Source organism: Pseudomonas mosselii, assembly GCF_019823065.1.
GTDB lineage: Bacteria > Pseudomonadota > Gammaproteobacteria > Pseudomonadales > Pseudomonadaceae > Aquipseudomonas > Aquipseudomonas mosselii.
The window spans coordinates 4,339,895-4,396,312 of record NZ_CP081966.1; the positions used below are offsets into that span (position 1 = coordinate 4,339,895).

At 63.3% G+C, this 56,418-nt stretch carries 54 protein-coding genes and 2 pseudogenes (1 of these 56 running past the window's edge); 36 read left to right on the plus strand and 20 right to left on the minus strand.

The genetic code is table 11. The annotated features are described in order from the left end of the window. Positions 1 to 291, minus strand: partial view of a chromosome segregation protein SMC gene (smc, locus tag K5H97_RS20045; RefSeq protein WP_028692856.1) — the 5' portion only. Its footprint begins 3,198 nt before the window's first position; the window shows 291 of its 3,489 coding nt (coding positions 1–291); its start codon is at positions 289 to 291; its stop codon lies off the left edge, out of view. Positions 292 to 294: 3 nt separating this feature from the next. Continuing rightward, complete coding sequence (locus K5H97_RS20050) at positions 295 to 954, minus strand: GntR family transcriptional regulator (protein ID WP_028692855.1); 660 nt, start codon at positions 952 to 954, stop codon at positions 295 to 297. 272 nt (positions 955 to 1,226) lie between these two features. Here K5H97_RS20050 and xdhA point away from each other — a divergent pair, with 272 nt between their 5' ends. From xdhA to guaD, 4 genes are all read left to right on the plus strand, one after another. Then, positions 1,227 to 2,681: a xanthine dehydrogenase small subunit gene (xdhA, locus tag K5H97_RS20055; protein ID WP_028692854.1), complete on the plus strand. Its 1,455-nt coding sequence runs from the start codon at positions 1,227 to 1,229 to the stop codon at positions 2,679 to 2,681. Next, positions 2,674 to 5,073 carry a xanthine dehydrogenase molybdopterin binding subunit gene (xdhB, locus tag K5H97_RS20060; protein WP_028692853.1) on the plus strand — a complete coding sequence of 800 codons (2,400 nt, stop codon included), beginning with the start codon at positions 2,674 to 2,676 and terminating at the stop codon, positions 5,071 to 5,073. The genes xdhA and xdhB overlap by 8 nt, the downstream gene beginning before the upstream one ends. 64 nt (positions 5,074 to 5,137) lie before the next feature. Beyond that, positions 5,138 to 5,983 carry a xanthine dehydrogenase accessory protein XdhC gene (xdhC, locus tag K5H97_RS20065; protein WP_028692852.1) on the plus strand — a complete coding sequence of 282 codons (846 nt, stop codon included), beginning with the start codon at positions 5,138 to 5,140 and terminating at the stop codon, positions 5,981 to 5,983. Between the two features lie 10 nt (positions 5,984 to 5,993). Beyond that, complete coding sequence (gene guaD, locus K5H97_RS20070) at positions 5,994 to 7,298, plus strand: guanine deaminase (protein ID WP_028692851.1); 1,305 nt, start codon at positions 5,994 to 5,996, stop codon at positions 7,296 to 7,298. On the opposite strand, the gene aqpZ is transcribed toward guaD, so the two are convergent. Continuing rightward, positions 7,295 to 7,993 (minus strand): aquaporin Z, encoded by a 699-nt coding sequence (gene aqpZ / locus K5H97_RS20075; protein ID WP_028692850.1) that lies wholly within the window; start codon positions 7,991 to 7,993, stop codon positions 7,295 to 7,297. The genes guaD and aqpZ overlap by 4 nt on opposite strands. Positions 7,994 to 8,142: 149 nt before the next feature. Next, positions 8,143 to 8,898, minus strand: a complete 756-nt coding sequence (locus tag K5H97_RS20080; RefSeq protein ID WP_028692849.1) for a GntR family transcriptional regulator — start codon at positions 8,896 to 8,898, stop codon at positions 8,143 to 8,145. Between the two features lie 358 nt (positions 8,899 to 9,256). On the opposite strand from K5H97_RS20080, the gene K5H97_RS20085 reads away from it, so the two are divergent. Further along, positions 9,257 to 10,606 (plus strand): NCS2 family permease, encoded by a 1,350-nt coding sequence (locus tag K5H97_RS20085; protein WP_028692848.1) that lies wholly within the window; start codon positions 9,257 to 9,259, stop codon positions 10,604 to 10,606. A 153-nt stretch (positions 10,607 to 10,759) separates the two neighbouring features. Further along, a complete protein-coding gene (locus tag K5H97_RS20090; RefSeq protein ID WP_051555771.1) occupies positions 10,760 to 11,536 on the plus strand; it encodes an RHS repeat-associated core domain-containing protein in 777 nt (258 codons plus the stop codon). 72 nt (positions 11,537 to 11,608) lie between these two features. Here K5H97_RS20090 and uraH read toward each other — a convergent pair whose 3' ends face one another. Beyond that, entirely contained in the window at positions 11,609 to 11,962 is a 354-nt protein-coding gene (gene uraH / locus K5H97_RS20095) for a hydroxyisourate hydrolase (RefSeq protein WP_028692847.1), read from the minus strand. A gap of 378 nt (positions 11,963 to 12,340) precedes the next feature. On the opposite strand from uraH, the gene puuE reads away from it, so the two are divergent. The 7 genes from puuE (at position 12,341) to K5H97_RS20130 (ending at position 19,365) form a co-directional block, all read left to right on the plus strand. Then, the gene (gene puuE, locus K5H97_RS20100; RefSeq protein WP_028692846.1) at positions 12,341 to 13,267 is read left to right on the plus strand and encodes an allantoinase PuuE; all 927 of its coding nucleotides are present in this window, start codon (positions 12,341 to 12,343) and stop codon (positions 13,265 to 13,267) included. Then, complete coding sequence (gene uraD / locus K5H97_RS20105) at positions 13,267 to 13,782, plus strand: 2-oxo-4-hydroxy-4-carboxy-5-ureidoimidazoline decarboxylase (protein ID WP_028692845.1); 516 nt, start codon at positions 13,267 to 13,269, stop codon at positions 13,780 to 13,782. Before puuE ends, uraD begins: the two co-directional genes overlap by 1 nt. Before the next feature lie 104 nt (positions 13,783 to 13,886). Further along, positions 13,887 to 14,390, plus strand: a complete 504-nt coding sequence (locus K5H97_RS20110) for an ureidoglycolate lyase (protein WP_011532943.1) — start codon at positions 13,887 to 13,889, stop codon at positions 14,388 to 14,390. A 45-nt stretch (positions 14,391 to 14,435) separates the two neighbouring features. Then, positions 14,436 to 15,755, plus strand: coding sequence for a urate hydroxylase PuuD (locus K5H97_RS20115; protein ID WP_028692844.1), 1,320 nt, complete (start codon positions 14,436 to 14,438; stop codon positions 15,753 to 15,755). Between the two features lie 194 nt (positions 15,756 to 15,949). Then, positions 15,950 to 17,305 carry a nucleobase:cation symporter-2 family protein gene (locus K5H97_RS20120; protein ID WP_028692843.1) on the plus strand — a complete coding sequence of 452 codons (1,356 nt, stop codon included), beginning with the start codon at positions 15,950 to 15,952 and terminating at the stop codon, positions 17,303 to 17,305. A 141-nt stretch (positions 17,306 to 17,446) separates the two neighbouring features. Beyond that, positions 17,447 to 18,232: an outer membrane protein OmpK gene (locus tag K5H97_RS20125; protein ID WP_028692842.1), complete on the plus strand. Its 786-nt coding sequence runs from the start codon at positions 17,447 to 17,449 to the stop codon at positions 18,230 to 18,232. 350 nt (positions 18,233 to 18,582) lie between these two features. Next, positions 18,583 to 19,365, plus strand: a complete 783-nt coding sequence (locus K5H97_RS20130; RefSeq protein ID WP_028692841.1) for an outer membrane protein OmpK — start codon at positions 18,583 to 18,585, stop codon at positions 19,363 to 19,365. A gap of 166 nt (positions 19,366 to 19,531) precedes the next feature. Here K5H97_RS20130 and K5H97_RS20135 read toward each other — a convergent pair whose 3' ends face one another. Then, complete coding sequence (locus K5H97_RS20135) at positions 19,532 to 20,446, minus strand: DUF808 domain-containing protein (protein ID WP_028692840.1); 915 nt, start codon at positions 20,444 to 20,446, stop codon at positions 19,532 to 19,534. A 149-nt stretch (positions 20,447 to 20,595) separates the two neighbouring features. On the opposite strand from K5H97_RS20135, the gene K5H97_RS20140 reads away from it, so the two are divergent. Further along, positions 20,596 to 21,033, plus strand: coding sequence for a DUF3757 domain-containing protein (locus K5H97_RS20140; RefSeq protein WP_028692839.1), 438 nt, complete (start codon positions 20,596 to 20,598; stop codon positions 21,031 to 21,033). Positions 21,034 to 21,140: 107 nt separating this feature from the next. Beyond that, a complete protein-coding gene (locus K5H97_RS20145) occupies positions 21,141 to 21,752 on the plus strand; it encodes a TetR/AcrR family transcriptional regulator (RefSeq protein ID WP_028692838.1) in 612 nt (203 codons plus the stop codon). 120 nt (positions 21,753 to 21,872) lie between these two features. Here K5H97_RS20145 and K5H97_RS20150 read toward each other — a convergent pair whose 3' ends face one another. Beyond that, a complete protein-coding gene (locus K5H97_RS20150) occupies positions 21,873 to 22,313 on the minus strand; it encodes a GlcG/HbpS family heme-binding protein (protein WP_028692837.1) in 441 nt (146 codons plus the stop codon). Positions 22,314 to 22,570: 257 nt separating this feature from the next. On the opposite strand from K5H97_RS20150, the gene gcl reads away from it, so the two are divergent. The 8 genes from gcl (at position 22,571) to K5H97_RS20190 (ending at position 32,259) form a co-directional block, all read left to right on the plus strand. Further along, the gene (gcl, locus tag K5H97_RS20155; RefSeq protein WP_011532933.1) at positions 22,571 to 24,346 is read left to right on the plus strand and encodes a glyoxylate carboligase; all 1,776 of its coding nucleotides are present in this window, start codon (positions 22,571 to 22,573) and stop codon (positions 24,344 to 24,346) included. A 54-nt stretch (positions 24,347 to 24,400) separates the two neighbouring features. After that, entirely contained in the window at positions 24,401 to 25,183 is a 783-nt protein-coding gene (gene hyi / locus K5H97_RS20160; RefSeq protein WP_028692836.1) for a hydroxypyruvate isomerase, read from the plus strand. A 180-nt stretch (positions 25,184 to 25,363) separates the two neighbouring features. Then, positions 25,364 to 26,257, plus strand: a complete 894-nt coding sequence (locus K5H97_RS20165; RefSeq protein ID WP_028692835.1) for a 2-hydroxy-3-oxopropionate reductase — start codon at positions 25,364 to 25,366, stop codon at positions 26,255 to 26,257. Positions 26,258 to 26,499: 242 nt separating this feature from the next. Then, positions 26,500 to 27,774 carry a glycerate kinase type-2 family protein gene (locus K5H97_RS20170; RefSeq protein ID WP_028692834.1) on the plus strand — a complete coding sequence of 425 codons (1,275 nt, stop codon included), beginning with the start codon at positions 26,500 to 26,502 and terminating at the stop codon, positions 27,772 to 27,774. After that, the gene (gene pyk, locus K5H97_RS20175; protein ID WP_028692833.1) at positions 27,771 to 29,186 is read left to right on the plus strand and encodes a pyruvate kinase; all 1,416 of its coding nucleotides are present in this window, start codon (positions 27,771 to 27,773) and stop codon (positions 29,184 to 29,186) included. The genes K5H97_RS20170 and pyk overlap by 4 nt, the downstream gene beginning before the upstream one ends. A gap of 208 nt (positions 29,187 to 29,394) precedes the next feature. Further along, positions 29,395 to 30,270, plus strand: a complete 876-nt coding sequence (locus tag K5H97_RS20180) for an urea transporter (RefSeq protein WP_028692832.1) — start codon at positions 29,395 to 29,397, stop codon at positions 30,268 to 30,270. A gap of 45 nt (positions 30,271 to 30,315) precedes the next feature. After that, on the plus strand, positions 30,316 to 31,137 hold the full coding sequence (locus K5H97_RS20185) for an ion transporter (protein ID WP_028692831.1): 822 nt from the start codon (positions 30,316 to 30,318) through the stop codon (positions 31,135 to 31,137). A 123-nt stretch (positions 31,138 to 31,260) separates the two neighbouring features. Beyond that, entirely contained in the window at positions 31,261 to 32,259 is a 999-nt protein-coding gene (locus K5H97_RS20190) for a sulfate ABC transporter substrate-binding protein (RefSeq protein ID WP_028692830.1), read from the plus strand. 15 nt (positions 32,260 to 32,274) lie between these two features. Here the strand turns inward: K5H97_RS20190 and K5H97_RS20195 are convergent, their stop codons facing one another. Further along, the gene (locus K5H97_RS20195) at positions 32,275 to 33,204 is read right to left on the minus strand and encodes a class I SAM-dependent methyltransferase (RefSeq protein ID WP_028692829.1); all 930 of its coding nucleotides are present in this window, start codon (positions 33,202 to 33,204) and stop codon (positions 32,275 to 32,277) included. Positions 33,205 to 33,365: 161 nt separating this feature from the next. Here K5H97_RS20195 and K5H97_RS20200 point away from each other — a divergent pair, with 161 nt between their 5' ends. The 4 genes from K5H97_RS20200 to K5H97_RS20215 all read left to right on the plus strand — a co-directional run bounded on the left by K5H97_RS20200 (position 33,366) and on the right by K5H97_RS20215 (position 39,679). Then, complete coding sequence (locus K5H97_RS20200) at positions 33,366 to 34,019, plus strand: DsbA family oxidoreductase (RefSeq protein WP_028692828.1); 654 nt, start codon at positions 33,366 to 33,368, stop codon at positions 34,017 to 34,019. Next, complete coding sequence (locus K5H97_RS20205) at positions 34,016 to 35,119, plus strand: efflux RND transporter periplasmic adaptor subunit (RefSeq protein ID WP_051555770.1); 1,104 nt, start codon at positions 34,016 to 34,018, stop codon at positions 35,117 to 35,119. Before K5H97_RS20200 ends, K5H97_RS20205 begins: the two co-directional genes overlap by 4 nt. A 36-nt stretch (positions 35,120 to 35,155) precedes the next feature. Further along, entirely contained in the window at positions 35,156 to 38,233 is a 3,078-nt protein-coding gene (locus K5H97_RS20210; RefSeq protein WP_028692827.1) for a MexW/MexI family multidrug efflux RND transporter permease subunit, read from the plus strand. Positions 38,234 to 38,311: 78 nt separating this feature from the next. Next, on the plus strand, positions 38,312 to 39,679 hold the full coding sequence (locus tag K5H97_RS20215) for a TolC family outer membrane protein (protein ID WP_036986828.1): 1,368 nt from the start codon (positions 38,312 to 38,314) through the stop codon (positions 39,677 to 39,679). A gap of 84 nt (positions 39,680 to 39,763) precedes the next feature. Here K5H97_RS20215 and K5H97_RS20220 read toward each other — a convergent pair whose 3' ends face one another. The 3 genes from K5H97_RS20220 to K5H97_RS20230 form a co-directional block, all read right to left on the minus strand. Beyond that, positions 39,764 to 40,003, minus strand: coding sequence for a DUF3077 domain-containing protein (locus tag K5H97_RS20220; RefSeq protein ID WP_028692826.1), 240 nt, complete (start codon positions 40,001 to 40,003; stop codon positions 39,764 to 39,766). Next, entirely contained in the window at positions 40,000 to 40,239 is a 240-nt protein-coding gene (locus K5H97_RS20225; protein ID WP_036986827.1) for a hypothetical protein, read from the minus strand. The genes K5H97_RS20220 and K5H97_RS20225 overlap by 4 nt, the downstream gene beginning before the upstream one ends. Before the next feature lie 554 nt (positions 40,240 to 40,793). Beyond that, positions 40,794 to 41,690 (minus strand): LysR family transcriptional regulator, encoded by an 897-nt coding sequence (locus tag K5H97_RS20230; RefSeq protein ID WP_052896062.1) that lies wholly within the window; start codon positions 41,688 to 41,690, stop codon positions 40,794 to 40,796. Between the two features lie 579 nt (positions 41,691 to 42,269). Between K5H97_RS20230 and K5H97_RS20235 the strand changes: the two genes are divergently transcribed. From K5H97_RS20235 to K5H97_RS20275, 9 genes are all read left to right on the plus strand, one after another. Continuing rightward, complete coding sequence (locus K5H97_RS20235; protein WP_028692825.1) at positions 42,270 to 43,457, plus strand: hydroxymethylglutaryl-CoA synthase; 1,188 nt, start codon at positions 42,270 to 42,272, stop codon at positions 43,455 to 43,457. Positions 43,458 to 43,462: 5 nt separating this feature from the next. Beyond that, entirely contained in the window at positions 43,463 to 44,245 is a 783-nt protein-coding gene (locus K5H97_RS20240) for an enoyl-CoA hydratase-related protein (RefSeq protein WP_028692824.1), read from the plus strand. Positions 44,246 to 44,325: 80 nt separating this feature from the next. Beyond that, positions 44,326 to 46,269 carry an asparagine synthase (glutamine-hydrolyzing) gene (asnB, locus tag K5H97_RS20245; protein WP_028692823.1) on the plus strand — a complete coding sequence of 648 codons (1,944 nt, stop codon included), beginning with the start codon at positions 44,326 to 44,328 and terminating at the stop codon, positions 46,267 to 46,269. Further along, entirely contained in the window at positions 46,266 to 47,390 is a 1,125-nt protein-coding gene (locus K5H97_RS20250) for an FAD-dependent oxidoreductase (protein ID WP_028692822.1), read from the plus strand. Before asnB ends, K5H97_RS20250 begins: the two co-directional genes overlap by 4 nt. Before the next feature lie 10 nt (positions 47,391 to 47,400). Beyond that, positions 47,401 to 48,477, plus strand: a complete 1,077-nt coding sequence (locus tag K5H97_RS20255; protein WP_028692821.1) for an acyl-CoA dehydrogenase family protein — start codon at positions 47,401 to 47,403, stop codon at positions 48,475 to 48,477. Between the two features lie 11 nt (positions 48,478 to 48,488). Further along, on the plus strand, positions 48,489 to 48,926 hold the full coding sequence (locus tag K5H97_RS20260) for a PaaI family thioesterase (RefSeq protein WP_028692820.1): 438 nt from the start codon (positions 48,489 to 48,491) through the stop codon (positions 48,924 to 48,926). Positions 48,927 to 49,132: 206 nt separating this feature from the next. Next, positions 49,133 to 49,780 (plus strand): FMN-dependent NADH-azoreductase, encoded by a 648-nt coding sequence (locus K5H97_RS20265; protein WP_051555769.1) that lies wholly within the window; start codon positions 49,133 to 49,135, stop codon positions 49,778 to 49,780. A 1-nt stretch (position 49,781) separates the two neighbouring features. Next, complete coding sequence (locus K5H97_RS20270; protein ID WP_051555768.1) at positions 49,782 to 50,642, plus strand: glutathione S-transferase C-terminal domain-containing protein; 861 nt, start codon at positions 49,782 to 49,784, stop codon at positions 50,640 to 50,642. Positions 50,643 to 50,946: 304 nt separating this feature from the next. After that, positions 50,947 to 51,372, plus strand: a complete 426-nt coding sequence (locus K5H97_RS20275) for a hypothetical protein (protein WP_139121094.1) — start codon at positions 50,947 to 50,949, stop codon at positions 51,370 to 51,372. A gap of 166 nt (positions 51,373 to 51,538) precedes the next feature. Here K5H97_RS20275 and K5H97_RS20280 read toward each other — a convergent pair whose 3' ends face one another. From K5H97_RS20280 to K5H97_RS20320, 9 genes and pseudogenes are all read right to left on the minus strand, one after another. Continuing rightward, the gene (locus K5H97_RS20280) at positions 51,539 to 52,009 is read right to left on the minus strand and encodes a hypothetical protein (RefSeq protein WP_143496075.1); all 471 of its coding nucleotides are present in this window, start codon (positions 52,007 to 52,009) and stop codon (positions 51,539 to 51,541) included. Between the two features lie 159 nt (positions 52,010 to 52,168). Next, on the minus strand, positions 52,169 to 52,693 hold the full coding sequence (locus K5H97_RS20285) for a hypothetical protein (RefSeq protein ID WP_028692818.1): 525 nt from the start codon (positions 52,691 to 52,693) through the stop codon (positions 52,169 to 52,171). A 309-nt stretch (positions 52,694 to 53,002) separates the two neighbouring features. Continuing rightward, positions 53,003 to 53,251 (minus strand): hypothetical protein, encoded by a 249-nt coding sequence (locus tag K5H97_RS20290; RefSeq protein WP_155952733.1) that lies wholly within the window; start codon positions 53,249 to 53,251, stop codon positions 53,003 to 53,005. Between the two features lie 328 nt (positions 53,252 to 53,579). After that, positions 53,580 to 53,810 (minus strand): annotated as a pseudogene (locus K5H97_RS30080) (polymorphic toxin type 43 domain-containing protein); the annotation flags it as partial. Positions 53,811 to 53,992: 182 nt separating this feature from the next. Further along, complete coding sequence (locus tag K5H97_RS20300) at positions 53,993 to 54,352, minus strand: hypothetical protein (protein ID WP_081791652.1); 360 nt, start codon at positions 54,350 to 54,352, stop codon at positions 53,993 to 53,995. A 13-nt stretch (positions 54,353 to 54,365) separates the two neighbouring features. Then, complete coding sequence (locus K5H97_RS30085) at positions 54,366 to 54,530, minus strand: deaminase domain-containing protein (RefSeq protein ID WP_158216132.1); 165 nt, start codon at positions 54,528 to 54,530, stop codon at positions 54,366 to 54,368. Positions 54,531 to 54,557: 27 nt separating this feature from the next. Next, positions 54,558 to 54,962 (minus strand): annotated as a pseudogene (locus tag K5H97_RS20310) (IS5-like element ISPsp10 family transposase); the annotation flags it as partial. Positions 54,963 to 55,124: 162 nt separating this feature from the next. Beyond that, entirely contained in the window at positions 55,125 to 55,385 is a 261-nt protein-coding gene (locus tag K5H97_RS20315; RefSeq protein WP_143496071.1) for a hypothetical protein, read from the minus strand. 274 nt (positions 55,386 to 55,659) lie between these two features. Further along, positions 55,660 to 56,352 (minus strand): transposase, encoded by a 693-nt coding sequence (locus K5H97_RS20320; RefSeq protein ID WP_028692816.1) that lies wholly within the window; start codon positions 56,350 to 56,352, stop codon positions 55,660 to 55,662. Between the last annotated feature and the right edge of the window lie 66 nt (positions 56,353 to 56,418).

The window sequence follows — 56,418 nt, forward strand, 5'->3', positions numbered from 1 at the left end:
GGCGGCGTACTCACCGACCAGCGAGTTGTCGCTGTTGTCGAACACCAGCTCGATGCTGGCCTGGCTGACCGGCTTGCGGCTGGTGGAGCCGTTGAAGATGACATCGGTCATCGACTCGCCACGCAGGTTCTTGGCCGAGCTTTCGCCCATCACCCAGCGCACCGCGTCGATGATGTTGGACTTGCCGCAGCCATTGGGGCCGACCACGGCCGCCATGTTGCTGGGAAAATTGACCGTGGTCGGGTCGACGAAGGACTTGAACCCGGCCAGGCGGATGCACTTCAAGCGCATCGATCAGACCCGCGCCAGCGCCGCCAGCACCAGTTCGCAACTGCGCTGGCAATAGGCGGTGAGCACCTCGCGGATGCGCGGCAGGTCGCGGGCGACCACGGCTTCGAGCAGGCAGGCGAACAGCTCCAGGTAGTCGACCATGTTGGCCTGGCGCTGGTCCAGGGCCAGGTAGTAGGCGCGGCTCATGGCCGGCTGCAAGTTCTCGACGGTTTCCTGCAGGTACGGGTTGTTGGCGAACGGATAGGCTGCGCGCATCACCGCGAAACTGTCGGCGACGAAGGCCTTGATGTCCTTGGCGGCGTGGGCCTGCTTGAGGCGCTGCTGGATGTCCAGGAACGGGCGCAGGTCGCTGTCGCTGCGCCAATGCTGTGCAACGGCGTTGCCCAGCAGGATGTAGAACTCGCCCATCAGGGTGCACAGGCTGCGCACGCTGTTTTCGTCCAGCTCGGTCACATGGGCCCCGCGGCGCGGCAGGATCGCCACCAGATGGCGGCGTTCGAGGATGAGCAGCGCCTCGCGCACCGAGCCGCGGCTGACGTTGAGGGCCTGGGTGACCTTCTGCTCCTGGATGCGCTCGCCGGGTGCGAGTTCGCCGCGGATGATCCGCTCGGCCAGGTAGTGGGCAATTTGCTCGGAGAGGCTGTCCGGCGCCTTGAACGTCATGGTTTTCCTTCGCGATCTGGGTAGCTGTGCACAAGGGCGCGATTGTAGCGCACTTGTCCCATGCCCGCGCAGCGGCGCGACGCGCTTTGTGCGACTGGCGGGTCAACTTTCCCACTCGGCGCGAACTATGCTTGGAGAAAGGCTCGATGAAGCGGTTCGGAAGGCCTCTGGGCAAAATCTTGACCTTTGGGTCAGAAAATTATTGACCTCAGGGTCAAGCGTTGCTTAGAGTCCGCCCGAACAACAATAAAACCATTGCGAGGCCCTCCCCCGTGATCCAGTTTCTCGTCAACCAGGAGCTGCGCAGCGAGCACGCCCTGGACCCGAACATGACGGTGCTGCAATACCTGCGCGAGCACCTGGGCAAACCCGGCACCAAGGAAGGCTGCGCCAGCGGCGACTGCGGCGCCTGCACCGTGGTCGTCGGCGAACTCGTCCAGGACGATCAAGGCAGCGACAGCATCCGCTACCGCAGCCTCAACTCATGCCTGACGTTCGTGTCCTCCCTGCACGGCAAGCAGCTGATCAGCGTCGAGGGTCTCAAGCACCAAGGTGAACTGCACAGCGTGCAGAAGGCCATGGCCGACTGCCATGGTTCGCAGTGCGGCTTCTGCACCCCCGGTTTTGTCATGTCGCTGTTCGCCCTGCAGAAGAACAGCGAGGGCCACGACCTGCACCAGGCCCAGGAGGCCCTGGCCGGCAACCTGTGCCGCTGCACCGGCTACCGGCCGATCCTTGCCGCCGCCGAGCAGAGCTGCGCCCAACCCTGTCGTGACCAATTCGACGCCCAGCAGGCGCAGACCATCGCTCGTCTCAAGGCCATCGCCCCGCAACAGACCGGCGAGCTCAACAGCGGCGACAAGCGCTGCCTGGTGCCGCTGACCGTGGCCGACCTGGCCGACCTCTACAGTTCGCACCCCGAGGCGCGCCTGCTGGCCGGCGGCACCGACCTGGCGCTGGAGGTCACCCAGTTCCATCGCACCCTGCCGGTGATGATCTACGTCGGCCATGTCGCCGAACTCAAGCGCATCGACAAGACCGCCACCCACCTGGAGATCGGCGCCGCCACCCCGCTGACCGACTGCTACACCGCGCTCAACCAGGAGTACCCCGATTTCGGCGACCTGCTGCACCGCTTCGCCTCGCTGCAGATCCGCAACCAGGGCACCCTGGGCGGCAACATCGGCAACGCCTCGCCGATCGGCGACTCGCCGCCCCTGCTGATCGCCCTGGACGCGCAGATCGTCCTGCGCCAGGGCGAGCGCCAGCGTACCCTGGCCCTGGAAGACTACTTCATCGACTACCGCATCACCGCGCGCCAGGACAGCGAGTTCATCGAGAAGATCATCGTGCCGCGCGCCAGCAATGACTGGGCGTTCCGCGCCTATAAAGTGTCCAAGCGCCTGGACGACGATATCTCCGCCGTGTGCGCGGCGTTCAACCTGAGCATCGAGAACGGCGTGGTCAGCGGCGTGCGCATCGCCTTCGGCGGCATGGCGGCGATCCCCAAACGCGCCCGCGCCTGCGAGGCCGCGCTGCGCGGCAAGCCATGGAACCAGGCCAGCATCGAGCGTGCCTGCCAGGCCCTGGCCGAGGACTTCACCCCGCTGAGCGACTTCCGCGCCAGCCGCGAGTACCGCCTGCTGACCGCGCAGAACCTGCTGCGCAAGTACTTCATCGAACTGCAAACGCCGCACATCGAAACCCGGGTGACCGCCTATGTCTAACCATCACGCCGTCAAGAGCCAGGCCGAGATGGCCGCACTGTTCAGCCAGGACCTGACCACCGGGGTCGGCCGCAGCCTCAAGCACGACAGCGCCGACAAGCATGTGGCGGGCGAGGCGGTGTACATCGACGACCGCCTGGAATTCCCCAACCAGCTGCACGTCTATGCGCGCACCGCGGATCGCGCCCATGCGCGCATCCTGCGCATCGACACCACGCCCTGCTACCAGTTCGAAGGCGTGCGCATTGCCATCACCCACGAGGACATTCCGGGGCTCAAGGACATCGGCCCGGTGGTGGCCGGCGACCCGCTGCTGGCCATCGACAAGGTCGAGTTCTTCGGCCAGCCGGTGCTTGCCGTGGCCGCCCGCGACCTGGACACCGCCCGTCGCGCTGCCATGGCCGCCATCGTCGAATACGAAGATCTGGAACCGGTGCTCGATGTGGTCGAGGCGCTGCGCAAGAAACACTTCGTGCTCGACAGCCACACCCACAAGCGCGGCGATTCGGACGCAGCCCTGGCCAGCGCCCCGCACCGCATCCAGGGCAGTCTGCACATCGGCGGCCAGGAGCACTTCTATCTGGAAACCCAGATCAGCTCGGTGCTGCCCAGCGAAGACGGCGGCATGATCGTGTACTGCTCCACGCAGAACCCCACCGAGGTGCAGAAGCTGGTCGCCGAGGTGCTCGACGTGCCGATGCACAAGATCGTCGTCGACATGCGCCGCATGGGCGGCGGCTTCGGCGGCAAGGAAACCCAGGCCGCCAGCCCCGCCTGCCTGTGCGCGGTGATCGCGCGCCTGACCGGCCAGCCGACCAAGATGCGCCTGCCCCGTGTCGAAGACATGATGATGACCGGCAAGCGCCATCCGTTCTACGTCGAGTATGACGTCGGCTTCGACGACACTGGCCGCCTGCACGGCATCAACTTCGACCTGGCCGGCAACTGCGGCTACTCGCCCGACCTGTCCGGCTCGATCGTCGACCGCGCCATGTTCCACTCCGACAACGCCTACTACCTGGGCGACGCCACGGTGCACGGCCACCGCTGCAAGACCAACACCGCCTCCAACACCGCCTACCGCGGCTTCGGCGGCCCGCAAGGGATGGTTGCCATCGAGCAGGTGATGGACCATATCGCCCGCCACCTGGCGCTGGACCCGCTGGCGGTGCGCAAGGCCAACTACTACGGCAAGACCGAGCGCAACGTCACCCACTACTACCAGACCGTCGAGCACAACATGCTCGAGGAGATGACCGCCGAGATCGAGGCGAGCAGCGACTACCACGAGCGCCGCGAATCCATCCGCCGCTTCAACGCCAACAGCCCGGTGCTGAAAAAGGGCCTGGCGCTGACCCCGGTGAAGTTCGGCATCTCGTTCACCGCCACCTTCCTCAACCAGGCCGGTGCCTTGATCCACATCTATACCGACGGCAGCATCCACCTCAACCACGGCGGCACCGAGATGGGCCAAGGCCTGAACACCAAGGTGGCCCAGGTGGTGGCCCAGGTGTTCCAGGTCGACTTCAACCGTATCCAGATCACCGCCACCAACACCGACAAGGTACCCAACACCTCGCCGACCGCGGCCTCCAGCGGCGCCGACCTGAACGGCAAGGCGGCGCAGAATGCCGCCGAGATCCTCAAGAAACGCCTGACCGAGTTCGCCGCCCGGCACTACAACGTCACCGAGGAAGACGTCGAGTTCCGCAACGGCCATGTACGCGTGCGCGACCAGATCGTCAGCTTCGAGCACCTGGTGCAGCAGGCCTACTTCGCTCAGGTGTCGCTGTCGACCACCGGTTTCTACCGCACGCCGAAGATCTTCTACGATCGCGCCCAGGCCCGCGGCCGGCCGTTTTACTACTACGCCTTCGGTGCGGCGTGCGTGGAGGTGATCGTCGACACCCTGACCGGCGAGTACAAGATGCTGCGCGCCGACATCCTGCACGACGTCGGTGACTCGCTGAACCCGGCCATCGATATCGGCCAGGTCGAAGGCGGCTTCGTCCAGGGCATGGGCTGGCTGACCACCGAGGAGCTGGTGTGGAACGCCAAGGGCAAGCTGATGACCAACGGCCCGGCCAGCTACAAGATCCCGGCGGTGGCCGACATGCCGATCGACATGCGCGTCAAGCTGGTGGAGAACCGCAAGAACCCCGAGGACACAGTGTTCCATTCCAAGGCCGTGGGCGAGCCGCCGTTCATGCTCGGCATCGCCGCCTGGTGCGCGATCAAGGACGCGGTGGCGAGCATCGCCGACTACCGTGTACAGCCCGAGATCGACGCACCGTCGACGCCGGAGCGGGTGTTGTGGGGCTGCGAGCAGATGCGCAAGGCGGTGGCCGCGGCTCAGCCTGCCGAACAGCAACTGGAACCCGTGACGCACTGACGCCGCGCTCCCTGTAGGCGCGACCTTGCGTTGCGCCCACAGGGGACCGAGGAGGACTGAAGACATGCACCAATGGATCAACGCCCTCGCCGACCATCAAGCCCGCGGCGAACCCTGCGTCCTGGTGACCATCATCGAGGAACGCGGCTCCACGCCGCGCAACGCCGGCTCGAAAATGGTGGTCAGCGCCAGCGCGCTGTACGACACCATCGGCGGCGGCCACCTGGAATTCAAGGCCCTGCACATCGCCCGGCAGATGCTCGAGGAACATCGCAGCACCCCGCATCTGGAGCGTTTCAGCCTTGGCGCCAGCCTCGGCCAGTGCTGCGGCGGCGCCACCGTGCTGCTGTTCGAGCCGATGACCGGCGTGCAGGCCGAGATCGCGGTGTTCGGCGCGGGCCATGTCGGCCGCGCTCTGGTACCCTTGCTCGCCGCGCTGCCCTGCCGGGTGCGCTGGATCGACTCGCGCGAGCAGGAGTTCCCCGACGTCATCCCCAACGGGGTGAGCCGGATCGTCAGCGAAGAGCCGGTCGACGAAGTCGCCGACCTGCCCGCCGGCAGCTACTGCATCGTCATGACCCACAACCACCAGCTGGACCTGGAACTGACCGCCGCGATCCTCAAGCGCAACGATTTCACCTGGTTCGGCCTGATCGGCTCGAAGACCAAGCGCGTCAAGTTCGAGCACCGCCTGCGCGAGCGCGGTTTCGACGACGCCCTGATGGCGCGAATGCGCTGCCCGATGGGCCTGGCCGAGGTCAAGGGCAAGCTGCCGATCGAGATCGCCGTGTCCATCGCCGCCGAGATCATTGCCACCTACAACGCCTGTTTCGGCCAGCACGACGCTGCCGCCAACTCAGGCTCCATCGCCCAGTTGCTGCCGTCCTCGCGACGCAGCCAGACCCTTTGACGAGAGCCCCATGAGCGCAACCCGCAAAGCCTACCGAGCCGCCATCCTGCACAGCATCGCCGACCCCGCCGAGGTCGGCCTGGAGGCGTCCTGCGAATACTATGAAGATGGCCTGCTGGTGGTCGACAACGGCCGCATCAGCGCCCTGGGCCATGCCAGCGAGCTGCTGCCGACCCTCGACGCCGATATTCCGGTACAGCACTACCAGGACGCCCTGATCACCCCGGGCTTCATCGACACCCACATCCACTTCCCGCAGACCGGCATGATCGGCTCCTACGGCGAGCAACTGCTGGACTGGCTGAACACCTACACCTTCCCCTGCGAGAAGCAGTTCGCCGACAAGGCCCACGCCGACCAGGTGGCGAAGATCTTCCTCAAGGAACTGCTGCGCAACGGCACCACCACCGCCCTGGTGTTTGGCAGCGTGCACCCCGAGTCGGTCAACGCCCTGTTCGAGGAGGCCGAGCGCCTTGACCTGCGCATGATCGCCGGCAAGGTGATGATGGACCGCAACGCCCCCGACTACCTGACCGACACCGCCGAATCCAGCTACCGCGACAGCAAGGCGCTGATCGAGCGCTGGCACGGCAAGGGCCGCCTGCACTACGCGGTCACCCCACGCTTCGCGCCGACCAGCACGCCGGAGCAGCTGAGCGTGGCCGGCCAGTTGCTCAAGGAGCACCCGGGCGTGTACATGCACACCCACCTGTCGGAGAACCTCAAGGAGATCGACTGGGTCAAGTCGCTGTTCCCCGAGCAGAAAGGCTACCTGGACGTCTACGACCACTTCGAGCTGCTCGGCGAGCGCTCGGTGTTCGCCCACGGCGTGCACCTGTGCGACGACGAATGCCAGCGCCTGGCCGAGACCGGCTCGGCCATCGCCTTCTGCCCGACCTCCAACCTGTTCCTGGGCAGCGGCCTGTTCAACCTGCCCCAGGCCGAGCGTTTCAAGGTCAACGTGGGCTTGGGCACCGACGTCGGCGCCGGCACCAGTTTCTCGCTGCTCAATACCTTGAACGAGGCATACAAGGTGATGCAGTTGCAAGGCGCGCGCCTGCACCCGTACAAGTCGCTGTACCTGGCCACCCTCGGCGGCGCCCGCGCCCTGCGCCTGGACGACCGCATCGGCAGCCTGCGCCCGGGCAATGACGCCGACTTCGTGGTGCTCGACTACAAGGCCACGCCGCTGCTGGACTTCCGTCTGCAGCAGTCGAAGAACATCGAGGAGACCTTGTTCGTGCTCACCACCCTGGGCGACGACCGCACCGTACGCGAGACCTACGCCGCCGGGCGTTGCGTGCACCAGCGCTAAGGCTGTTTCGCCAGGCCTCGATAGAGCGCACCGCCGATCGCCGCGCCGATCAGCGGTGCCACCCAGAACAGCCACAGCTGCTGGACGGCCCAGCCACCGACGAACAACGCCGGCCCCGTGCTGCGCGCCGGGTTCACCGAGGTGTTGGTTACCGGGATCGAGATCAGATGGATCAGGGTCAGCGCCAGGCCGATGGCGATCGGCGCGAACCCCGCCGGCGCCCGGGCATCGGTGGCGCCCATGATGATCACCAGGAACATCGCGGTCATCACCACCTCACTGGCAAAGCCTGCCGCCAAGGTGTACCCGCCGGGCGAGTGCTCGCCGTAGCCGTTTGAAGCCAACCCATTGGCCAGCTCGAAACCGGCCTTGCCGCTGGCGATGAAGTAGATCACCGCTGCGGCGAGGATCGCGCCGATCACCTGGGCGATCACATAGGGCAGCAACTCCTTCGCCGGGAAGCGCCCGCCCACCACCAGGCCGAACGACACGGCGGGATTGAGGTGACAACCGGAGATATGACCGATGGCGAAGGCCATGGTCAGGACCGTCAGGCCGAAGGCGAAGGCAACACCGAGGACACCGATGCCGACCGGGGAACTGGCGGCCAGCACCGCGCTGCCGCACCCGCCAAGGACCAACCAGAACGTGCCGACCAACTCGGCACCCATGCGCACACCCAGGGACGAACTCATGGAGCATTCCTCAAGTAATTGGACGCAACGACTGCGCAAGCCCAACTGCCTGATGAAGGTTTGCTGAAGAGAAATCTAGCAGAGCTTTGGCCGGTGGCCAGAAACGACCAGGGGCCGCAAAGCGGCCCCTGGTTCATGCAGGCAAACGATCAACCCTTGGCGGTGGCCTTGGGCTTTTTCAGCAGGTGCGAGAACACCGCGTGCAGATCGTCCGAGGCGCTCTCCTCGTCGAGGTTGAGCTTGCTGTCGATATGATCCATGTGGTGCATCATCAGGCTCACCGCCTGTTCGGCGTCACGGGCCTCGATGGCGTCGATCAGTTGCATGTGCTCGTCGTACGAGCAGTGCGAGCGGTTGCCGCTTTCGTACTGGGCGATGATCAGCGAGGTCTGCGACACCAGGCTGCGCTGGAAACTCACTAGTGGCGCATTGCCTGCGGCCTCGGCCAGCTTGAGGTGGAATTCGCCGGACAGACGAATACCGGCGCCGCGGTCGCCGCGGGAGAAGCTGTCGCGCTCCTCGCGGACCATCTGGCGCAGTTCGTTGAGCTGCTCGGCGGTGGCGTGCTGCACGGCCAGTTCGGTGATGGCGCGCTCGACCATGCGCCGAGAGAAGAACACCTGGCGCGCCTCTTCCACCGTCGGGCTGGCCACCACCGCGCCGCGGTTCGGCCGCAGCAGCACCACGCTTTCATGAGCCAGGCGCGACAGGGCGCGGCGGATGATGGTGCGGCTGACGCCGAAAATTTCGCCCAGTGCTTCCTCGCTCAACTTGGTGCCCGGGGCCAGGCGCTGCTCGAGGATCGCCTCGAAGATGTGCGCGTAGACGATGTCGTCCTGGGTACCGCTGCGGCCGGCCTTGCCGGTACGCGCAGGTTTTTTCAGAGGTTGCAGCTGTTCGTTCATGGGCGCTCGAGCACAAGGGATCTGCCAGTCGGACCGTGACTGTAATGCCCGTCGACGGGGGGATGGCAAGTCCGGAAAGAAGATAATGGGCCAAGGTATGGCGCCATTGTACACAGGCTGACCCGTTTCTGCAGGTGGCCTTTTACCTATATAGCCGTTGTACGACCGTTTGTACGCACAAAAGATAAAACATTATTTGCTTTATTTGTACACAAAAGCATAATCCTGCGAGCAACTTCCTGACCCATAAGTCAACAAAATGGTCGGACGTCTGCCACACCCTCCCTCGCGAAGCCCCCAAGTGCGTCGGCTCAGGACCAGGCTTCGAACAACAAGAAAGACTTGAGGAGTACTCGCTGTGGAAAGCCGCAAATCCGAAGCACCTACGCTGGATCTCGCCCCACCGCTCGAATCGGGCTGGCTGGAGCGGATTTTCAAACTCAAGCGACACGGCACGACCGTCAGGACCGAACTGATCGCCGGGGTGACCACCTTCATCACCATGGCCTACATCATCTTCGTCAACCCCAACATCATGGCCGACGCCGGTATCGACCACGGCGCGGCGTTCGTCGCCACCTGCATCGCCGCCGCCCTGGGCTGCCTGCTGATGGGCCTGTACGCCAACTGGCCTGTGGGCCTGGCGCCGGGCATGGGGCTCAACGCCTTTTTCACCTACACCGTGGTCGGCACCATGGGCTACAACTGGGAAACGGCGCTGGGGGCGGTATTCGTCTCGGGCGTGCTGTTCATGTTCCTGACGGTTTCGCGGGTGCGCGAGTGGCTACTCAACAGCATCCCGGTAAGCCTGCGCCATGCCATGGGAGCCGGCGTCGGATTGTTCCTCGGGCTGATCGGCCTGAAGACCGCCGGCATCATCGTCGACAGCCCGGCCACCCTGGTCAAGCTGGGCTCGCTGCATGAGCCCGGCCCGCTGCTGGCGGCCGTGTGCTTCCTGTTGATCGCCATCCTCAGCTACAAGCGGGTGTTCGGCGCGATCCTGATCAGCATCATCGGCGTCACCCTGGCCGGCTGGGGCCTGGGCTTGGTCAAGTTCGGCGGGGTAATGTCGATGCCGCCGAGCCTGGCGCCGACCTGGATGGCCATGGACGTGGCCGGGGTGTTCAACGTCAGCATGATCAGCGTGGTGCTGGCGTTCCTGTTCGTGCACATGTTCGACACCGCCGGCACGCTGATGGGCGTGGCCCAGCGCGCCAACCTGGTGGCGCCGGACGGACGCATCGAGAACCTGTCACGGGCGCTCAAGGCCGACAGCACCTCCAGCGTGTTCGGCGCGGTGGTCGGCGTGCCGCCGGTGACCAGCTACGTGGAAAGTGCCGCGGGTGTGGCGGCGGGTGGGCGTACCGGCCTGACGGCCGTGGTGGTCGGCGCGCTGTTCGTTGCCGCGATGTTCTTCGCCCCGCTGGCCGGGATGATTCCGGCCTATGCCACCGCCGGCGCGTTGATCTACGTGGCGATGCTGATGATGGGCAGCATGGCGCATATCGAGTGGGACGAAGCCACCGACAGCATTCCGGCGATCGTCACGGTGATCATGATGCCGCTGACCTTCTCGGTGGCGGACGGCATCGCCCTGGGCTTCATCAGCTACGTGGCGCTGAAGGCGGGTACCGGCAAGTACAAGGAAATTTCGGCCAGCCTGTGGGTGCTGTGCGCCATCTTCATTGCGAAGTTTGTGTTCCTCTGATCAGCGAGATTCATTCGACTCACCTCGGGCAGCCGCAGCGGCCCGAGGTGCCACGTTCGGCTGTGCCCTTCTGACATTTTTGATAGGTGTAAATCCGCTGCAAGCACGCTACTACTAGCGGGAAAAGCCCTCCTCGCAGGAGTATCAAAAATCATGTTTATTCACATATTGGCAACAGACTGGGCCCACTCAGTCATGCAAGCCCAGTCCATCCCAAACGCCTATACACCCTATGGAAGCAAGGTACACAGGCCAGGCGTACGGACCGGCTTCAGTGGGCAGATTCCAGACCCCAGCACCGGCCATTATCATCTGGGCAACGGTCACCGTCTGCTCCACCCCCACCTCATGCGCTTCATTAGCCCAGATCCGCTAAGTCCCTTCGGAGAAGGTGGCAGCAATAGTTACACCTATTGCGCAGGCGACCCGATCAATAAACATGACCCTACTGGCGGTGTCACTGCTTTCATCAAGGAGATGCATCAACAATTCACGACTTCGTTTATACGCAATACCGTGCCCGGCGCCACACCGGGACGCGTCTTGGCCACGCCGGAAGCCAAGCAGATCGTCAATGCCCCAAACAAATCGTTTTTTGGAGAACGTGTCGCCGGCGCCTACATTGCAAAAGACAGTAATGGGGCCCCGCCCTTGCCCCAACATCTCCAGACTCGTTACGCAGAAACCGTGCAACAGGCGAATAGGGGGGAAATCCCCTCTGTCGTCGCCCATCTGGAGATGGCAAACACCTGGCTGAAATTCAACGGTACTCCAGAAGCGGTTGCCGCAAAAATCACACCCGGAACCATAGCAACCGCTGTAGTCGGCCACCTGCTGGGCGCAGCGACGGCTGGAGGCGCGGACATAGCTGCCTTGAAAACCGGAAGAGCATTGAATCTTTCCAGCACCGTAGAGAAAGTCAGGGAGTAAGGCTCCAGACGAAAAAAAGCCCGCCAGTGTGAGAGCGGGCCAAGGACCTACGAAGATTCTTCTAGCGACCAACTAGCTTCCACGATAGGTCGAATAGCTGTACGGCGAAATCAACAGCGGCACGTGGTAGTGCTCCTGCTGCTCGTCGATACCGAAGCGCAGCACGACCACGTCGAGGAACGCGGTGTCCGGCAGCTTCACGCCCTTGGCGCGGTAGTAGTCACCGGCGCTGAACTGCAATTGATAGACGCCGGTGCGATAGTCGTCGCCCTGCAGCAGCGGCGCGTCGACACGGCCATCACTGTTGGTCAGGGCGGTGTTCACCAGCTCCAGCTGCTGGCCTTCGACGCGGTACAGCTCGACCTTGATCGAGCTGCCCGGGCAGCCGTGCGCGGCGTCCAGTACGTGTGTGGTCAAACGTCCCATTTGCTTGTCGCCTCTTGTCGTATGCGTGGGCAAAAAATACACGGCAATCACCGGGCACGGGGCCTGCGGCGTGCGGGAATGAAGTCATTAAGACAGTTTATCGGTAAATTGTACACAATTTTTTATCCCATCCTGCGCAACCTCTACAAAACAAGCCACCAGTCGCGAAGACAAGCGCCATGCTGCCGCTCTCACCATTTACTGACCAATCGGGCAGGTTTCTTGCAAGCCATTCTCACGCGACAAATGGGAAGAAATGCGGAAAAACAGGCTTACAAAAGATTTCAGAAGTTGTATACAATCAGCCCATCCGGTGGTGCGACATCCCGACGCGGCCCGCCCCACCCACCGCATTAACGAACAAGAAGGAAGACTGCAGTGAGCGCTGACTACCCACGCGACCTGATCGGTTACGGCAACAACCCACCTCATCCGCAATGGCCGGGGAATGCCCGCATTGCGCTGTCCTTCGTGCTCAACTACGAAGAAGGTGGCGAGCGCAACATCCTGCACGGCGACAAGGAGTCCGAAGCGTTCCTTTCCGAAATGGTCGCCGCCCAGCCGCTGCAGGGCGTGCGCAACATGAGCATGGAGTCGCTCTACGAATACGGCAGCCGCGCCGGCGTCTGGCGCCTGCTCAAGCTGTTCAAGGACAGCGGCGTGCCGCTGACCATCTTCGCCGTGGCCATGGCCGCCCAGCGCCACCCTGACGTGATCCGCGCCATGGCCGAGGCCGGCCATGAGATCTGCAGCCACGGCTACCGCTGGATCGACTACCAGTACATGGATGAAGCGCAAGAGCGCGAGCACATGCTCGAGGCCATCCGCATCCTCACCGAGATCACCGGCGAGCGCCCCGTGGGCTGGTACACCGGCCGCACCGGCCCGAACACCCGGCGCCTGGTGATGGAGGAAGGCGGCTTCCTCTACGACAGCGACACCTACGACGACGACCTGCCCTACTGGGAACCGAACAACCCGACCGACAAGCCGCACCTGGTGATCCCCTACACCCTGGACACCAACGACATGCGCTTCACCCAGGTCCAGGGCTTCAACTGCGGCGAGCAGTTCTTCCAGTACCTGAAGGACGCCTTCGACGTGCTCTACGCCGAGGGCGCCGAAGCACCGAAGATGCTCTCGATCGGCCTGCACTGCCGCCTGGTCGGCCGTCCGGCGCGCCTGGCCGCGCTCAAGCGCTTCGTCGACTACGCCAAGAGCCACGAACAGGTCTGGTTCGCCCGGCGCGCGGACATCGCCCGCCACTGGCACGCCACCCACCCGTACAAGAAAGAGAACGCCTGATGACCGCCTTCAAGACCCTCAAGCCTTCCACCCTCGAGCGCGCCGCCTTCGTCGCCGCCTTCGCCGACATCTACGAGCACTCGCCGTGGGTCGCCGAGAAAGCCTACGACCTGGGCCAGCTGGCCGAGCTGGACGAGATCGAGGCGCTGCATCAGCGCATGAGCGACATCCTGCTCAGCGCCAGCCATGCCGAGCAACTGGCACTGATCAACGCTCACCCGGACTTGGCCGGCAAGGCCGCCATCCAGGGCGAGCTGACCGAGTCGAGCACCAATGAACAGGCCGGCGCCGGCATCCACCAGTGCACCGCCGAGGAGTTCGCCCGCTTCACCGAACTGAACGACGCCTACAAGGCCAAGTTCCAGTTCCCGTTCATCATGGCGGTCAAGGGCAGCAACCGGCACCAGATCCTCGCTGCCTTCGAAAAACGCATCCACAACGACCAGGATGCCGAATTCAAGGAAGCCCTGGCACAAATCAACCTGATCGCCCTGTTCCGCCTGCTGCAGCTTTGAGGACTGCGTGCCCGCCTCGCCCGAGTGCGTGACGCGTCCGCACCCAGGGCCCGGCAGGCCGGTCCACCAGAATCCAGAACAACGAACATACAAGAGAGACCCGCATGCGCACCCTGATGATCGAGCCCCTGACCAAAGAAGCCTTCGCCCCCTTCGGTGACGTGATCGAAACCGACGGCAGCGACCACTTCATGATCAACAACGGCTCGACCATGCGCTTCCACAAGCTCGCCACGGTCGAGACCGCCGAGCCCGAGGACAAGGCGATCATCAGTATCTTCCGCGCCGACGCGCTGGAGATGCCGCTGACCGTACGCATGCTGGAACGCCATCCGCTGGGCAGCCAGGCTTTCATCCCGCTGCTCGGCAACCCCTTTCTGATCGTGGTCGCGCCAGTTGGCGATGCACCTGTATCAGGCTTGGTCCGAGCCTTCCGCAGCAATGGCAGGCAGGGCGTTAATTACCATCGCGGCGTCTGGCACCACCCGGTGCTGACGATCGAAAAGCGGGATGACTTCCTGGTGGTTGATCGCAGTGGTTCTGGCAACAACTGCGATGAGCATTACTTCCCCGAGGAACAGATGTTGATCCTCAATCCCCACCAATAAGAAAGGGTCGGTCATCGAGATGGTGACTGGCGAGAGGTACATACTGTGGAAGCACACCTTCACGAATGGCTGAACCTGAGCATTCGCTGGGTTCACATGATCACCGGCGTGGCCTGGATCGGTGCATCGTTCTACTTTGTCTGGCTGGAGAACCACCTGAACCGAAGCAACCCGCGCGATGGGTTGTCGGGTGACCTCTGGGCCATCCACGGCGGTGGTATCTATCACCTGGAGAAATACAAGCTCGCGCCGCCGAAAATGCCCGAGAACCTGCACTGGTTCAAATGGGAAGCCTACTTCACCTGGATGTCCGGGATCGCCTTGCTGTGCGTGGTGTTCTATTGGAACCCGAGCCTCTACCTGCTGGCGCCCGGCAGCACCCTGAGCGGCGCCGAAGGGGTGGCCATCGGTATCGGTTCGCTGGTTGCCGGCTGGTTCATCTACGACTTCCTGTGCGACTCGCCCCTGGGCAAGCAGCCGGCGCTGCTGGGCGCCGTGCTGTTCGTGCTGATCATCGCCGCCTGCTGGGGCTTCAGCCTGGTGTTCAGCGGCCGTGGCGCCTACCTGCACACCGGCGCGATCATCGGCACCATCATGGTCGGCAACGTGTTCCGCATCATCATGCCGGCCCAGCGCCAGCTGGTGGCGGCGATCGAGAACAACCAGACGCCCGACCCGGTGCTGCCGGCCAAGGGCCTGCTGCGCTCGCGCCACAACAACTATTTCACCCTGCCGGTGCTGTTCATCATGATCAGCAACCACTTCCCGAGCACCTACGGCAGCCAGTACAACTGGTTGATCCTGGCCGGGATCGCGGTGGCCGCCGTATTGATCCGTCACTACTTCAACACCCGCCACGACAGCAACAAGTACGCCTGGACCCTGCCCGTCGGTGCCCTGGCGATGATCTGCCTGGCCTATGTGACCGGTCCCAAGCCGCTGCCAACCGCACCCGAGCAGGCCGCCGCCAAGGTCGAGTACCAGCCGCTGCCGGCCACTGCCGTCGGTGGCAAGACCGCCGCCGAACTGCGCGCAGAAGAGGCCGCCAAGCCTGCCCAGGCACCCGCTGCGGAACCTGCCCAGGCTACGGCCCAGGCGGCCACCGGCAGCTTCGACAAGATCCACACCGTCATCCAGGAACGCTGCACCGTGTGCCACTCGGCCAAGCCGACCAGCCCGCTGTTCAGCGCCGCCCCTGCCGGCGTGATGTTCGACACCCCGCAGCAGATCCAGGCCCAGGCCGCGCGCATCCAGGCGCAGGCCGTCGCCAGCCAGATCATGCCGCTGGGCAACATCACCCAGATGACCGTCGAGGAGCGCAAGCTGGTCGGCGACTGGATCGCCAAAGGCGCGCAGGTCAACTGAGACACCCCACGATTGCGTGGGAGCGGGCTTGCCCCGCGATGAGGCCGGTACTCCCGGCCTCGCTTCCAAGCTCTACGTAACAAGCAAGCATCGAGCGTTCGGCTTCACGTGGGTCCCCAGCCTCCTTCACCGGAGCCTGCCACGTGAAGCCGCCCGCTTGGATCCGAGAATAAAAACAAAACTCGAGGTGCTGCATGTCCGAGTCACCCAAGGCGTACATCCCTGTTGCGCCACCACGACAGCCCCTGCCCTTGTTCCAGCTGATCCTGGTGGGTCTGCAACACGTTCTGCTGATGTACGGGGGCGCCATCGCGGTGCCGCTGATCATCGGCCAGGCGGCGGGCCTGTCCCGCGAAGAAGTCGCCTTCCTGATCAACGCCGACCTGCTGGTCGCCGGCGTTGCCACCATCATCCAATCCTTCGGTATCGGCCCCGTGGGCATCCGCATGCCGGTCATGATGGGCGCCAGCTTCGCCGCCGTCGGCAGCATGGTGGCCATGGCCGGCATGCCCGGCGTCGGCCTGCAGGGAATCTTCGGCGCGACCATCGCCGCCGGGTTCTTCGGCATGCTGATCGCGCCGTTCATGTCCAAGGTCGTGCGCTTCTTCCCGCCGCTGGTGACCGGTACGGTCATCACCTCGATCGGCCTGTCGCTGTTCCCGGTGGCGGTCAACTGGGCCGGCGGCGGCCATGAGGCGCAAGCCTTCGGTGCGCCGATCTACCTGATGGTCGCCGGCCTGGTGCTGGCGGTGATCCTGCTGATCAACCGCTTCATGCGCGGCTTCTGGGTCAATGTGTCGGTACTGGTGGGCATGGGCCTGGGCTATGTGCTCGCCGGCTCCATCGGCATGGTCGACCTGTCGGGCCTGAGCGAGGCGCCGTGGCTGCAGGTGGTCACCCCCCTGCACTTCGGCATGCCGACCTTCAGCCTGGCGCCGATCCTGTCGATGTGCCTGGTGGTGGTGATCATCTTCGTCGAGTCCACGGGCATGTTCCTCGCCCTGGGCAAGGTGACCGACCGTGAAGTCACGCCGGGCATGCTGCGACGCGGCCTGCTGTGCGATGCCGGCGCGTCGTTCATCGCCGGTTTCTTCAACACCTTCACCCACTCTTCGTTCGCCCAGAACATCGGCCTGGTGCAGATGACCGGGGTTCGCTGCCGCTACGTCACGGTGATGGCCGGCGCGCTGCTGATCCTGCTCAGCCTGCTACCCAAGGCGGCCTTCCTGATCGCTTCGATTCCGCCCGCGGTACTGGGGGGCGCGTCCATCGCCATGTTCGGCATGGTCACCGCCACCGGGATCAAGATCCTCCAGGAAGCGGACATCGCCGACCGACGCAACCAGCTGCTGGTCGCGGTCAGCGTCGGTTTCGGCCTGATCCCGGTGGTGCGCCCGGAATTCTTCGCGCAGATGCCGCAGTGGATGGAGCCCATCACCCACAGTGGCATCGCCATGGCCACCCTCAGCGCCCTGGTGCTGAACCTGCTGTTCAACATCCTCGGCGGCGCCGACCGCGCCGCGCACAACGATGCCTGTCACCAGCATTGAGTGACCTGGGGCGGTGCCGTACCGGCCGCCCCGTTCCAACCACGCGGTAACGCTGGACCGTCGGCCCGCCGGAATGGGCCGCCCGGGGCGCTTGCGCGCCGAAAAAGCCCTTACAAAAACAATAAGTCCGGGAATCACAACATGAAGCGCATCACCACGTCCGTCCTGCTGGGCAGCAGCCTGCTGGCCACCCTCCCCGCCCACGCCGGCGAATGGCTGCAATGGCACGGCGAAAGCCTGTCCTACCTGTACGGCAAGGACTTCAAGGTCAACCCCGACATCCAGCAGACCATCACCTTCGAACATGCCAACAAATGGAAGTACGGCGACACCTTCCTGTTCGTCGACAAGATCTTCTACAACGGCAAGGCCGACCCCGGCAAAGGCGTGACCACCTACTACGGCGAGTTCAGCCCGCGCCTGTCGTTCGGCAAGATCTTCGAGCGCAACCTGGCCTTCGGTCCGATCAAGGACGTGCTGCTGGCCATGACCTACGAACGTGGCGAGGGCGACAACGAGGCCTACCTGATCGGCCCCGGCTTCGACCTGAACGTGCCCGGCTTCAACTACTTCACCTTGAATTTCTACGTGCGCAACACCGAAGGCAGCCGCCCCGGCGACAACGTCTGGCAGATCACCCCGGCCTGGTCGTACACCATCCCGGTGGGCAGGTCCGACATCCTGATCGACGGCTACATCGACTGGGTGGTCGACAACGACCAGACCCGTCGCGGCACCTACCACGCCAACCTGCAGTTCAACCCGCAGGTCAAGTACGACCTGGGCAAGGCCCTGAACCTGGGCGCCAAGCAGCTCTACGTCGGCTTCGAATACAGCTACTGGAAGGACAAGTACGGCATCGACAGCCGCGGCAACGTGGACAGCAACCAGAGCGTGGCCAGTGCCCTGGTGAAGGTGCACTTCTGAAAAACTGACCGAACGCCCAAATTTGCACCACCGTGCTCCAGGACGGAGCACTTGAGGCCCGGCGCGCAAGTGAGTAATCTGCGCGCCCCCTCGATCGGGGCGGGAAGGATCCCGCCCGCGTTTGCTGACCGCTCAGTCAATGTTTCCGGGCGGTTGGCCAACGTGTTGCCAGCGTGAAATACCCATTTCATCCGTTCAGAAAGACGTCGAGCAGGATGGTTGTGCCCAACGTGGAAAAGTTGGCGCAGCTCTTGCCAAACAGCTGTGGCCAATTGAAAAAAGCTGACCCAAAAGACAAGAACAGCGCCCGAGCGCTGACAACAGATCCAATCAAGGGAGCGACACTCGCAATGCGTATCATCAATAGCCTGATCCTCGCCGGTGGTCTGCTGGCCTGCGGCGCCAGCCAAGCCGGCGACCTGCTGCAATGGCAGAACAACAGCCTGACCTACTTGTGGGGCAAGAACTTCAAGGTCAACCCCGAGATCCAGCAGACCGTGACCTTCGAGCACGCCGATGCGTGGAAGTACGGCGACAACTTCTTCTTCCTCGACAAGATCTTCTACCAGGGCAAGAAGGACGCCAACAACGGCCCCAACACCTACTACGGCGAGTTCAGCCCACGCCTGTCGTTCGGCAAGATCTTCGACCAGAAGCTCGAGTTCGGCCCGGTGAAGGATGTGCTGCTGGCAATGACCTACGAGTTCGGCGAGGGTGATACCGAGTCCTACCTGATCGGCCCCGGCTTCGACCTGGCCATCCCCGGCTTCGACTACTTCCAGCTGAACTTCTACCAGCGCACCACCGACGGCAGCCGTCCGGGCGACAATGTCTGGCAGATCACCCCGGTGTGGTCCTACACCATTCCCGTGGGCTCGTCCGACATCCTGATCGACGGTTTCATGGATTGGGTGGTCGACAACGACGAGAACCGTCGCGGCACCTACCAGGCCAACCTGCACTTCAACCCGCAGGTCAAGTACGACCTGGGCAAGGCGCTGCACCTGGGCGAGAAGCAGTTGTACGTGGGTATCGAGTACGACTACTGGAAGAACAAGTACGGCATCAAGGACAGCGATGCCTTTACCACCGATCAGAACACCATGAGCTTCCTGGTGAAAGTTCACTTCTGATCTGATGCCAGTTTAAAGCCTGTAAGAGCGGCCTTGCGTCGCGAAAGGGCTGCGCAGCAGCCCCGACGATTTCGCATGATGCCGAGGTCCTGGGGCCGCTTCGCGGCCCTTTCGCGACACAAGGCCGCTCATACAGGAGATCCGAGGCAAGGCCCGGTCGGGCGCCTCAGTTTGCCGGTTTTACCGCCCGCCACACCTTGCCCGCGACAGCAACCGCCGCCAGCACCACCGCCCCGGCGATCACTCCCGCCACACCATTGAGCAGTGCCCCGGTCAACGCCCCGCCCCGCCCTTCGCTGAACGCCTCGATGGCGTGATGCAGCGGCGCGATGCCGTGCACCAGGATGCCGCCGCCGACCAGGAACATGGCAGCGGTACCGACCACCGACAGGCCCTTCATCATGTAGGGCGCCGCGCGCAGGATGCCGTTACCGACCACGCGGGACAGGTTCGATGCCCGCTGCGTCATCCACAGGCCCAAGTCATCGAGCTTGACGATTCCCCCCACCAGGCCATAGACACCGATGGTCATGACCACAGCGATACCCGACAGCACAACGATCTGCTGGCTCAACGGCGCATCGGCGACGATGCCCAGGGTAATGGCGATGATTTCGGCGGACAGGATGAAGTCGGTGCGCACCGCGCCCTTGATCTTGCTCTTCTCATAGGCGACCAGGTCGACATTGGCGTCGGCCAGCGCTTGCTTGCGCGCCTCGTGCTGCGCCTCGTCCTCGGCCTTGCTGTGCAGGAACTTGTGCGCCAGCTTCTCGAAGCCCTCGAAGCACAGGTAGGCGCCGCCGAGCATCAGCAGCGGTGTCACCGCCCAGGGAATGAACGCGCTGATCAGCAACGCCGCCGGCACCAGGATCGCCTTGTTCAGCAGCGAGCCCTTGGCCACCGCCCACACCACCGGTATCTCGCGTTCGGCGCGCACACCGGTGACCTGCTGGGCGTTGAGCGCCAGGTCATCACCCAGCACCCCTGCGGTCTTCTTTGCCGCGACCTTGGTCATCACCGAGACATCGTCGAGCACCGTGGCGATGTCGTCGATCAGTACCAACAAACTACTTCCTGCCATGCACTACTCCATAAAAAGCGATCTATTCATCCTACGCCACGCAGTCCCATTCCCTGCCGTTTGGGAAGATCTGGCCTGCATATCCTATGGCAGGGCATTCCTAGCATAGCGAAGCCACTCCATCGTGCTTCAGACGACAAGGAATACCCATGCTCAAACACGCACTCTCGCTCACTCTGCCTGCGCTGCTCGCAGGCAACGTCATGGCCGCAACCATGGAATTCTGCCCCGCGCCGGCCGAAATCCAGAACACCAACGGCGTACTCACCGCCAGAGCAGAAAGCGGCGATGGCCAATGGCTCGGGCTGCTGAAAGACCAGAACAGCGTCGTGATCTCGTTCGACAGCGCCATATTCTACCCGTCCGATGGCAAGGTCGACGGCGTAGGCAGGCTGCGCGCCTGCACCTACAAGACTTCGGGAAAGCAGAGCATAGACATGCGCTACCGTACTGAAGTCACCCCCGACATCCCAATCCGGCTCGCCAATGCACCAGCCTGGAAGCGACATGAGGGTCCCTTCGGCATCATCTATTTCGAGTGTCGCTCGCAAGACCTGCAGGGCTGTGCATTCCGGGAAGCCAGGTAATGCCATCCATGCCGGCCAGCACGGCTGGCCGGCATGGGCGTGGGATGCTTTGTACAAGGGTTCTTGCTACCATCCGTGCTCGCAGCGTCAAAGGACCGTCCCCCACCATGAGCACCATTCGCGAGCGCAACAAGGAACTGATCCTGCGCGCGGCCAGTGAAGAATTCGCCGACAAGGGCTTCGCCGCCACCAAGACCAGCGACATCGCGGCCAAGGCCGGCCTGCCCAAGCCGAACGTGTACTACTACTTCAAGTCGAAGGAAAACCTCTACCGCGAGGTGCTCGAGAGCATCATCGCGCCGATCATGCAGGCCTCGACGCCGTTCAACGCCGACGGTGATCCGAAAGAGGTGCTCAGCGCGTACATCCGCTCGAAGATCCGCATCTCCCGCGACCTGCCCCACGCCTCCAAGGTGTTCGCCAGCGAGATCATGCATGGCGCGCCGCACCTGTCGCCACGCCAGGTCGAGCAGCTCAACGAGCAGGCCCGCCACAACATCGAATGCATCCAGCGCTGGATCGAGCGCGGTCAGATCGCCCATGTCGACCCGCACCACCTGATGTTCAGCATCTGGGCGGCGACGCAGACCTACGCGGATTTCGACTGGCAGATCGCCGTGGTGACCGGCAAGGCCAAGCTGGCCGACAGCGACTATGACGCGGCGGCGGAGACAATCATCCGCCTGGTGTTGAAGGGCTGCGAGCCCGAGGCGGCCTGATAGGGCCAATGGGGCTGCTGTGCAGCCCGTTCGCGACACAAGGCCGCTCCAGAGGTTACGCATTTCCCTGAGCGGCCTTGTGTCGCGATGGGCCGCAGAGCGGCCCCAAAATGACGAGCCTTACGCAGCAACCCCCGCATCCGCCGTCAGCCCCACCTCTTCGATCGCACTGATCGCGCACTGCTCGTCGATATCCGAGGTATCGCCGCTGATCCCGACGGCCCCCAGCACCTTGCCGTCCCGATCACGGATCAGCACCCCGCCCGGCACCGGCACCACCGGCCGCTCGCCCAGCCCGTTCAGCGCGGCATAGAACGCCGGCCGCTGCTGCGAATCCAGCGCCAGCAGGCGCGAGCCCTTGCCCAGGGCCACCGCGCCCCAGGCCTTGCCGATGGCCACCTGCGGACGCAGCAGGGTGGCGCCATCCTCACGCTGCAGCGCCAGCAGGTGCCCGCCGGCATCCAGCACCGCCACGGTCAGCGGCGCGGCGTTGATCTTGCGGCCCGCGGCCAGCGCGGCGTTCACCACGCCGACAGCGTCTTTGAGGGTCAATGCGTTCATGAAAAGGTCCTCTTCTTGTTGTGAGAAGCCCTGAGGGCAGTTGAAAACCAGTAGACAGAATAGAACACAACGAAGGCACGCTTTGTATACAATTATTTGGCTCAATCTCGCCAAGTGCGACGAAATGCCGCCTCATCGCCCAATGACCACTCAGTCAACGCCGCCGACGAAAATGGATTGACCTTTTGCGCCGAGCATGAATACACTCTGCCGCAACACAAGTTGTATACAATTACAAAATCGATGAGGCACAAACCATGAGCAAAATGAGAGCAATCGATGCAGCCGTTCTGGTCATGCGCCGTGAAGGTGTAGATACCGCGTTCGGCATTCCGGGGGCTGCCATCAACCCGCTGTACTCGGCCCTGAAGAAAGTCGGTGGCATCGATCACGTCCTCGCTCGCCACGTCGAAGGTGCCTCGCACATGGCCGAGGGCTACACCCGCGCCAACCCGGGCAACATCGGTGTGTGCATCGGCACCTCCGGCCCTGCCGGCACCGACATGGTCACCGGCCTGTACAGCGCCTCGGCCGACTCCATCCCGATCCTCTGCATCACCGGCCAGGCACCGCGCGCACGCCTGCACAAGGAAGACTTCCAGGCCGTCGACATCACCAGCATCGTCAAGCCGGTGACCAAGTGGGCAACCACCGTCCTGGAACCAGGTCAGGTGCCCTACGCCTTCCAGAAAGCCTTCTATGAAATGCGCACCGGCCGCCCGGGCCCAGTGCTGATCGACCTGCCGTTCGACGTACAGATGGCCGAGATCGAATTCGACATCGACGCCTACGAGCCGCTGCCAGTACACAAGCCACAAGCCAGCCGCGTACAGGCCGAGAAGGCCCTGGCCCTGCTCAATGACGCCGAGCGCCCGCTGCTGGTAGCCGGTGGCGGCATCATCAACGCCGACGCCAGCGACAAGCTGGTCGAGTTCGCCGAACTGACCGGCGTGCCGGTGATCCCGACCCTGATGGGCTGGGGCACCATCCCGGACGACCACGAACTGATGGTCGGCATGGTCGGCCTGCAGACCTCGCACCGCTACGGCAACGCCACCCTGCTCAAATCCGACCTGGTGTTCGGCATCGGCAACCGCTGGGCCAACCGCCACACCGGCTCCGTCGACGTCTACACCGAAGGCCGCAAGTTCGTGCATGTGGACATCGAGCCGACCCAGATCGGCCGCGTATTCACTCCGGACCTGGGTATCGTTTCCGATGCTGGCAAGGCACTGGACGTGTTCCTGGAAGTAGCCCGCGAGTGGAAAGCCGCCGGCAAGCTCAAGTGCCGCAAGGCCTGGCTGGAAGACTGCCAGCAGCGCAAGGCCACCCTGCAGCGCAAGACCCACTTCGACAACGTGCCGGTCAAGCCGCAGCGCGTGTACGAAGAGATGAACCAGGTGTTCGGCAAGGACACCTGCTACGTCAGCACCATTGGCCTGTCGCAGATCGCCGGCGCGCAGTTCCTGCACGTGTACAAGCCACGCCACTGGATCAACTGCGGCCAGGCCGGCCCGCTGGGCTGGACCATCCCGGCCGCCCTCGGCGTGGTCAAGGCCGATCCGAAGCGCAAGGTCGTCGCGCTCTCCGGTGACTACGACTTCCAGTTCATGATCGAAGAACTGGCGGTGGGCGCGCAGTTCAACCTGCCGTACGTCCACGTGCTGGTGAACAATGCCTACCTCGGCCTGATCCGCCAGGCCCAGCGTGGCTTCGACATGGATTACTGTGTACAACTGGCCTTCGAGAACATCAACGCCACCGACGCCGCCACCTACGGTGTCGACCACGTCGCCGTGGTCGAAGGCCTGGGCTGCAAGGCCCTGCGCGTGTTCGAACCGGCCGACATCGCTCCTGCCCTGCTCAAGGCGCAGAAGATGGCCGAAGAGTTCCGTGTGCCGGTGGTGGTCGAAGTGATTCTCGAGCGCGTGACCAACATTTCCATGGGCACCGAGATCAACGCGGTCAACGAGTTCGAAGACCTCGCCCTGGTCGGCAACGACGCGCCGACCGCCATCTCGCTGCTGGACTGATCGCCTGACGCCCCCGCGCCTTGCGCGGGGGTCTTCAACGCAAGGAGACGACTTATGCCTCGCTTCGCCGCCAACCTGTCCATGCTGTTCACCGAACAGGACTTCCTGGCCCGCTTCAAGGCCGCCGCCGACGCTGGTTTCAGCGGTGTCGAATACCTCTTCCCGTACGATTTCAGCGCCGCCGAGATCAAGCAGCAGCTCGACGCCCACGGCCTGACCCAGGTGCTGTTCAACCTGCCGGCCGGCGACTGGTCCAAGGGTGAGCGCGGCATCACCTGCCACCCCGACCGCGTCGAGGAGTTCCGCGCTGGCGTCGACAAGGCCATCGAGTACGCCAAGGTGCTGGGCAACACCCAGGTCAACGCCCTGGCCGGCATTCGCCCCGAGGGCCTGGACTGCGCCACCGTGCGCAAGACCTTCGTCGACAACCTGCGCTACGCCGCCGACAAGCTCAAGGCCGCCGGGATCCGCCTGGTCATGGAAATGATCAACACCCGCGACATCCCGGGCTTCTACCTGAACACCACGAAACAGGCCCTGGAGATCCAGGCCGAGGTGGGCAGCGACAACCTGTTCCTGCAGTACGACATCTACCACATGCAGATCATGGAAGGTGACCTGGCCCGCACCCTGGAAACCAACCTGAAGCTGATCAACCACGTGCAGCTGGCCGACAACCCGGGCCGCCACGAGCCGGGCACCGGCGAGATCAACTACCGCTTCCTGTTCGAGCACCTGGACCGCATCGGCTACCAGGGCTGGGTGGGCGCGGAGTACAAGCCCAAGACCACCACCGAGGCGGGCCTGGGCTGGCTCAAGACCCACAACGCAATTTAAGACCCACGCGGAACTGTTGTAGGAGCGGCCTTGTGTCGCGAAAGGGCGGCGCAGCAGCCCCCGGCAATCTTCCGGCGTGACTGAGATCGTGGGGCCGCTACGCGCCCCTTTCGCGACACAAGGCCGCTCCTACAGGGGCCTGGTCGCCTGTTCATACAAATACAAAGAGGCAGAACTCTCATGGCTAAAATCGGTTTCCTCGGCACCGGCATCATGGGCAAGCCCATGGCCCAGAACCTGCAAAAGGCAGGTCACAGCATCTTCGTTTCCACCCACCACGACGCGGCACCGGCCGACCTGATCGCCGCCGGCGCCGTGGCCCTGGCCAACCCGAAAGAGGTTGCCCAGGAAGCCGAGTTCATCATCGTCATGGTCCCGGATACCCCGCAAGTCGAGAGCGTCCTGTTCGGTGAGAACGGCGTCGTCGAAGGCGTCGGCCCGAACAAGGTGGTGATCGACATGAGCTCGATCTCCCCCACCGCGACCAAGGCCTTCGCCGAGAAGATCAAGGCCACCGGCGCCGCCTACCTGGACGCCCCGGTGTCCGGCGGCGAAGTCGGCGCCAAGGCCGCGACCCTGAGCATCATGGTCGGCGGCTGCCCGAAGGCCTTCGAGCGTACCCTGCCGCTGTTCGAAGCCATGGGCAAGAACATCACCCGCGTCGGCGGCAACGGCGACGGCCAGACCGCCAAGGTGGCCAACCAGATCATCGTCGCCCTGAACATCCAGGCCGTCGGCGAAGCCCTGCTGTTCGCCGCCAAGAACGGCGCCGACCCGGCCAAGGTGCGCGAAGCACTGATGGGCGGCTTCGCCTCGTCGAAGATCCTCGAAGTACACGCCGAGCGCATGATCAAGGGCACCTTCGATCCGGGCTTCCGCATCAACCTGCACCAGAAGGACCTGAACCTGGCCCTGCAAGGCGCCAAGGAACTGGGCATCAACCTGCCCAACACCTCCAACGCCCAGCAAGTGTTCAGCACCTGCGTGGCGCTGGGCGGCGGCAACTGGGACCACTCGGCGCTGATCAAGGGCCTCGAGCACATGGCCAACTTCTCGATCCGCGACGACAAGTGATTTGAATCCGGGGGCTGCTGTGCAGCCCGCTCTACAGGCGGTACGCAATCCCCTGTAGGAGCGGCCTTGTGTCGCGAAAGGGGCGCAAAGCGCCCCCACGATTCCAGATCCAACACCGCTGAACCTGCAACCACAGGTCCAGTGATGACACCGAGCAACACCCGCCCCTGGTTCGGCCTGCACGGAGGCAGTTCCAGGGGCGTTTTCGATTGTGCAAAACAACAAGAATCTGGGAGCCTGCCATGTCGGTCGATCCACAAAAACTCCTGCGCGAGCTGTTCGACACAGCCATCGCCGCCGCCCACCCCCGTCAGGTCCTCGAACCCCACCTGCCCGCCGACCGTAGCGGCCGGGTCATCGTCATCGGTGCCGGCAAGGCCGCCGCCGCCATGGCCGAAGTGGTCGAAAAGAGCTGGCAAGGCGAAGTCTCTGGCCTGGTGGTCACCCGCTACGGCCATGGCGCCAGCTGCCAGAAGATCGAGGTGGTCGAAGCCGCCCACCCGGTCCCCGATGCCGCAGGCCTGGCCGTGGCCAAGCGCGTGCTCGACCTGGTCAGCAACTTGAGCGAAGACGACCGCGTCATCTTCCTGCTGTCCGGCGGCGGCTCGGCCCTGCTGGCCCTGCCCGCCGAAGGCCTGACCCTGGCCGACAAGCAGCAGATCAACAAGGCCCTGCTCAAATCCGGCGCCACCATCGGCGAGATGAACTGCGTGCGCAAGCACCTCTCGGCGATCAAGGGCGGCCGCCTGGCCAAGGCCTGCTGGCCGGCCACCGTCTACACCTACGCGATTTCCGACGTACCCGGTGACCTCGCCACGGTCATCGCCTCCGGCCCCACCGTGGCCGACCCGAGCACCTCGGCCGACGCCCTGGCGATCATCAAGCGCTACAACATCGACGCGCCCAAGGCCGTCATCGACTGGCTCAACAACCCGGCCTCCGAGACCGTCAAGGCCGATGACCCGGCCCTGGCGCGCAGCCACTTCCAGCTGATCGCCAGGCCCCAGCAGTCGCTGGAGGCCGCCGCGGTGAAAGCCCGCCAGGCCGGCTTCAGCCCGCTGATCCTCGGCGACCTGGAGGGCGAGTCGCGCGAGGTGGCCAAGGTGCATGCCGGCATCGCCCGGCAGATCGTCCTGCACGGCCAACCGCTCAAGGCCCCCTGCGTGATCCTCTCCGGCGGCGAGACCACCGTCACCGTGCGCGGCAACGGTCGTGGCGGGCGCAACGCCGAGTTCCTGCTCAGCCTCACCGAAAGCCTCAAGGGCCTGCCGGGTGTGTACGCCCTGGCCGGCGACACCGACGGCATCGACGGTTCGGAGGACAACGCCGGCGCCTTCATGACCCCGGACAGCTTCGCCCGCGCCGAGGCCCTGGGCCTGTCGGCCAGCGATGAGCTGGACAACAACAACGGCTATGGCTACTTCGCCGCCCTCGACGCGCTGATCGTCACCGAGCCGACCCGCACCAACGTCAACGACTTCCGTGCCATCCTGATCCTCGAGACTCCGCAATCATGACGCCTGATAAAAAAGTCAAAATCCTCGCCACCCTCGGGCCTGCGATCAAAGGCATCGATGACATCCGCCAACTGGTCGAGGCCGGGGTGAACATCTTCCGTCTCAACTTCAGCCACGGCGAGCACGCCGACCACGCCCTGCGCTACCAGTGGATCCGCGAAGTCGAGCAGCAGCTCAACTACCCGCTGGGCATCCTCATGGACCTGCAGGGGCCGAAGCTGCGGGTCGGCCGCTTCGCCGACGGCAAGGTCCAGCTGCAACGCGGCCAGGCCCTGCGCCTGGACCTGGACAAGACCCCGGGCGACAGCCGCCGGGTCAACCTCCCACATCCGGAGATCATCGCCGCGCTGGAGCCGGGCATGGACCTGCTGCTCGATGACGGCAAGCTGCGCCTGCGCGTCACCGCCAAGCACGGCGACGCCATCGACACCGAAGTGCTGGCCGGTGGCGAGTTGTCCGACCGCAAGGGCGTCAACGTGCCCCAGGCGGTGCTGGACCTCTCCCCGCTGACCGAAAAGGACCGCCGCGACCTGGCCTTCGGCCTGGAGCTTGGCGTGGACTGGGTGGCGCTGTCGTTCGTCCAGCGCCCTGAGGACATCGTCGAGGCCCGCCAGCTGATCGGTGAGCGCGCCTACCTGATGGCCAAGATCGAGAAGCCCTCGGCGGTCGAGCAGTTGCAGGCCATTGCCGAGCTGTCCGACGCGATCATGGTCGCCCGTGGCGACCTCGGCGTGGAAGTGCCGGCCGAGAGCGTGCCGCAGATCCAGAAGGGCATCATCAATACCTGCCGTCAGCTGGGCAAGCCGGTGGTGGTGGCCACGCAGATGCTTGAATCGATGCGCTTCTCCCCGGCCCCGACCCGCGCCGAAGTTACCGACGTGGCCAACGCCGTGGCCGAAGGTGCCGATGCTGTGATGTTGTCGGCCGAGACCGCCTCGGGCGACTACCCGCTGGAAGCAGTGCAGATGATGAGCAAGATCATCCGCCAGGTGGAAAACGGCCCGGACTACCAGGCCCAGCTCGACGTCGGCCGGCCCAAGGCCGAAGCCACGGTATCCGATGCCATCAGCTGCGCGATCCGCCGTATCAGCGGCATCCTGCCGGTGGCGGTGCTGGTCAACTACAGCGAGTCGGGGGCCTCGACCCTGCGCGCCGCCCGCGAGCGGCCACGGGCGCCGATCCTCAACCTGACGCCGAACCTCAACACCGCGCGCCGCCTGAGCGTGACCTGGGGCGTGCACTCGGTGGTCAACGACCGCCTGCGCCAGGTCGACGAGGTGGTCTCCACGGCGCTGGAGATCGCCCAGGCGCAAGGCATGGCCAGCCGTGGCGACACGCTGCTGATCACCGCCGGTGTGCCTTTCGGCAAGCCGGGTTCGACTAATACGCTGCGCATCGAGACCTTGGTCTGAGATCGCCGGGGGCGCTGTGCGCCCCTTTCGCGACACAAGGCCGCTCCCACAGGGATCACACCCAGGCCTGAACACACGATCCCTGTGGGAGCGGCCTTGTGTCGCGAAAGGAGGGCGCAGCCCTCCCCGTACACCGATGCAACAGAACTGCGGATAACCCGAGGCCCAAAGAGGCCCACCGCTCCCCCACCCACTTTACCGACTGCCCATGTACACCAAGAATTTCGTCAACCCGTGCCCGGACTGGGCCACGGCCTTGCTCAACGGCTTCAGCCAGGTGCTGCTGCTGCGCAATCCCCTGTGCGGCCTGTGCTGCCTGCTGGCCATCCTGCTGACCGCTCCGAACCTGGTCGGCGGTGCCCTGCTTGGCGCCCTCGCCGGCCTGCTCACCGCCCAGCGCCGCGGCTACGAACGCGCCGACCGCCAGGCCGGGCTGTATTGCTACAACGGCGTGCTGATCGGCATCCTGATCAGCGCCGTGCTGCCCTGGTCGGCGATCCTGCCGCCGCTGATCATCGCCGCCGGCGGCCTGTCGAGCATGCTCACCCACCAGTGGCGCAAGCGAGGCGGCAAGCTGCTGATCGCCTACACCGCGCCCTTCGTGCTGCTAGGCTGGGCCACCCTGCTGCTGGCCGAGCCGTCGGCCAACGGCTATGTCGAGGCAGACCCTGTGTATGCCCTGCTGCGCGGCGTGGGGCAGATCTTTTTGCTCGACAAGCCCATGGCCGGCCTGCTGATCGTCATCGGCATGTACTTCGCCAACCCCTATGCCGCCACCTGGGCGGTGATCGGCTCGGCCATCGGCGGCGGGGTCGCGCTGCTGGCCGGTGAAGCGCAAGGGGCCTGGTTGGGGCTTTATGGCTTCAATGCGGCACTGGCCGCGCTGGCCTTCAGCCGCCAGGGCGAGAAACCCTGGGTGACCTTGCTCGCCATCGCCTGTGCCTTGCTGCTACAGCCACTGTTCAACCTGCTACCGCTCGCCGGGCTGACCGCGCCGTTCGTCACCGCCTGCTGGCTGATGCACCTGGGCAACCATCTGGCCCAGCTCAACCAGCGCCGTAACGCGCCTCGCTTGCACAGCTGAAACACAGCCCCTAGGCTCTGCCCATTCGCACAATGGAACGCGCCCATGGACAACCCTTCGAGCCTGCGCGAGCGGCTCTACGTCATCGTCTTCCAGACCGACACCGTCGCTGGAAGACGCTTCGACAAGATCCTCCTGCTGATCATCCTCGCCAGCCTGGTCACGGTGATCCTCGACAGCATCGACGATGTTCACCAGAACTACGCCGGGCTGCTGGCCGGCATCGAGTGGGGTTTCACGGCGATCTTCCTCGCCGAGTACATCACCCGCCTGTACTGCTCGCCCAAGCCGCTGCGCTATGCCTTCAGCTTCTACGGGCTGGTCGACCTGCTGGCGATCGTGCCGGGGATCATCGCCCTGTACTACAGCGACGCCCAGTACCTGCTGATCATCCGGGTGATCCGCATGCTGCGGATCTTCCGCGTGCTCAAGCTCAGCCCCTATCTGAAGCAGGCCCACTACCTGCTGGCGGCGCTGCAAGGCAGCAAGCAGAAGATCATCGTGTTCCTGGTCAGCGTGTCGACCCTGGTCACGGTGTTCGGCACGCTGATGTACGTGATCGAAGGGCCGGAGCACGGCTTTACCAGCATTCCCAAGGGCATCTACTGGGCCATTGTCACCCTGACCACGGTAGGCTTCGGCGATATCGTGCCGAAGACGCCGCTGGGGCAGGTGCTGTCGTCGCTGGTGATGATCACCGGTTACTCGATCATTGCCGTGCCCACCGGCATCTTCACCGCCGAACTGGCCAATGCCCTGCGTGGCGAGCAGTTGCAGCATGACTGCCCGACCTGCGCCAAGCACCACCACGAGCATGGCGCGGCGTTCTGTTCGCGCTGTGGCAATGCGTTGTTTCCAAAGCAATAGGCAGCGTCCCAAGGCGGGGCAAGCATAAGCAAAGAGCCATTTGATCTTTAGCGACCAAAGCGCCAAACGCTATAGTCGCTGGCATATCGCCAACCCTTTGAATCAGAACAAGGAATGCCCCCAGTGAAAAAACTCTTCAGCGCCTCGCTGCTCGCCGCGGGCCTGGCCCTGGGCAACCTCGCCCAGGCCGCCCCGACCCTGCTCAACGTCTCCTACGACGTGATGCGCGACTTCTACAAGGACTACAACCCGGCGTTCCAGAAGCACTGGGAGGCCGAGCACAAGGAGAAGGTCAATGTGCAGATGTCCTTCGGCGGCTCGAGCAAGCAGGCGCGCGCGGTGATCGATGGCCTGCCGGCCGACGTGATCACCATGAACATGGCCACCGACATCAACGCCCTGGCCGACAACGGCAAGCTGGTGCCGGACAACTGGGTGAGCCGCCTGCCGAACAACAGCGCGCCGTTCACCTCGGCCACCGTGTTCATCGTGCGCAAGGGCAACCCCAAGGCGCTGAAGGACTGGCCGGACCTGCTCAAGGACGGCGTGCAGGTGATCGTGCCCAACCCAAAGACCTCGGGTAACGGCCGCTATACCTACCTCTCGGCCTGGGGCTACGTGCTCAAGCAGGGCGGTGACGAAACCAAGGCCCGCGACTTCGTCGGCAAGCTGTTCAAGCAGGCGCCGGTCCTGGACACCGGTGGCCGCGCCGCCACCACCACCTTCATGACCAACCAGATCGGCGACGTGCTGGTGACCTTCGAGAACGAGGCCGAGATGATCGCCCGCGAGTTCGGCCGCGACCAGTTCGAAGTGATCTACCCGAGTGTGTCGGCCGAGGCCGAGCCGCCGGTGAGCGTGGTGGACAAGGTGGTAGCCAAGAAAGGCACCCAGGCCGTGGCCGAGGAATACCTGAAGTACCTGTGGTCGCCCGAGGCCCAGGAAATCGCCGCCAACAACTACCTGCGCCCGCGTGACGCCACCGTGCTGGCCAAGTACACCGACCGCTTCCCGAAAGTCGACTTCCTGTCCGTTGAAAAAACCTTCGGCGACTGGCGCACCGTGCAGAAGACCCACTTCAATGACGGTGGCGTGTTCGACCAGATCTATACCAACAAGTAACCGCCGTTCGCCGGGTCAGGCCTGCTGGCGGAACACCAGCGCCTTCAGGCCACCCTCCGGATCCGCATCCGGAAACTCCGGCGGATTCTTAAGCCGCTCGACAAACACCAGCCCCGGCGCCTGCTCGGCCATCCCCTCGATGAGAAACTGCGGCCCGATCCCCGGATCGTTGACGCAGGCCAGCACCGTACCGCCTTCAGTCAACAACTCCGGCAAACGCCGAAGGATCTTGGCGTAGTCCTGGGTCAGCACGAAGCTGCCGCGCTGGAAGGTCGGCGGGTCGATGATGATCAGGTCATACGGCCCGTACTTGCGCACCTTGCCCCATGACTTGAACAGCTCATGCCCCAGGTACGCGACCCGCGAGGCGTCATGGCCGTTGAGTCGGTGATTGTCGCGGCCCCGGGACAGCGCCGACTTGGCCATGTCCAGGTTGACCACCTGCTCGGCGCCGCCGGCGATCGCCGCCACCGAAAAGCCGCAGGTGTAGGCGAACAGGTTGAGTACGCGCTTGCCGGCCGCCTGCTCGCGTACCCAGCGTCGGCCATAGCGCATGTCGAGGAACAGGCCGTTGTTCTGGCGCACGCCCAGGTCGAGCAGGTACTTCAGGCCATCCTCGACCACCTCGCGCTGCTGGCACGGCTCGCCCCACAACCACTGGCCAGGGCTGTCCGGCAGGTAGCGGTGCTGCAGCAGGATGGCCTGGCCGGTCCACTGCGGGCGCTCGGCCAGCGCCATCAGCATCGCTTCGAGCTCGGCCAGCTGGCCCTCGGGCGGCTCACGGAACAGCGCCACCAGCAACACGCCGTCGAGCCAGTCGACGGTGATCTGCTCGAGTCCCGACCAGCAACGGCCACGGCCATGGAACAGGCGGCGGGTCTCCAGAGGGGCGGGGTCGAGGGCGGCGAGCAGGTGCTGCTCGAGGGTGGCGATGGCTGGGCTCATGTCGGCTACGGTCAGGCAAAAGCGCCATTCTACCCGCTCAATGCCGGGCCGGGCGGTCATCAATGAAGGGGATGAGAGGGTTTGCGGCACTTTTGTCGCTTTTTTCTTGCCGGGGCGCTGTGGATAGTGCGGCCATCCCTCCCTGAAACCGGATCACTGCCATGTCACCCCTGAAAGTCGAATTCTTCCACGATGTCGTCTGCGGCTGGTGCTTCGTCCTCGCCCCGCGCCTCAAGCAGTTGCAGGACGAACTCAACCTGGACATCCAGCACCGCAGCTTCATCCTGCAGACCAGCCGCGAGGCGATGGTCGAGCGCTTCGGCTCAATGCCCAAGGCCAAGGAAACCATCCTCAGCCACTGGCTGTCGTGCTCGCGCGCCGAGGACATCAAGCGCATCAACATCGAAGCCATGCGCCAGCAGGACTTCGAATACCCCACCGGCCTGCTCTCGGGCCTCGCCTGCCAGACCGCCAAGGCGCTGGGCGGCAACGAAGGCCACGAGCGTATGTTCGACCGCCTGCAGGAAGCCCACCTGGTGCAGGCCCGCAACATCGGCGACCGCGCCACCGTGCTGGCCGTGGCCGCCGAGGCCGGCTTCGACCCGCAGGCCTTCGCCACCGCATTCGACCAGCAGGCCCCGCAGATGCTCGATGAAGAGCTGGCCCTGGGCCGGCGTCTGGGCATCAGTTCGGTGCCCAGCCTGGTGATCGATGGCCGTTACCTCATCCCCGGCGCCCTGAGCCTCGAGCAGCTGCGCCAGACCTTCATCCAGGTCCGTGCCAACCAGAACCAGGCGCAAGGAGCCGCCCAATGAAAAACCGTTACTGGATCGCCGCCGGCACTTCCCTGTCGTTGCTGGCCATGGCCCTGCTGCCCGCCCCGGCAGTGGTGGCCAACGACGCCCCCGCCGCCCAGGCCAACGCCACCCCGGTGGCGGTCGCCCGGGTGCAGTCCGGCCCCATGCCGCAGGTGCTCAGCGCCGTCGGCACCCTGGAGGCGGTGCACCAGGTCAATGTCTCGCCGGAAGTCGGCGGGCGCATCACCGCCCTGGAGTTCACCGCCGGCAAGGCCGTGGCCGCAGGCCAGGTGTTGGTCAAGCTCAACGACGCGCCCGAGCGCGGCGAGCTGGCCAAGCTGCAGGCCCAGGCCAAGAACGCCAAGCTGGCCCTGGAACGCACGCGCAAGGTGCTGCCGCTGGCCTCCACCCAGGCCCAGTTGGACCAGGCCCAGGCCAACTATGACCAGTTGCTCGGCGAGATCGCCCAGGTCCAGGCGCAGATCGCGCAGAAGACCATCCGCGCCCCGTTCGCCGGCGTGCTGGGTATCCGCAAGGTCAACCTCGGCCAGTACGTCAGCCCCGGCGACAGCCTGGTGACCCTCACCGAGCTGTCGCGCCTGCACGTCAACTTCCCGCTCCCCGAGCAGTCCGCCGCCGCCCTGCAGGCCGGCCAGGCCATCACCCTCAAGGTCGACGCCTGGCCGCAGCAGCGCTTTGTCGCAGCGGTGACCACCCTGGAGCCGCAGATCGACCCGGGCGCCCGCTCCATGCAGGTGCAAGCGACCCTCGACAACCCCGGCCAGCAACTCAAGCCGGGCATGTTCGCCAACGTCAGCATCGAGCTGCCGAGCCACGCCGACGTGCTCAGCGTGCCGGAAACGGCGATCAGCTACAGCGCCTACGGCAACTCGCTGTACGTGCTGCGCGAGAAGGACGGCGCGCTGCGCGTGGAGCAGGTGTTCGTCAAGCTCGGCGCCCGTCGCGACGACCGCGTGGTGGTGCTCGACGCACTGACGCCGGGCGACCGCGTGGTGGTGTCCGGGCAGATCCGCTTGAGCAATGGCATGCCGGTGCGGGTCACCGACGACACCCTGGCCGCCAGCACCACGCGCAAGCCGGACCTGGCCCAGCAGTAATGGGTTTGCGTGCCACTGAAAAGGACCTGTAGCACCATGAAATTCACCGACCTGTTCATCCGCCGCCCGGTACTGACCCTGGTGGTCTGCGCGATGATCGTCATGCTTGGCCTGCTGGCGCTGCTGAACCTGCCGATCCGCCAGTACCCGCAGCTGGAAAGCGCGACCATCACCATCACCACCGAATACCCCGGCGCCCGCTCGCAGCTGATGCAGGGCTTCGTCACCCAGCCCATCTCGCAAGCCGTGGCCTCGGTCGACGGCGTCGACTACCTGAGCTCGACCTCGACCCAGGGCAAGAGCGTGATCAGCGTGCGCCTGAAGCTCAACGCCGACTCCAACAAGGCCCTCACCGAGATCATGGCCGCCGTCAACCAGGTCAAGTACCGCCTGCCCGAAGGCGCCTACGACTCGGTGGTGGCCAAGTCCTCCGGTGAAGGCACGGCGGTGATCTACGTCGGCTTCTCGAGCAAGGACATTGGCCTGCCGGCGATCACCGACTATATCTCCCGCGTGGTGCAGCCGCGCCTGGCGGCCATCGACGGCGTGGCCGAAGCGCAGATCCTCGGCGGCCAGAAGCTGGCCATGCGCCTGTGGCTGGACCCGGCGCGCATGGCCGCGCGCAACCTGTCGGCCAGCGACGTGGCCGAGGCCATCCGCCAGAACAACTTCCAGGCCGCCCCCGGCCAGACCAAGGGCCAGTACGTCTCGGCCAACATCAACATCAACACCGACCTGACCAGCGTCGACCAGTTCCGCCAGATGGTGGTGCGCCGCGACGGCGACACGCTGATCCGCCTGAGCGACATCGGCACCGCCGAGCTCGGCGCCACCTCCTATGACACCAGCGGCATCATGGACGGCGAGCCGGCGGTGTTCATCGGCCTGCACGCCACCCCCGCCGGCAACCCGCTGACCATCGTCGGCGCGGTGCAGGAGATGATGCCGCAGATCCGCGAGACCATGCCGCCGGGCATGACCGCCAACATCGTGTTCGAGGTGGCACGCTTTATCCAGGCGTCCATCGATGAAGTGGTCAAGACCCTGATCGAGGCCGTGGTGATCGTCGCCGTGGTGATCTTCCTGTTCCTCGGCTCGCTGCGCAGCGTGCTGATCCCGCTGGTGACCATCCCGCTGTCGCTGATCGGCGCGGCGGCGATCATGAGCCTGTTCGGTTTCAGCATCAACCTGCTGACCCTGCTGTCGATGGTCCTGGCCATCGGCCTGGTGGTGGACGACGCCATCGTCGTGGTGGAGAACGTCCACCGCCATATCGAGGAAGGCAAGTCGCCGTTGCAGGCAGCCTTGGTCGGCGCCCGCGAGATCGCAGGCCCGGTGATCGCCATGACCCTGACCCTGGCCGCGGTGTACGCCCCGATCGGCCTGATGGGCGGGCTGACCGGCGCGCTGTTCAAGGAATTCGCCTTCACCCTCGCCGGCGCCGTGGTGGTGTCCGGCGTGGTGGCGCTGACCCTGTCGCCGGTGATGAGCGCCTTCCTGCTCAACCGCCAGGCCAGCGAAGGGCCGATGGCCCGTGGCGCCGAGCGCTTCTTCCAGTGGCTGGGCAAGGGCTACGGACGCGTGCTGGACGTGTCCCTGCACCACCGCTGGCTGACCCTGGCAATTGCCGCGGCGGTGTTCGTCAGCCTGCCGATCCTCTACCTCGGCGCCCAGCGCGAACTGGCGCCGGTCGAGGACCAGGCCCAGGTGCTGGCGGTGGCCAAGGCGCCGCAGTACGCCAACATCGACTACACCGAGATGTACGCGCACCGCATGGACCGCCTGTTCGCCACCTTCCCGGAAACCGACATCACCTGGGTGGTCAACGGCAACGACGGCCCGCGCACCGCGTTCGGCGGCGCCAACCTGAGCACCTGGGAAAAGCGCCAGCGCAGCGCCGACCAGCTGCAGGCCGAGATCCAGAAAGCCGTCGGCGAGATCGAGGGCGTGGCCATCTTCGCCTTCCAGCTGCCGCCGCTGCCCGGCTCCACCGGCGGCCTGCCGGTGCAGATGGTGATCCAGAGTTCCCAGGACCACCGCGTGGTGTTCGACGCCATGGACAAGATCAAGCAGGCGGCCATGGCCAGCGGCCTGTTCGCCGTGGTCGACAGCGACCTGGACTTCAACAGCCCGCTGGTCAACATCAACATCGACCGCAGCAAGGCCAACGACCTGGGCATCAGCATGCAGGCCATCGGCGACGCCCTGGCGGTGCTGGTGGGCGAGAACTACGTCAACCGCTTCGCCCTCGACGGCCGCTCCTACGACGTGATCCCGCAGGTGGCACGGGCCCAGCGCCTGTCGGCGGAAATGCTGGTCGGCCAGTACGTCAAGGCCGCCAACGGCGCCCAGGTGCCGCTGTCGACCCTGGTCAGCTTCGACATGTCGATCGAGCCCAACAAGCTGACCCAGTTCAACCAGCTCAACTCGGCCACCCTGCAGGCGGTGCCGGCGCCGGGCGTGAGCATCGGCGACGCCGTGCAGTTCCTCGCCGCCCAGGCCAATGCCCTGCCCACCGGCTTCAGCCATGACTGGCTGTCCGATGCGCGCCAGTTCGTCCAGGAAGGCAGCGCCCTGGTGGTGACGTTCATCTTCGCCATCCTGGTCATCTACCTGGTGCTGGCGGCGCAGTTCGAAAGCCTGCGCGACCCGCTGGTGATCCTGGTCAGCGTGCCGATGTCGGTGTGCGGCGCGCTGATCCCGCTGTACCTGGGCTACGCCACGGTAAACATCTACACGCAGATCGGCCTGGTGACCCTGGTCGGCCTGATCAGCAAGCACGGCATCCTCATGGTCGAGTTCGCCAACGAGCTGCAGCAGGCCGACCAGCTCGACCGCCGCACGGCCATCGAGCGCGCCGCGCAGATACGCCTGCGGCCGATCCTGATGACCACCGCGGCCATGGTGGTGGGCCTGGTCCCGCTGCTGCTGGCCAGCGGCGCCGGTGCCCACAGCCGCTTCAGCCTGGGCCTGGTGATCGTCATCGGCATGCTGGTCGGCACGCTGTTCACCCTGTTCATCCTGCCCACCGTGTACTCGCTGCTGGCCAAGGACCACCGCGCCAGCGAAGACCCACGCCTGCAGGAACTGGCCGCCTACACCCAGCCGGCCTGACCCCTTCGCCCGCCCTCCCCTGTGGCAGCCGTGATCGGCTGCCCCTGGGAGCGGCCGGCCCGGATAAAGAGAAACGACATGCTACGTAAGACCCTTCTGTCCCTGCTGTTCCTGGCGCCCCTGGCCCAGGCCGTTGCCGCCGAGCGTGCGACGCTGATGTCGGTGTACGCCCAGGTGGTCGAGCACAACAGCGACATGGCCGCCGCCCGCGAGAACTACCTGGCCCGCCGCGAGGCCGTGCCCCTGGCCCGCGCCCGCCTGCTGCCGCAGGTGGCCCTGGATGCCGAGGCCGGCGACGTGCGCAGCGACCGCCGCCAGGTCGAACAGCGCAGTGGCAGCCTGTACCGCCTGAGCCTCGACCAGCCGCTGTTCGACCTCAGCCGCTGGTTCGACTTCAAGGCCGCGCAGTCCGAGAACGAACAGGCCGAACTGGACTTCTCGGCGTTCCAGCAGCAACTGATCCTCGACACCGCCAGCCGCTACTTCGACACCCTGCTGGCCGAGGACAACCTGGCCACCGCCAAGGCCGAGCTGCGCGCCTTCGACCGCCAGTTGCAGCAGACCCGGCTGAGCTACGAAGCCGGCCTGTCCGACCAGAACGACATGCTCTCGGCCCAGGCCAGCTTCGACCGCGCCAGCGCCAACCTGATCGACAGCCAGCGCCGCAGCGAAGACGCCTACCAGGCGCTGATGCGCCTGACCGGGCAGGCGCAACCGGCATTGGCCGGGATCCGTCACAGCCTGCCGGTGCAAGCGCCGGTGCCCGCGCGCGCCGAGGCCTGGGTCGAACAGGCCATGGCGCAGAACCTGCGCCTGCGCGCCAGCCAGGCCGCCGTCAGCCAGGCCGGCCAGACCCTGCGCAGCAGCAAGGCCGATCACCTGCCGACCTTCAACCTGGCCATGGGCTACGCCGAGGGCGACAGCGACCTGATGGATTCCAGCGCGCACTTCGGCCAGCGCTCCGGCAACCAGCGCGACAGCTCGGTGATGGTGCAGATGAAGCTGCCGCTGTTCAGCGGCGGCGGCACCAGCGCGCGGGTACGCCAGGCCACCCATGAGCTGGCGCGCACCGAGTACGGCCGCACCAGCCTCGAACGCGAGGTGCTGGAAGGGTCGCGCAACGCCTTCCGCGCGGTGGTCAGCGATGTCGAGCAGGTGCGCGCGCGGCGCCAGAGCATCATCTCCAGCCAGGGCTCGTTGCGGGCCACCGAGGCGGGGTATGAGGTGGGCAGCCGCAACATCGTCGATATCCTCGATGCCCAGCGCGACCTGTACAACGCGGTGCGCGACTACAACGTCTCGCGCTATGCGTACATCGTCGACAGCCTGCGCCTGAAGCAACAAGCCGGCAGCCTGAGCCCGGATGACCTGCGTGAGCTGGCGGGGTATCTGAAGCTGGACTACGAGCCGGAGCGGGATTTCCTGCCGAGTGATTTGCGCGGGTAAGGTATTGGCAACACCGGCCCTATCGCGGGGCAAGTCGCAGCGGCGCACCGGCGCTGCGACTTGCCCCGCGATAGGGCCATCGGATCAACAGCGGCGGTTCATACCAAGCTCCATGTCATCGATCAACGCCTTGGCCATGGCGCTCAACATGCGCGCTGCGCTGCCCGCCATCAGGTCGCCTTCCATCTCGGCCTCGCAGGTGAGGTGGCGAATGCAGCCAAGCAGCACCGACAACTCGCTGAAGGCATCCGCGAAGGGAATGCCCGGCTCGACCTTGAACAGGTCCATGCAGCGGGTCCGGCCTGCGGTACGTGCGTTGGTCATGGCTGCACCTCTGGCTTGTGTTCGAGCAAGGCACAGGCCAGCTGGCCGAGGTAGTCGCTGGCGGCGAACAGACGGTCCTGGGCTTCGCCAGGGTCGGTCTTGAAGTAGATATCGAGGACATCGGAAATGGCGGTGGCCACTTCGACGGCGGCAGCCATGGCTTCTTCGCGGGTGAGGGTCGGGCGGATAGCGATGAAGGGGGCTAGACGGGGTGGGTCTGGGACGATCTTTTTCATGGTCAACACTCCTGCGCAGTTCAAGAATGCTGCCCTCCGGCGCCTTTCTCACGGGACAAAGGGTGGCAGCCGTGCACGGGGTGAGAAACCGAGGCGCAAGAGAAACTCGGCCAGACCGAAGTCTGCCCGGGCACGGCTGCCATAACTGGATTGCCGATACTTTACGCCTCGGGTTCTCACACCCGGTCACCTGATATGGCGACCCAGTGAAGTTATCCGTGGGGTATTTCCCCGACAACGCAGCAGCTTCCGGCAAGCGCGTAGGATAGTTCCCAAGCTTTGCCGGCTGAAGCATTTGGTTTCAGGTTCGGAAACATCTGACAGTGTTCGAGATGGCCGGGGCTGCTGCGCAGCCCTTTCACGACACAAGGCCGCTCCCACAGGGACCGCGCCATGGCAGAACCGGCACATATCCTGTGGGAGCGGCCTTGTGTCGCGAAAGGGCCGCGTAGCGGCCCCGGCGAGCTAAAGCCAAACGCTGACTCAGAACACCTTGAACGGCGGGGACCTGGAATCGACACCGCAATGAAGCGCACATCAAGCTGCCCCAACAATCACCCCGGCCGATACTCCCGACACCGCTCCCGCAGTATCTGCGCCAGCAACCGCACCTCGGGACTGTGCCGGTACTCCTCGGGATACCCCATGTACATCGGCACCTCCCGCTCCCGCTGATGCTGCAGGTTGACCCGCACCAACCGCCCTTGCGCCAGCCCCTGCTGCACCCGATGCTCCGGCAACCAGGCAAAGCCCATCCCCCGCTCGACGAAGCTCTCGGCCGCCGCCAGGCTGCTCACCGTCCAGCGCTGCGAGGTCCCCAGCCAGCCACTGTTCTGCGAATTGCGCGTGCCGGAATCGCGGATCACCACCTGCCGGTGGTTCTTCATGTCGTCCAGGCTCAACTCCCCCTGCGCCGCGCTCAGCGGGTGGCTGGCCCCCACCACGCAGACCAGCGAGACATTGAGCAGGAACTCCTGCAGGTAACCGGAAGGCAGGCTGCTGGCGATGCCCAGCTCGACCTTGCCATCCTCCAGCAGCTCGCGGGCCCCGGACAATGCCGTTTCGTACAGGCGGATACGGTGATCCTTGTACTCCAGGGCAAACTCCTGCAATGCCTGTTGCAGCAATTCGATGGGGAACAGCACATCCACCGCCAGCGCCTGCTCGGTAAACAGCCCCGGCTGGTACTGGTTGGCCAGGTGTTCGAGCTTCTGCGCCGCCCCCAGCAGGTGCTTGGCCTGGGGCAGCAGGGCCTTGCCCAGGGAGGTGAGTACGGCCTTGCGGCCTTCGATGATGAACAGCTCCTGGCCCAGGAGCATTTCCATGCGGTTGACCGAGTGGCTGATGGCCGACTGCGACTTGTACATGTGCTCGCCGGCCTGCTGGAAACCGCCGCACTCGACCGTGCAGACGAACGCGCGCCACTGATCGAGACTGATCTTGGAAAACACCATCACCTCCTTGTGTACCCGAAAACCGGGCGACGAATCCTGTGTCCTGCGGCGTTGTACCACAGCTGCGCACGACACATGAAGACCATGCCGCGATGCACGCACTTTTTGTCACTATTCGCCCAGGCCACTTCGTGCGACAACAACGTCCCGGACAGTGTCCGGCACTAATGGATGAATAATGGACAAGGAGCGTCCCCCATGCAGAGATGCACACGCGATACGGCCTAAACCAACAGCCGGAACAACACGGCAAAGTATGCGGCGATAACGCCATAAAATTTTCATATTAATTTAATTGAAAATTTTAATTGCCATATTGTTCAACACCCTCTCCCAAACCTTTATGGAAGCCGCGTGGCAGCACGGGGCCTGCGCCTGCGCGCACTAAAAAACGCATAACTTAATAGCCAAAAAAACCATGAACAGGCGTCATCAATCCCATCGGAATTATTCGCTTTTTTTGGCAAAAGCTTCAGCCGCAATAATTAAATGGCCAGCAGGGACTGGCACCGGAACAACAAGACCGGTTGTGTATTTTGGGATTTTTTCAACAGTGAAAAATAATTGGGCATACACATGAAAATCGGCATTGATGATATTGGGCTGTCTGTACCGCAACACTTTTTCGCACTGGAAGAACTTGCCGAACGGCATGGTATCGATCCGCAGAAGTACCTGGTCGGCATCGGCCAGGAGTTCATGGCCGTGCCGGCCCCTGACGAAGACATCGTGACCCTGGCGGCCAACGCCGCCCTGCCGCTGCTCGATGACGCCACCCGCGCCTCGATCGCCACGGTGATCCTCGCCACCGAGAGCGGCATCGACCAGTCCAAGGCCGCCGGCCTGTTCGTCCACAGCCTGCTCGGCCTGCGCGCCGACTGCCGCGTGGTGGAGTTCAAGCAGGCCTGCTACGGCGCCACCGCCGGCTTGCAGATGGCCCGCGCACTGGTCGCCCAGCGTCCTCACGAAAAGGTGCTGGTGATCGCCACCGACATCGCCCGCTACGAGCAGAACTCCGAGGGCGAATGCACCCAGGGCGCCGGCGCCGTGGCCATGATCGTGGCCGAGAACCCGCGCCTGCTGGAGCTGCACCCGCACCAGGGCCGCTACAGCCTGGACGTCTCGGACTTCTGGCGGCCGAACCTGCGCAGCACCGCGCTGGTCGACGGCAAGCTGTCGATCGAGGTCTACCTGGAGTCGCTGCGCAACGCCTGGCAGAGCTACCGCGCCGACGGCGGCCTGGGCCTGGAAGACATGAGCTTCCTGTGCTTCCACCAGCCGTTCACCAAGATGGCGAAGAAGGCTTTCTCGGTGTTCGAGGCGATCGAGCCTGAAGCAGCCAAGGCCCTGGGCGAGAAGGCCTACTCCACCAGCCAGCTGTACGGCAAGGCCATCGGCAACTGCTACACCGCCTCGCTGTACATCGCCCTGCTGTCGCTGCTGGACAACAGCGACGAGGACCTGACCGGGCGCAACATCGGCCTGTTCAGCTACGGTTCGGGCAGCGTCGGCGAGTTCTTCAGCGCCACCGTGGTGCCGGGCTACCAGGCCCATTCGCGGCGCAAGGCGCATGCGCGCATGCTGGCCAGCCGCACCCGCCTGGGCCATGAGCAGTACAGCAGCTGGTTCTACGGCGACAACCAACCGGCCGTGGCCGACTACAGCACGCCGTACGTCACCGGCGGCGCGTTCCGCTACGGCGGTTGCGAGGGCTATCGCCGTCAGTACGAGAGCACCGCCCTGTCCCTGAAGATGGCGAGCTGACGACCATGAGCGACGTGCTGCTGAGCTGGCCGCAACCCGCGGTCGCCTGCCTGACCCTGAACCGTCCGCATGCCGGCAACGCCCTCGACGAGGCCCTGCTCGGGGCCTTGCACGAGCAGCTGCAGGCCCTCGCCGAGCACCCGGGGCTGCGCGCCCTGGTGCTCGACGGCGCCGGCGAGCACCTGTGCACCGGGGCGGACCTGGAGTGGATGCGCCGCAGCCGCGAGTTCGACCATGCGCGCAACCTGGAGGACGCCAGCCTGCTGGCCAACGTCCTGCAGCGCCTGGACGATTTCCCGGTGCCGGTGCTGATGCTGGCCCGCGGCGCGGTGTTCGGCGGGGCTTTGGGCCTGCTGTGCTGCGCCGACCACGTGCTGGCCGCCGAGGATGCGCGGTTCTGCTTCAGCGAGGCGCGCCTGGGCCTGGCCCCGGCCTTGATCAGCCCCTACGTGGTGCGCGCCATGGGCGTGCGCCAGGCACGGCGCTACATGCTCTCGGCCGAGGTGTTCGGCGCCGAGGACGCGCTGCGCCTGCAGCTGGTCCACCGCCTGGTGCCCGCCGCCGAGCTGGCGCAGGCCCGCGACCGCTGGCTGGCCACCCTGCTGCAGACCGGCCCCCAGGCCAGTCGCGAGATCAAGCAGATGCTGGCGCGCCTGGCAGGCCGCGACCACCTGCTCGACGAGCAGGGTTGCAACCTGCAACTGATCGCCCGCCTGCGCACTTCCAGCGAGGGCCAGCACGGTCTTGCCGCCTTCTTCGAACGCAGCCGCCCCGACTGGGCGCAATGAACCCTGGGTGCGCGGACCACGAAGCCCGCGCCGTTCCGGCGTCGCCGACGACGCCCGACCTATGAGAAAAGGATTTTGCCATGTGTGGTTTCATCGGTGTCTACCAGTCCAAACGCAACAGCATCAGCGACCAGTCGATCCTCGACGCCCTGGCCGCCATCAACCACCGCGGCCCGGACGAGCACAGCCTGTGGCGTGACCCGGGCGAGCGCGCCGTGCTCGGCCACACCCGCCTGAGCATCATCGGCCTGGACAACGGCATGCAGCCGATCGTCGCCGACGAAGGCGACCTGGCGGTGATCGTCAACGGCGAGTTCTACGACCACGAGCGCATCCGTGCCGAACTGCAGGCCGAAGGCGCGATCTTCAAGACCGCCTCGGACAGCGAAATCGCCCTGCACCTGTACCGCCGCTCCGGCATGGCCGGGCTCAAGGAGCTGCGCGGCGAGTTCGCCATGGTCCTGTTCGACCGCCGTCGCCGCCTGATGCTGGCGGTGCGCGACCGCCTGGGCATCAAGCCGCTGTTCTACACCCAGCATGAAGGCAACTGGTACTTCGCCTCCGAGATCAAGGCCCTGCTGGCCGCCGGCGTCAACCCGACCTGGGACGAGAACGCCTACGCCAGTCGCGCCTTCTACCTGCGCGACCACACCCTGTTCGAAGGCGTGCGCAGCGTACAGCCGGGCTGCTGGGTGATGGTCGACCACGGCGGCCTGCACAGCGGCCGCTACTGGGACATGGAATTCGCCCGCCGCGACACCCCGGCGCCGAGCGACGAGGCCGGCATGATCGAATCCGTGCGCGCCGCCATCGAAGAAGCGGTGCGCCTGCGCCTGCGCGCCGACGTGCCGATGGGCGTGTACCTGAGCGGCGGCATCGACTCCTCGGCGATGCTGGGCATGGCCACCGCCCTCAAGGGCGAGCCGCTGGACGCCTTCAACCTGTCGTTCACCGACATGGACGACTACGACGAGAACCGTTTCGCGCGCATGGCCGCCGAGCACAACGGCGCGCGCTTCCACACCATCGAGATCACCCAGGACGACCTGGCGGACAACTTCGAGCAGGCCGTGTGGCACAACGAGACGCCGTTCTTCAATGCCCACGGCGTGGCCAAGTACATCCTCAGCAAGGAAGTGCGCAAGGCCGGCCTGAAGGTGGTGCTGACCGGCGAAGGCGCCGACGAAGTGTTCGCCGGCTACCCGCACTTCCGCCGCGACATGCTGCTGTACAACAACGAACAACAAGACCCGAAAGTCATCGACCTGCTGCGCCAGCGCATCCAGGCCAACGAGCAGGGCTACACCAACGCGCACATGCCCCACGACATCCACTGGATGGTCGACCAGCTCAAGCACGGCGTGTCGTGGCTGGACAACCAGGCCGGCTGGTTCAAGGCCCTGGAGAGCCTGTACCGCGGTGACTTCCGCGACCACTTCACCGGTGTCGACCCGTATCGCCAGTTCTTCGACCGCCTCGACCACGGCAAGCTCGCCGACCGCGACCCGGTGCACAACTCCATGTACCTGTGGGCCAAGTCGTACCTGCCGAACTTCGTCCTCACCACCCTGGGCGACCGCATGGAGATGGCCAACAGCATCGAAGGCCGCGTGCCGCTGCTCGACCACCACGTGGTCGAACTGGCCTGCCAACTGCCGGTGTGGATGAAGGTGCGCGGCGCCACCGAGAAGTACGTGTTCCGCGAAGCCATGCGCCCTTACCTGCCCAAGGCCCTGTACGAGCGCAAGAAGCACTACTTCCGCGCCCCGCCGGCCACCCTGCAGCAGCAAGGCCGCCTGTGGCAACTGGTGCAGGACACCCTGCACAGCCGTGACCTGGACGCCCTGCCGTTCTTCGACGCGGCCAAGGTCCGCACCCTGCTCAAGCAGCTGCCGACCCTCAGCGCCCAGGAACAGGGCCTGCTCGACCCGATGCTGATGGAGCTGACCAGCCTGTGCCTGCTGCAACGCCGCTACCGCATGAGTGGCCAGAGCTGGAACACCTTGAACGAGGTGGCCGCATGAAGATCGCGATCATCGGCGCCGGCCTCAATGGCTTGGCCTGCGCCCTGATTCTCAAGCGCTTCGGCCTCGAGGCCACGGTGTACGAGCGGGCCAATGGCCCGCGCGACTCGGGCACCGGTATCTACGTCTGGCCCCAGGGCGTGCAGGTGCTGCGCTTCCTGTTCAACGACACCGGGTTCATCGGCCGCGGCAAGGCCATCGAGTTCCTCGACACCCATGGCCGCGACGGTCGCCTGATCCACAGCCAGCCGGTGCGCCCGGACGGCCTGGGGATCCCGGCGCCGGCGGTGATGTTCCCGCGTCCCGAGCTGTTCGGCCTGCTGCGCGAACGCCTGGCCCCCGGGCAGATCCGCTACCAGATGGGCTGCGAGAAGGTGGAGAAGGTCGGTGAACAGGCACGGGTCACCTTCAGCAATGGCGAACAGGAAGACTTCGACCTGGTGATCGGCAGCGACGGCGTCGGTTCCACCGTGCGCCAGTGCCTGGAACCGGGCCTGACGCCCTACGACACGGGCCTGGTGGCCAGCCGCGGCATGGTCGAGTTCGACTCGCCGCTGCTGCTGCCCGACCGTTGCCAGATCTTCGCCTCGGAGTTCTCGCGGGTGGTCACCTACCCGCTGGCGGCCGACCGCCCGTACCGCTACTGGTTCGCCGCCTACCAGCACCGCAACCAGCCGCTGCTCGACCGCGACGGCCTGGTGCGGCTGTTCGCCGACCTGCCGCCGGATGTGGTGCGGATGATGGAGGCCACCGAGCACGAGCAGATCCTCACCCACAAGATGATGGCGCTGACCGGCGCCGGCTGCTGGCAGAACGGCCGCGTGGTGATGCTTGGCGACAGCATCCACGCCATGCTGCCGACCCTCGGCTACGGCCTGACCCTGGGCCTGGAGAACGCCTTCATGCTCGCCCAGGCCCTGGTCGGCTGCTGCGACGAGCGCCTCGACAGCGCCCTGCAGCGCTACGAGATCCGCGCCGCCGAGCGCTCGCGGGTGATGCTGGAAGTGATGCGCGACATGACCGACCTGTACTACTTCGAGGAGGACAGCGCCATGACCTCCTCGCGGATCCGGCCGATCGTCGAGCGCTTCCACGACCTGGCCCTGACCACGGTGTTCTGAGGAGATCGCCATGAGTGAAGCATACCGCCAGCGCCTGCAGGCCTTCGTCAGCGAGCGCATCACGCCGAACGTGGCGGCCTGGGAGCAGCTCGGCGCCTACCCGGCCACGCTCAACCGCGAGGCCGGCGCCGCCGGCCTGCTCGGCCTGGGCCACGACCACCGCCAGTTGCCGGACGACCCGCGGGCCGTGGCGGTGCTGATCGAGGAGCTGACCCGCAGCGGCGCCCAGGGCATCACCATGGGCCTGGGCTCGCACTTCGTCAGCCTCAAGGCAGTGCAGGCCACCGGCCACCCGATCGTCCACGACCTGGTGCCGGCGGTGCTCGACGGCCGCCAGAGCATCGCCCTGGCGATCACCGAGCGCCAGGCCGGCTCCGACCTGCGCGCCCTGGAGTGCCGGGCCACGCGCCAGGCCGATGGCTACCGGCTGAACGGGCACAAGGCGTTCATCTGCAACGCCACCCGTGCCGACTGGCTGCTGATGGTCGGCCACTGCGAGGACGGCCTGGCGCTATTCCTGGTCGAAGGCTCCGCCGCCGGCATCCGCCACACCCCGCGCCAGGCCCTGGGCTGGCGCTGCCTGCCGCTGGCCGACCTGGAGCTTGTCGACGTGCCAGCGCTGCGCCTGACCGGCAAGGGCGGCGTCGGCCGCCTGCTGCAGGCCAGCCTGCAGCAGGAGCGGCTGAACCTGGCGGTAATGGCCATCACCAGCGCCGACATGGCCCTGCAGGCCGCCATCGACTGGTGCAAGAGCCGCCAGGTCGGCGGCAAGCCGCTGTTCGACAAGTCGGTGATCCGCCAGCGCCTGGCCGAGCACTACGCGCAGCTGACGGTCAGCCGCCAGTTCGTCGACACCTGCGTGGCCCGCCAGGCCGAAGGCACCCTGGACGCGCACCAGGTGGCCATCGCCAAGAACAGCGCCGTGCAGACCCTGGAAACCCTGGCCCGCGACGCCGTGCAGTTGCATGGCGCCCACGGCTGCGTCGAGCCCTCGCTGGTCGAACGCATCCACCGCGACGCCCGCCTGCTGGCCATCGGCGGCGGCACCCACGAAATCATGCTGGAAATCATTGCCCGGCACCTGTGAAGGATCACACCATGAGCACCATCAGCGACCACGCCGCCGCGCACTCGCGCGCGCTGCTCGAACACGCCTACCAGCGCTACTGCGGGCTGGAAATGCTGGAACAGTCCCCCGGCCAGTGCACCTGCCGGCTGACCGTCACCGATGCCATCGACAACCTGAGCCAGACCCTGCACGGCGGGGTGATCTACTCGATGCTCGACGTCACCAGCATGCTCGCCACCCTGCCCCTGCTGGGGCCGGACGAGTACGCCCTGACCAACAGTTTCAACACCCTGCTGCTGTCGGCCACGCCGCGCGACACCGAGGTGTTGTTCCACGCCAAGGTGATCCGCGACGGCCGCAACCTGATGTTCACCCAGGCCGAGGCCTGGCGGGTCAACGCCGACGGCAGCCAGACACGCATCGCCAGCGCGCAGCTGAGCAAGTTCAGGCTCAAGCGCGAGTGGTAATGGCGTAATCACCCATCACGTTCATCGCGGGGCAAGCCCGCTCCCACGCGAATTGTGGGAGCAGGCTTGCCCCGCGCTCGTTCCAGCCCAGAGCCCCTGGCGATACATGACAACCTTAAGGGTAATACCCTGATTATCTGCGCTTTTCACTCCCGCCCGATTGCTCAAGACTGGCTATCACACACATCACAGAAAGGATTCGCGCAATGAATCACAAGGTCCTGGTCATCCGCTCCTCGATCAAGTCCGATGGCGGCTTCTCCGGCCAACTGGTGGACAACTTCCTCAAGCAGCTCAAAGAGGTCAACCCCGAAGCGTCGGTGGCGGTACGCGACCTGCACGCCCAGCCTATCCCGCACCTCAATGCGGTGACCATGGACGCCCTGTTCGGCGGTGACGCCAGCAGCATCGAGGCGGCCGCGGCGCTGAAGCTGTCCAACGAACTGATCGAAGAGATCCAGGAAGCCGACCGCGTGGTGATCGGCCTGCCACGCTACAACTTCGGCGCACCGTCGATCCTGCACACCTGGGTCGACTACATCGTGCGCGGCGGCGTCACCTTCACCTACGTCGACGGCGCCCCGGTCGGGCTGCTCGACGACAAGCCGGTGCACGTGCTCAACGCCAGCGGTGGCATCTACAGCCAGGGCACCGACACCCTGGCTGGCTGGCTGTCACAGACCCTGGGCTTCGTCGGCCTGAACAGCGTCGAGTTCATCTACGCCGAAGGCCTGGGCATGGGCGAAGAGAGCCTGGCCGCAGGCCTGGCCGCCGCCAACCTGAAGATCCAGCACAGCATCGCCGCCCTCGGCGAACGCCCATGCCCAAGCCTGGCCACCGCCGTAGGAAGGTAAGATGACCCGCAGCCAAGACAACCCGTCGGTCCAGGAGCTGTTCCTCAGCGAACTGGTGGCCGAACCCAACCGCTACCACCTGTACATTTCCCACGCCTGCCCGTTCTCGCACCGGGTGCACCTGGTGCAGAGCCTGCTGGGCCTGGAAGACGCGCTGGACGTCACCTCGGTGGCGGCGCGCCGCCACGACCAGGGCTGGGAGTTCGACGAGCACGACCAGGACCCGCTGCACAAAGACGTGACCCTGCTGTCGAGCCTGTACGAGCGTTCGCGCCCGGGCTTCACCGGCAACCAGTCGGTGCCGGTGCTGTGGGACCGCCAGCAGAACCGTATCGTGCACAACGATTCGGCGGAGCTGGCGCTGCAGATGGCCACCCGCCTGCTGCCCCTGGCCAAGACCCCGATCGACCTGGTGCCCGACCGCTCCAGCTGCGACATCGTCGAGCTCAACCAGTGGCTGCACACCAACATCAACCGCATGGTCTACCACATGGGCTTCGCCCCGGACCAGGAGAGCTACGACCAGGCCTTCCAGCAGTTCTTCGCGGCCATGGACACCCTCGAGCACCGGCTGCGCAAGCAGCCGTACCTGGTGGGCGGCAAGCTGAGCTTGTCGGACCTGTTCCTGCTACCCACGCTGATCCGCTACGAGGCGGTGTACTACGTGCACTTCAAGACCAACCACAAGACCCTGGCCGAGTACCCGGCGCTGTACCAGTACCTGGTGCGCCTGACGCAGATCCCGGCGATCTACCGCACCATCGACATGGCGCATATCAAGCTGCATTACTACTACTCGCACAACCACATCAACCCGACCCGGATCGTGCCCCAGGGGCCGGCGTTGAGCTGGTTGAACTGAGCAGTTGGCGTTTGCGGCGCAGGACCGCTTTGCGGTCCTTTCGCGGCAAAAGGCCGCTCGTACAGGAGGCCGCATCCCCGTGTACGAGCGGCCTTTTGCCGCGAAAGGGCTACAAGGCAGCCCCGGCGGCTTGAACTCGAGAGCAAACTTCAAGCATCTTGAACGCGTAGCTTACAGATGAGTGCGATTAAGCATTGTACGAAAAGTAGAATGGTGTTTTCAGGCCACTTCAAGATCCACCAATCCTCCAGTAGACTGCGCACTTTGGCCGGATTAACCCGCCACGCCATGAGATCTGGAAGTTATGGAAAAAAGTGCACCTCAGGTACGGAACGCCCCACGTCCGATGCTAGTCACGGTTGCGGTAATCTACTGCCTGCTCATCACCAGCAAAATTGCCTATTGGCTAGTCGGTGAAGGATGGGAAATGGCAAGGGTGGGTGATTTCGCAATGATTATGCTGGCGCCTCCAGCACTGTCATGCATTCTACTCGTCACAAGCAGCGTGTTGTTGTACAGGCGCAGCGCGAAGTCCGTATGGTTCCTGCTTGGGGCACTGCTCTTTGGCCTGACGCTGATCCCGCTCATGTTCCCAGAAATTTTCCGCCTTCCGGCGAGCCTTTACCCGCAGGCTTTTTGGTACGTACTCCCGGGCACCCTGCAAGCAATGCTGCTGGTTGCTGTCTGGATCTACAGCTTGCGGATGCGCCAGAACGGCTACCTTAAATAAAATTGCCACGTTCAAAGCCCTGCCTTGTGCGGGGCTTTATCCATCTGGTGCCGCAAGTTGCAATCCAGCCCAGCTAGACTCTAGTGATACAGGGCAGAAAACTAGAACTCGACTATACGATAATTAAATATCCATACCGGAATAGCAGCTGCTAACACTTGACCATCTAAACTCCACATATCCTGAAATCCCTCAGCAAAAAAAGGGCATCTTTTTGAGCACGACACCGAACCCTCTTGAGACTCGAATAGTAGTACGCCATTAAGCTCACCGCATTCGGATACCTACATTTCGCAGCCATCAACTCCTTTACAACCACAGCCGTCTTCATTCGATGTACGAACAACCGCACCACGAACTGCTTTATTTTATTACTTCCACCATCTGCAAGCAGGCTTCTAATCAACTGCACTTGATAATAAACTGGCAAGTGGACTCGAGCTGCAACATCTGCGCCCAGACGAACATTAAAACTGGCCAATGCCTGTACAACCTCCATTCTTTTACTACCTGACAACGGTCGTATTTCTTTGCAGAGGGCGTTCTCAGAACGACTATTCCTATTGACAGAAAGATCAGAAATCAGCTTTTCAATTCTGTCAACCGCTGGTTGCTCTATCAGCTTTTGTTCACTCATTTTTTAAACACCCTACAAAGGAAAAATAAATCTGTCCCCTTTTCCGCTTTTTTCCCTTTTCGGCTTCCTCACGCTCAGGCTTCCTAGCCCTCAAGGTGGTTAGAACAAATTCGACAAACTCGTCGAACCGTTCCTCCTCATTTGGCCAGTTGATTACAACTACAGTTGCCAGAATGTCAGGCAAACCCCATACTCATCGAGAAGATCATCAGCGATCTCAAACTGGAAAACCTTCTCTGGAAAGCAGTCTGACAACGCGCGCTTCCAATACCTAGCGATCTGCTCGGCAAATAAATGACAAAGACGATAATCCTCCTCCGACAGCCCAACCTTAAATACGGGTCGATTCGGCGAATCCTCCCACTTTGAAAAGAACTGATTTATTGAGAAAATGTTTCTGTACCGCTCAACATCTTTACGCGATGTGCTTTGCTCCAACGCACCAGCTTCAGTCTCGACCAGCCCCTTCAAACATTTTTTTTGCGAATCGTATTGCTGTGCATTAGGCAGCCAAAAAACATGACCATCAACCTCAACAAAATCGGGAGAAAGCAAACCCAGAACAGAAATCGCCTGTTCCAATGAAACCAAGCTCCCTACATATGAAAAAAACTCTCCAACGCCAATATCTGAAGCAAATAGATTCAACGAATCTTTAGAAATACAACCTTGATAAGCTTTCATCAATTCAACCCTAAATGTTCAAGAACCGACTGAGGAACATTTCCCTCAAAGGCTTTTGTGTCGTTCCCCTTCTTGGGGAAATATGATCCATTCGGTGCCTGATTCCATTCGACGACCTTAATCCGAGAGTTAGACACATCATACAGGACACCAAAAGGGGACAGATTTATTTTCCCTACTCTAATCTCGTCCTACCTACATGACGGCTAGATCCCTTCGTTGCCAGGAGCTGGAATTAGAGCAGGAAAAATAAATCTGTCCCCTTTTCCACTCTTTTCCACTGCCCTTTCCACTTTTCCGCTTTTCATATCATGAATCTTTTAGCTGCTTAGCTACCTTTCTTGCTGAGTGACGAATTTGTTGAGTCTCTCCGATTTTACTCAACGCATATATTTCCTCTTTCAAAATATCAGACCTCGGAACGAACAATGCCCACTTCAGCGCCAGACCAGACCAGTATTCACTCTGACTCCCAAGACCTTCTATAACAACCTTCTCAAATGGAAGAAAATCCAAAACCCACTCTGAAAGACCATATACTTTAAGCCCATCGATCATCTTGCAGCGTACTACTCCTGGAGAACCCTCTAGTATAGGCAAAAAAACACACACTCAGCTTCATCCCCAAACGTGTACACAAACGACTCTGTTGATCTAGCCCAAAGACCTCCAGAAGTAAGTCCCAATAAAAAACGTCCGCCACACAACTTCGCCACAGGAAGCCAACTCAAGATAGCCCCTTCAGAGCCATACTCTTTTTTGCTCTCCCATGGCCCTTCAAGTCTAGCAAGCTCCATTAATAATTTTTCTTTCAGCTCATCTATCATCTAGATATTCCAGGAGTATGTGTAACATCCACACCATGACTAGTCATAAAGGACTTGAACTATTCACGAAGCTTTGGAGTCCAGTTCATTCCGTAATGCCCGCTCCATTCATAGGTTCGAATAACTCCATTTTCCTTCCAGATCCCGCCACCGACGATAGCGTCAGAGGACGGAATTTTTCCAGCATTTAATATCCCATCATGCCCAAATTGATTCCGCCCCATGATGAACCGCTGACTAACCGGATCATAAATAAAGTCAATAGGTTTTGAGTTACTCAACCCTTGTACAGCTTTGGAGGATAGGAGCTGGAATTAGAGTAGGAAAAATAGATCTGCCCCCTTTTTCTCTTCTTTTTCGCCCCCCTTTTCCGCCCTCTTCTTTTTCTGCTCTTTTTTCTGCTCTTCCCTTCAAATCAAAGGATTGATGACGAAGTAAGTGCCATTCAAACCTGCCCCTTCTTCCTGCAACATCAGACCAAACCAAATTTCACCAAGTAATCAAATACCTCCCTAGCATCCACCAGCATAACCGCCCCATCTTCAAACAATTGACAGAAGCCTCCAACTTTAAAACGAGAGTATACTTCCATAAACTCAGACGCAACATCCCGAGTCAAAGGATCCTCCGCTATAAATTCCAATCCAGCTTTTACAGGAATTATAAACAATGAAACATAGGCAGCCAAGCGAACGCCTTCGTCCTTAGACTGTAAATAGTTATCCATCTCATCATAGGCGTAACCAAAAGCCTGATACAATGTCAGGCGTTGCTCACCGGCCCCTCGCTTAAACATTAGTTCCATCTCGGACCTAATCTCTAAATACTTCATAATCACCTCTACATTAGTCCCGCGCAAATACATTCAACTGAATATTTGGGTACCTTTCCCTAAACTGCAAAACCACTCCCGTACAGCTGGGGCATACAGCTTTTTCGGAAGCTAAGTTTATACGTCCGACAGCAGAATAATTGCTCCCGAAAAAAGGGGACAGATTTATTTCCCCCACTCTAATCTCGGCCTACCTACATGACAGCTAGGCACTGTACGAAAAGTAATGTCGTAAACACCGTCGCCAGCAAGCCAGCGTGACCATTGCAGCAAAGCTTTCCGCCAGCTTGCAGTAGCGTGTACCCAGGCGGCGGTGCTCCTTCAGCCAACCAAATAGCCGTTCGATGGCGTTCCGCTGCCGATACTTGGGCTTGTCAAACAGGCGCGGTAAGCCCGGCTTCGGTCTGCGTTTCATGTCACGCAGCGGAATCACCGGCTGCATCCGATAGCGGTCGCAGTATTGCCGCAAGGATTCTGCGTCATAGCCTTTGTCGGCCAGGAGCCAGCGGCAGCGCTTGCGTGGCCTACCTCGGTTCAAAGGGATGTGGACACCGTCCAGCAGTCGCTGAGCATGGGATATGTCACTGGCGTGACCACCTGAGAGGAAAAAATGGGGACAGATTTATTTCCCCTACTCTAATTTCGGCCCATCTACATGACAGCTAGCTCCCTTCGCTGCCAGGAGCCGGAATTAGAGTAGGAAAAATAGATCTGTCCCCTTTTCCGTCTGTCCCCTTTTCCGTCTCCTTTTCCGTCTGTCCCGGATGGAATGCTATTCCTTTTCTTCAAGATAGGGCCAATATCCTGCCCCTTCATCCTTTCTTATCCAAACTCTACCGCATGCAGGACAAGTAATAACATCCTTTCCAACTACATCTATACGATCAAAAAACTCATCAAAAGGAATTCTTCCTTTATCAGCTCGCTCCGCCAATTCACACAACAACTTATTTGGAACGAGAGTGAACTCCTCTGAAACAGGAGAGCTAACCAAGCTAATGACATGAGAGCATCGACATAGAAACTTAGCCATTTTTATCTCCCTAACAAGCTATTAATAGCCTGCCTATCTAGCTGAATAGTTTTCTCGCCCCGCGAGAAAATCACTTGATTCAAAGGAATTGACTGCCCGCCTTTGCTTTTCCCAAAAGCAGCCGCAGCAGACTTATGCGAAAAAAGGGGACAGATTTATTTCCCCCACCCTAATCTCGGCCTACCTACATGACAGCTAGATCCCTTCGCTGCCAGGAGCTGGAGCAAAAAAGGGGACCAAAAAAGGACCAAAAAAGGGGACAGATCTATTTTATCTACTCTAATTTCGGCCTGCCCTGCTTCCTTCGCTCAATACGTTTTCCAGTGATCTGCGCGATCTCATCCACGAACCGGCTGCTACCCGTCAATTGTCCTCGCTGAATAGCGTCTCGAATCAGGCTAAGCTCTTCGTCCGATATCGCCTGCCTCACAAACTCGGCGTAGCGCTTGCGCCGGAGCTCTTCAGTTTCCCCCAATGCTTCAAACAAGGGGTCTTCATCAAGCCAATTCTGCCGTTTCACAGCCCCCATCCTGGCCGAATAACTTGACCAAGGATAGTCCCCAACCTCAGCTACCATCCGCGCCCGGACTGGATTCAATTCGATGTAGCGGCAACAGGCCAACAGGTAGGTGTCAGACTGCACAATGCTGGACTTAAAACGACTCTCCCACAAGGTACCGGAACGGCCCTCCAGTCGATTACGATAGCGCGTCGCTCGCGCCGCCAGCGTCTTCATCAGCTGGCTAAGTCCTGCGCAAGCATCATCAGGAACCAACAATAGATGCACATGGTTGGTCATCAAGCAGTACGCATAGACTTTCACTCCAAAGGCATCCTTCAACTCTCGGAGATCGGCTAAGTAGCGTTGAAAGTCCGTATCTTGCGCAAACACAACCTGTCGATTGTGACCCCGATGGACAATATGATGCGGGCAGTGTGGTAGCAGTACTCGTCCACCTCTAGGCATGACGGCATCCTCCTTGGATCACCTTGACGACTGATGAATCAGGAGAATGACATGGCTGCTCGACCT

What these genes read in the sequence shown, in the direction of transcription:
- uraD (WP_028692845.1), top strand. Translation starts at nt 13,267, where the DNA reads ATGACCGCCTTCAAGACCCTCAAGCCTTCCACCCTCGAGCGCGCCGCC.
- K5H97_RS20120 (WP_028692843.1), top strand. Translation starts at nt 15,950, where the DNA reads ATGTCCGAGTCACCCAAGGCGTACATCCCTGTTGCGCCACCACGACAG.
- K5H97_RS20205 (WP_051555770.1), top strand. Translation starts at nt 34,016, where the DNA reads ATGAAAAACCGTTACTGGATCGCCGCCGGCACTTCCCTGTCGTTGCTG.
- K5H97_RS20050 (WP_028692855.1), bottom strand. Translation starts at nt 954, where the DNA reads ATGACGTTCAAGGCGCCGGACAGCCTCTCCGAGCAAATTGCCCACTAC.
- K5H97_RS20235 (WP_028692825.1), top strand. Translation starts at nt 42,270, where the DNA reads ATGAAAATCGGCATTGATGATATTGGGCTGTCTGTACCGCAACACTTT.
- uraH (WP_028692847.1), bottom strand. Translation starts at nt 11,962, where the DNA reads ATGGGACGTTTGACCACACACGTACTGGACGCCGCGCACGGCTGCCCG.
- aqpZ (WP_028692850.1), bottom strand. Translation starts at nt 7,993, where the DNA reads ATGAGTTCGTCCCTGGGTGTGCGCATGGGTGCCGAGTTGGTCGGCACG.
- K5H97_RS20285 (WP_028692818.1), bottom strand. Translation starts at nt 52,693, where the DNA reads ATGAAAGCTTATCAAGGTTGTATTTCTAAAGATTCGTTGAATCTATTT.
- K5H97_RS20215 (WP_036986828.1), top strand. Translation starts at nt 38,312, where the DNA reads ATGCTACGTAAGACCCTTCTGTCCCTGCTGTTCCTGGCGCCCCTGGCC.
- K5H97_RS20255 (WP_028692821.1), top strand. Translation starts at nt 47,401, where the DNA reads ATGAGTGAAGCATACCGCCAGCGCCTGCAGGCCTTCGTCAGCGAGCGC.
- K5H97_RS20180 (WP_028692832.1), top strand. Translation starts at nt 29,395, where the DNA reads ATGTACACCAAGAATTTCGTCAACCCGTGCCCGGACTGGGCCACGGCC.
- K5H97_RS20125 (WP_028692842.1), top strand. Translation starts at nt 17,447, where the DNA reads ATGAAGCGCATCACCACGTCCGTCCTGCTGGGCAGCAGCCTGCTGGCC.
- K5H97_RS20200 (WP_028692828.1), top strand. Translation starts at nt 33,366, where the DNA reads ATGTCACCCCTGAAAGTCGAATTCTTCCACGATGTCGTCTGCGGCTGG.
- K5H97_RS20220 (WP_028692826.1), bottom strand. Translation starts at nt 40,003, where the DNA reads ATGACCAACGCACGTACCGCAGGCCGGACCCGCTGCATGGACCTGTTC.
- K5H97_RS20110 (WP_011532943.1), top strand. Translation starts at nt 13,887, where the DNA reads ATGCGCACCCTGATGATCGAGCCCCTGACCAAAGAAGCCTTCGCCCCC.
- gcl (WP_011532933.1), top strand. Translation starts at nt 22,571, where the DNA reads ATGAGCAAAATGAGAGCAATCGATGCAGCCGTTCTGGTCATGCGCCGT.
- K5H97_RS20300 (WP_081791652.1), bottom strand. Translation starts at nt 54,352, where the DNA reads ATGAAGTATTTAGAGATTAGGTCCGAGATGGAACTAATGTTTAAGCGA.
- K5H97_RS20225 (WP_036986827.1), bottom strand. Translation starts at nt 40,239, where the DNA reads ATGAAAAAGATCGTCCCAGACCCACCCCGTCTAGCCCCCTTCATCGCT.
- xdhC (WP_028692852.1), top strand. Translation starts at nt 5,138, where the DNA reads ATGCACCAATGGATCAACGCCCTCGCCGACCATCAAGCCCGCGGCGAA.
- K5H97_RS20250 (WP_028692822.1), top strand. Translation starts at nt 46,266, where the DNA reads ATGAAGATCGCGATCATCGGCGCCGGCCTCAATGGCTTGGCCTGCGCC.
- K5H97_RS20140 (WP_028692839.1), top strand. Translation starts at nt 20,596, where the DNA reads ATGCTCAAACACGCACTCTCGCTCACTCTGCCTGCGCTGCTCGCAGGC.
- K5H97_RS20270 (WP_051555768.1), top strand. Translation starts at nt 49,782, where the DNA reads ATGACCCGCAGCCAAGACAACCCGTCGGTCCAGGAGCTGTTCCTCAGC.
- guaD (WP_028692851.1), top strand. Translation starts at nt 5,994, where the DNA reads ATGAGCGCAACCCGCAAAGCCTACCGAGCCGCCATCCTGCACAGCATC.
- K5H97_RS20145 (WP_028692838.1), top strand. Translation starts at nt 21,141, where the DNA reads ATGAGCACCATTCGCGAGCGCAACAAGGAACTGATCCTGCGCGCGGCC.
- pyk (WP_028692833.1), top strand. Translation starts at nt 27,771, where the DNA reads ATGACGCCTGATAAAAAAGTCAAAATCCTCGCCACCCTCGGGCCTGCG.
- K5H97_RS20130 (WP_028692841.1), top strand. Translation starts at nt 18,583, where the DNA reads ATGCGTATCATCAATAGCCTGATCCTCGCCGGTGGTCTGCTGGCCTGC.
- K5H97_RS20150 (WP_028692837.1), bottom strand. Translation starts at nt 22,313, where the DNA reads ATGAACGCATTGACCCTCAAAGACGCTGTCGGCGTGGTGAACGCCGCG.
- K5H97_RS20090 (WP_051555771.1), top strand. Translation starts at nt 10,760, where the DNA reads ATGTTTATTCACATATTGGCAACAGACTGGGCCCACTCAGTCATGCAA.
- xdhB (WP_028692853.1), top strand. Translation starts at nt 2,674, where the DNA reads ATGTCTAACCATCACGCCGTCAAGAGCCAGGCCGAGATGGCCGCACTG.
- K5H97_RS20320 (WP_028692816.1), bottom strand. Translation starts at nt 56,352, where the DNA reads ATGCCTAGAGGTGGACGAGTACTGCTACCACACTGCCCGCATCATATT.
- K5H97_RS20240 (WP_028692824.1), top strand. Translation starts at nt 43,463, where the DNA reads ATGAGCGACGTGCTGCTGAGCTGGCCGCAACCCGCGGTCGCCTGCCTG.
- K5H97_RS20265 (WP_051555769.1), top strand. Translation starts at nt 49,133, where the DNA reads ATGAATCACAAGGTCCTGGTCATCCGCTCCTCGATCAAGTCCGATGGC.
- asnB (WP_028692823.1), top strand. Translation starts at nt 44,326, where the DNA reads ATGTGTGGTTTCATCGGTGTCTACCAGTCCAAACGCAACAGCATCAGC.
- K5H97_RS20170 (WP_028692834.1), top strand. Translation starts at nt 26,500, where the DNA reads ATGTCGGTCGATCCACAAAAACTCCTGCGCGAGCTGTTCGACACAGCC.
- K5H97_RS20135 (WP_028692840.1), bottom strand. Translation starts at nt 20,446, where the DNA reads ATGGCAGGAAGTAGTTTGTTGGTACTGATCGACGACATCGCCACGGTG.
- K5H97_RS20290 (WP_155952733.1), bottom strand. Translation starts at nt 53,251, where the DNA reads ATGATCGATGGGCTTAAAGTATATGGTCTTTCAGAGTGGGTTTTGGAT.
- K5H97_RS20080 (WP_028692849.1), bottom strand. Translation starts at nt 8,898, where the DNA reads ATGAACGAACAGCTGCAACCTCTGAAAAAACCTGCGCGTACCGGCAAG.
- K5H97_RS20260 (WP_028692820.1), top strand. Translation starts at nt 48,489, where the DNA reads ATGAGCACCATCAGCGACCACGCCGCCGCGCACTCGCGCGCGCTGCTC.
- K5H97_RS20280 (WP_143496075.1), bottom strand. Translation starts at nt 52,009, where the DNA reads ATGAGTGAACAAAAGCTGATAGAGCAACCAGCGGTTGACAGAATTGAA.
- K5H97_RS20195 (WP_028692829.1), bottom strand. Translation starts at nt 33,204, where the DNA reads ATGAGCCCAGCCATCGCCACCCTCGAGCAGCACCTGCTCGCCGCCCTC.
- hyi (WP_028692836.1), top strand. Translation starts at nt 24,401, where the DNA reads ATGCCTCGCTTCGCCGCCAACCTGTCCATGCTGTTCACCGAACAGGAC.
- K5H97_RS20275 (WP_139121094.1), top strand. Translation starts at nt 50,947, where the DNA reads ATGGAAAAAAGTGCACCTCAGGTACGGAACGCCCCACGTCCGATGCTA.
- K5H97_RS20315 (WP_143496071.1), bottom strand. Translation starts at nt 55,385, where the DNA reads ATGGCTAAGTTTCTATGTCGATGCTCTCATGTCATTAGCTTGGTTAGC.
- K5H97_RS20185 (WP_028692831.1), top strand. Translation starts at nt 30,316, where the DNA reads ATGGACAACCCTTCGAGCCTGCGCGAGCGGCTCTACGTCATCGTCTTC.
- K5H97_RS20165 (WP_028692835.1), top strand. Translation starts at nt 25,364, where the DNA reads ATGGCTAAAATCGGTTTCCTCGGCACCGGCATCATGGGCAAGCCCATG.
- K5H97_RS20210 (WP_028692827.1), top strand. Translation starts at nt 35,156, where the DNA reads ATGAAATTCACCGACCTGTTCATCCGCCGCCCGGTACTGACCCTGGTG.